We start from the raw sequence: 57,671 nt of genomic DNA on the forward strand, positions 1-57,671 counted from the left end.
ACTTCCTCGTGTGCGGTGGGGACGGGTACGACGGATACGTGTCGGCACACGGTAGGAAGGTGCAGGTCACGGGCACATGTGGTGGGGCACCATAGTTCTGGGGGCGGGTATGCGTGCGGCCACCATGCCGGACCGGGCTTCGGTCAGTGGTCCGGGACGGGCTGGATGACCACGTCGACGAATAGCGGGCTGTTTCTTGTCCCGTCGCGGGTGTGCTGACCGCCCAGGCCGGAGATTCGCAGAGGGGGTCGGCCGCGGCAGGGGGCGCAGAGGGATTGGCGGTCCGTTCCAGTGGACGGCTGGCTGGAGCGTGGCGCCGGCGGGGCCAGTTCGGTGCGTAGCCGGTGCAACGCAGGTGCGTCAGCGAGAGACGACGGCCGGATGCCAGGAGTCGCCGGACCTCCCCACGGTGGGCGGAGCGAGAACGCCGGACCTGAACTACTCGCGCACTCGATCCATTTGACCCCTCATCGGGTCGGTGGGAGCATCACGCCAGCGAACGCCGCGCCGGGGGGCATCACATGGGACGCGTCATGAGCCTGTCCACGGCCGCCGTGATGGCGGCCCTCACGCTCACCGGGTGCAGTAGCCACGACGAGCAGACGCCCATCGGTACGAGTTCGGGCACCGGCCGGCCGAAGACATCGGCCGCGGCCTCGCCGTCCGCGTCCGTCCGTCTCGCATGGCGCCATACCGTGAAGGACCGGAGTGGTGCCACCCGTGAGTGGTACGTGGCCCGCGTGAAGAACTCCAGCACCTCGAAGACCTCCGTCACCCTTGTCGTACGCGCGCTCGACAAGACCGGCACCCTCGTTGGCTCCAGCGAGGACATACTGCCGGACATCTCCGCCGGTGCTACCTTCGACTACTTCGGGGAGTTCGGCGGCGCCTTCTCCGACAGCCTGACTGGAATTCCCGCCAAGCTGCAGCTGTCGCTGTACACGCCCGGCTACGACCATGCCCGTGTCATCGACAAGCCGACGCTCGGCACCAGCCAGGTGAAGCTGACCGAGGGCGACCACGATGACCTCCTCACCTCAGCCCCGCACGCGTACGACCTGTCGGCGCAGGTCACCAACAACACCCACGACACGGTCTCCGTCAGGATCACCCAGCAGGTCGTTCTCTATGATGCGCACGGCCAGGTGGTGGGCGGCAGAACCGGGGCGTCCGACAACGTGCCCAACGACCTTCCCTCGGGGGTGAGTTACCGCGAGGAGTGGACCGGCATTCCCGCAACGGCCGAGGCAGTCCGCGCAGCCTACACCGTGTGGACAGACTGACCCCTCCGCCACCGAGGCCACCCCTCAGGCCACCCGGGCAGAGCGGGACCCCTGGACGAACTGGTGCAGTGGCTGCGCTGCCGGCTCGACGCCAGGGAGCGGGTCGCGCGGGCGGCGGCAGCGCATCATCACGCGGGTAGGTACTCGCCGACCCGCACCGCCCGGCCCCAGCGCGCGCCGCACATCGGCGACCGCACGATCCTGGCCGGCTTGCCCGGTACGAGGATGATCTCGTCCGCGCGCAGGAGTTGACGCACATCGCTGAGCACGATCCGTCGCGGGCGCTGCGTGAGATCGCCGCCAAGCGGCAGGTGCTTTCGAGATCTGGAGCGACTGGAGGCTACGCTACGCCGTACCGTGCGTCCGCTCGCTCCAGCAGAAGGACCCTCCGCCTTGCTCAGGACCCGTCGTCCGGCCGGTGCTCGGAAGCCCGCAGTGACAGCCACTGCGAGGGCGGCGGCTGAATCGCTTCCGCTCCGCCCTCGAAAGCCGGGGAGCCGATCAGCCCGAGTACGGCCCGGCCTCCACCGACCTCGCGACTCACGCCGCGTCCGATGCCCCCACACCGGCGGGTTGCCGGTTCGTGCGTACGCCCAGGGCGGTCGAGCCGGACGCCGTTCAGGGATCCCCGATCTCCTGACGCGTTCTTCCGCGTCGAAGCCGCCGACCGGGACCCCGGTCACCGTCCGCCGCCGGTCCAGATGAACTTCCCCGGACGCGCCTCCACGCGGTACTGCACTTCGTGCACGGCGAGGCGCACCCCCAGCCAGCATTGGTACAGGGCGGCCTCGCGCGGGCCGGCCAGGCCGTTCCTGATCCGGTCCCGTGTGTCGTTCATCCGGGCGTTGGTCAGGTTCGCGGCCCATGCTACGTACTCCCTGTAGGTGTAGCCCTCCTCGCGGGCCACGGCCTCCAGGGCTTCCCTGTAGTCCGGGCGGATGTTGCCGATGCGTTCCATCCGCACCCGCCACCGGAAGATCGTTCCGTCGCTCATGCGGTCGGTGATCCAGCCGTTCTCGTCCGCCCAGCGGTTGTCGTGGTCGTTCCCGCGCCTGAACAGTGCCATGCCTCTTCTCCTCCTTGCCGGTCGATCGCGCGGTCCTGCGCGGGGTGGTGCCCGTCTTCGGGGTGTGCCGACGGGCCTACGCCGTGTCCGCCGCTTGGGCGGCGTCGTAGACGGCCTGCTCCTCGGTGCCGAAGTGGGTAGAACTCATGTTGGGGCCCTGGACCCAGCCGAGGATGCCGATGATCTGGGCGGGGTCGTCGTAACGGGAGAAGACCCCGACCTGGACGCCCGCACCGGTGGCGGGATCGAAGTCCTGCAGCAGGGCGCCGCCGCTGCACCCGGGCGACTGTGCGCCGGCCATCACGTCGTTGTAGTAGACGGGGTCGTTGTGGGTGGTGCCCCGGGTGACCATGAGGCCGCGGCCGTCGAAGGTCCGTTGGAGCGCGGCGGGCACGTTGCCGGGGCGGTAGTAGTTGCGTTCGTTGATCGTCGGGTAACCGAAGACGTGGTGGGTCCGGTTCTGGGGCTGGCCGAACGCGACGTCCTGACTTCCGGTGACCTCGGCGACCGGGCGTGGGTCGTCGGGGTTGGCCACCACGACCGCGGCCATGTCGCGTCCCAGCAGCCAGTCGGCGCTCTGGCTCCAGGTGGGGGTGATCCACTGGCGGGTCACCCCCCAGACCCCGTACGGGGCGATGTCCTTGCCCGGGAGCCGTGTGCTGGAGGAGTCACGGGGCAGGTTCGTTCCGTCGAACCCCGGCACGAAGACCATGTTGGTGGCGACGACGTTGCCGAAGCCCACGTCGAGCGGGGTGTGGACGCGCAAGCAGTGAGCGGCGGTCAGGACGACGCTGCGGTTGGCGCTGCGCACCACATTGCCGGAGCACGACGACGTCGAGACGGCACCGCTCTCCACGTCCGTGTACTCCATGAAGATCTTGCCGGCGGTGCGCGAGATGCTCCCGTGCTCCCGCGGCCACGGCCTGCTGAGGTCGTCCCAGCCTCCGGGTGGCGCGGTCGCGTCCTGGTCCTCGTTGTTGAGGCCGGCGTCGGCCATCCTCCCGAGGGTCCAGTACTCCACCTCGGCCCTGAGCCTCTTCTGGTGGTCGGGGCCAGCCGGGACGAGCGGGCTGAGTTCGTAGGCGGGGGCAGCGGCGCGTGCCGGAGGTGCCGCGGTCAACAGCGCGGCGGTCAGGCTGAGCAGGCCGAGTACGGTGGTGAGGGCACGTCGTGACGGCAGGTGGCTGAGCAATGCTTTCCCCTCCTCGGGGCGGTCGGTACGGACGGCCGCGCGGGGACGTCCGACGCCGGCTTCTCCGCCTCGCCGCGGTCCGCGGCCGGTGCCGGCGGCCGGCCTCACGGGTTGTCGGTCACCTCGAAGCCCGCGCCGTACACTCCGGCGGGCGAGGCGGCGTCCCGGGCGCGCAAGTCGGCGAGGATGTTGGCCGAGCTGGTGTATTCGAACGGCGGGAGGGACAAAGTGATCGCTTTGGTGATCCCGGCCCAGGGGCCCTCGGCCTTGAAACCGTTCTCCTGGGAGGGAAGTTCGCTCCCCGGCACATGCCAGACGGCCGGTCCGCCCGAGTCACCTCTCAGGTTGGCGGCCGGCGACCGGTAGACGCCGCCGGTGTTGTCCATGATGGTTCCGAACCACACACCCGTCTGGCCCGCGACGACGAGTTCGTTGTCCCCGGTGGCGAGCAGCCGCTCGGTGTCGAGCGCGGGCTGCGGGGCGTTCGGGCTGGCGGTTCCGCCGGGGACCCGTACCACGCCGGTCTGCTTCAGGTAAGGGCCCTGCGAGGAGAGCGTCACCTGCGGGACCAACTCGATGACCATGTAGTCCTTGGTCATGTGACCGGTCTGCGAACCCTCGGGGTCCTTGAAGTAGCGCACGTGCCCGATCGGGCCGAAACCCGGGTCCGCCCGGTCGTAGACGGGCGCTACGTCGTCCTGGATCTCGCGGTCCGCGTAGGTGCCGTCGGGGTCGTCGAGGCAGTGACCGGCCGAGATGGCGATCCGGTGCCCGTACTTGTCGTCGCCCACCGCGCCGATGGTGCAGAAGGCGAACGGCGTGGACGGACTGAAGAGGATCTGCATCCCGTTGTGGACGCGCTTGCCCGTCTCGGCCCTCGCGGCGCCGGCTCCCGCGGTCCACAGGACCGCGAGGCTCAGCACCAGGACGCACAGTCGTCTGATCATGTGTCAACCCTGTTTGTGGAGGAGTGCGGAGGAGTGGGGGTCAGGAGGACGCGAACGCCGCTTCGAGACGCGGCACGAAATCGACGAGGTCCTGTGCCCAGCAACCGCTCGTATGGCTGCCGTCGCAGTTGTCGCCCCACCCGGAGCCGTCCCCGTAGTCCACGTAATGGGAAGGGTGCCCGAGCTGGTCCAGACGTTCCCTGGCGTGCTGGGACGCCGACTGGACCCAGAACTCCGGCTCGGCGGAGTCGCCCTGCCCGTTCCCGGTGTACAACGTGACGCCCGTACCGGCCCGGACCAGGACGTCCATGTGCGCCACCGGATCCGCCTCGTCCCAGCGCCAGTCGGCGCCGAAGACCGGATACGGCGTGCCGAAGACGGCGTCGCTGGACACCGCGGGCCCGAAGTCGAGACCGCACGTGGGGTTCGAGCTGCCGCAGAGCGGGGCCCCGGTGTTCGTCAGCGTGGCGACGACGGCCGCGCGCATGACGGCGTGCCGGAGGGAGAGTTCGTCGGCGCCGGAAAGCGAAGCGACCTGACTGAACAGGCCGGGATGTCTCTGGGCGTAGTGCAGCGCGCCGAAACCGCCCATCGAGAGGCCGGCGACGGCCCGCGCCCTCCGTGTGGAGAGCGTGCGCAGATTGGCGTCGATGAACGGGATCACCTGAGCGATGTGGAAGTTCTCCCAGTTCTGCGCGCCGGCGGCGGTTCCCTGGTCGAGCCAGTTGGTGTACCAGCCCCTCCGGCCTCCGTCCGGGATGACGGTGATCATCGTCCGGGCCGCGGTGAGGGCCGGGTAGGCCAGGTTCGGGTTGCCGGGATCGTCCGACGCGCCGTGCAGGAAGTACAGCACCGGGTATCGCTTGTCGGGGCGGGCGGCGTAGTCGGCGGGCAGCAGGATCCGGATGCGGTGCTCACCGTCGACCTCGGGTGTGGTCACGGTGACGACGAAGTCGGTGGCGGAGCCGGTGGCGGTGCCGACCCGGGTCAGTCCGAAGCCGTCGGTCATCTCCGGCGGGCGTGTGTCCGGGGCCTCGGCGTGCGCGGACGGCGGGCCCGGAAGAAGGAGGGCCGCCGCCAGGGCGACGGCCACCGCTGTCGCACGCTTGAGCCGGGCGGGCAGAGCTGATCTCATCGGATGTCCTCGAGGTGGGCGTGACGCCAAGGAACGGAACGGGGGTCAGCCGGTCACGGAGCATCTCATCGCATCACTCCACGTGACGCCATACGTACGCGTGGCGCAGTCGGGCCACTGGCGCCATTGCGCCGATCCGGCAGTACTCTCAAGGGGATCGCGCCGACGTCGTCCCGGTCCGACGAGGGGGAACTCGTGCATGACGTGTTCGACCCGGACTCCGCTCGCGGGCGGGTCTACCGGTTCCTGGTCGCTCACCCGCACACGTCCGTCCCACGGTTGGCGGCCGGGACCGGACTGAGCGAGACGGCCGTCCGGGCGGCCCTGGAGGAACTCGCCGCCGAGGACATCGCCGTGACGGCTGATTCCGGGAAGGCGCGGAGCCGTTGGGAAGCGGTGCCACCCACCCAGGTCGTCGAGGCGCTGCTGCGGCGCGACGACGTGGTGCGCACCGCGTTGCGGCGCACCGGTACGGAGATGGAACGGCTCTACCGCTCCGCCAGGAGGGACGCCGGTCACTACGAGGCGCTGGAAGTCGTCGAGGACCCCGCACGCGTCCTGGCGGTCAGCAGGCAGCTCCAGCAGTCGGTGCGTCACCAGCTCCGCGTCATCGACGTGCCACCGTACTCCGGTACGACCGACCACTACCTCGCGCAGGAGGCGCTGCAGCGCGAGCGCATGGCCGCCGGCGTCGTCTACCGCGCCATCTACCACGGTTCCGCCTTCGACGACCCCATCGCCTGGCCCAACATGGCCCGCATGATCGAAGCCGGGGAACAGGCACGGACCCTGGACGACCCGCCCATGAAACTGGCGATCCGCGACAGCGATCTCGCGGTGGTCACCCTTGCCGCCGACGACCGCCCCGGGCTCGTCTCCCTGCTGGTCCGCCCCTCCGGCCTGTTCCAGGCGCTCTCCCACACCTTCGAGTCGCTGTGGAAACTCGCCGTTCCGGTATCGGCGGCGGGCATCGGTACACCGATCGACGCCCGGGACCGCCAGATCCTCACCCTCATGGCGAGCGGCGCCACCGACGACGCGATCGCCAGACACCTGGGGCTGGGCCGCCGCACCGTCGTGCGCCGCGTCTCCGCCCTGCTCGTCAGCCTGGGCGCCACCACCCGTTTTCAGGCGGGAGTCCAGGCGGCACGGCGCGGCTGGCTCTGACCCCCCGGTCCCGGCCGGCCCTGCCGTTGCCGCCCTGCCGGGAAGTCGCAAAGGTCACCTCCGGTTCACCACCCGGCGGAAGCGTCTCCTCCCGGGGCCCGGCCGAAACGGGCCGAGCATTCCAGGAGCAGGGCGTGCACGAAGGCCTGGGGCAGGTTGCCGCGCAGCTGGCGCTGTGCGACGTCGTACTCCTCGGCGAACAGCCCCGTCGGCCCGCACGCGGACCGGGTCCGCTCGAACCAGCGCAGTGCCTCCGCCGTGTGCCCCTGCGCGTGGGCGGACAGCGCCGTCATGAGGCCGCACAGCAGGAAAGCCCCTTCCGCGTCCCCCAGGGGCTCGTCCCCGTGGCGGAACCGGTACACGTACCCGTCCTCCGCCAATCTCCGCACCACCTGCCCGTGGGTGAGCCGGACACTGGCGTCGGCGGGCGGCACGGCACCGCGGGCCAGGGGCAGCAGGAGGGCCGCCTCCGGACCGGCGTCGTCGGCGGAGCGCTGCCAGTGACCTTCGGGGTGCAGGCAGCGGGCCCGGGTGGTGTCCAGGACGCGGTCCGCCAGCCGGGACCAGTCGGCCGAGGCCCGGGTGCGCATGTGGTGGGCCAGTTCCCGCAGTCCGACGACACAGGACAGGCGGGAGTGCGTCCACCAGCGCTCGTCCAGCTCCCACAGCCCGGCATCCGGCTCCGTCCACCGCTCGGCGACGGCTCCGACGGCCAGACGGGCCGCCGCGGCGGCCCGCTCGTCCAGGGCATCGTGGCGGGCGGCGGCGGCGAACAGCTGGAGTGCCTCGCCGAAGGCGTCGAGCTGGAACTGGCGGCCGGCGCGGTTGCCGGCACGGTCACCGCCGCCGGGGTAGCCGACGAGCGGCAGGGCGTGCTCCGCCGGGAGCGCCCGGCCGTCCACGGTGTAGGCGGGACGCAGCCCGGCGCCGTCCTCCAGGACGCGGTCGGCGACGAAGCGCACCGCGCGGTCCAGCAGAGGATGGGGGCCGTGCGCGGCGACCGCGATGCCGGCGTAGCACTGGTCGCGGATCCAGGCGTAGCGGTAGTCGTAGTCCCGTCCGGTGTCGGCCCGTTCGGGCAACGACGTGGTGGCCGCGGCGACCATGCCGCCCTCGGCGCTGGTCAGCCCGTTGAGGACGGCGTACGCCATCCGGGTGTCACGGGGCGCCGCGGTGTCCGCGCAATCCGGTACGGCCGCCTTCCACCACCGCTGGGTGGCCTCCCAGAGAGCGCGGGGGCGCAGCGGGGCGTCCTGCGGCTCGGCGGCGATCTCCAGGACGAGATCGTGGGCCGCGCCCTCGGGTAGGCGCAGTTCTCCGCGCAGTCCGCCGTCCCGGCACGGCCGGAGGCCGTCCGCACCGGCGAACCGCAGGTGCAGCGAGCCGCTGTGGGCCCGCCACAGGCCGTCCTCGTGGCGGACCGCCGTCATGGCCCGGCGCCCGTGCTCGGCGCGTACGTTCAGACCGACGTCGACGACGGCCTCACCGCGTACGGCCCGGATCTGCCGGAGCAGTACGGCGCGTCCGGTCTCGGCGGGTACGGCGAGGGCCTCCCGGCACGAGATGATGCCACCGGAGGTGACCCACCGGCTGACGCGGATGAGGGTGCCGTCCTCGTAGTAGCCGCCCCACACGTGCCACGGGTCCGCGGGGCGGACGCGGTAGTGACCCGGGCCGCCGAGCAGTCCGGAGAAGACGGCACCGCTGTGCCAGGCGGGCGCGCACAGCCAGGCGATCCCGCCACGGGGGTCGATGAGGGCGCCACGCTCTCCGTCGGCGATCAGGGCGTAGTCGCGCAGCACCCACGGACTGTCGACGGCTTCGTCCATGCGGTCGGTCATGCCCTTCGTCCGGTGCGGTACGGCCAGGAGGTCACGGGCGAGAAGCCGGGCGTTCCACGGCGGGCCGTCGCGGAACGCCCGGTCCGGTACCCGTCCGCGTCACCTGTTCCCTTCGGTGCTGTCGTGCGGGCCGGCGCCCGGACGGCCGGCGCGGTGCCGGCTGCCGGGCAGCATCTCCTGCACCTTGGCCTTCAGCCCCTGCTTGATCATGGAGCCGCGGTCGCTGTCGCCGTGCAGGACCGCGGACGCGGCGGCCTCGATCTGGTCCAGGGAGGCGTGCGGCGGGACGGGCGGCACGGCCGGGTCGGTGCGGAAGTCGATGACGAAGGGCCGGTCGGCGGCCAGGGCCCGGTCCCAGGCGGCCTCCACATCCTCGGGTTTCTCCACCCGCACCCCGTCCAGGCCGATGCGCTGGGCGATCTCCGCGTACGGCAGGTCGGGAAGGTGCTGTGACTCCTCGAACTGCGGCGCGCCGGACATGGCCCGCATCTCCCAGGTGACCTGGTTGAGGTCACGGTTGTTGAGCACGGCGACGATCAGCCGCGGGTCGGACCACTCCCGGTGGTACTTGGCGGCGGTGACCATCTCCATCATGCCGTTCATCTGCATGGCACCGTCACCGACCAGGGCGATCGCCGGCCGGTCGGGATGAGCGAACTTGGCGCCGATGGCATACGGCACACCGGGGCCCATGGTGGCCAGCGTGCCGGACAGCGAGCCGCGCATCCGGCCGCGGAAACGCAGGTGCCGTGCGTACCAGTTGGCGGCGGAGCCGGAGTCGGAGGTGACGATGACGTCCTCGGGCAGCTTGCCGTCCAGGGCGTGCACCACGTACTCGGGGTTGACCGGGTCCGCCTCCACGGCGGCGCGCCGCTGCATGACCTCCCACCAGCGGGCGACGTTCTTCTCGATGCCCTCGCGCCACTTGCGGTTCTTCTTGCGGCGCAGGCGCGGCAGCAGCCGCCGAAGGGTCTCGCGGGAGTCGCCGACGAGGTTCACCTCGAAGGGGTAGCGCAGGCCGATCATGTGCGGATCGATGTCGATCTGCACCGCGCGTGCCTGCTCCAGGTCCGGCATGAACTGGGTGTACGGGAAACTGGAGCCGATCATCAGCAGGGTGTCGCACTCCTGCATCAGCTCGTACGAGGGACGGGTGCCCAGCAGGCCGATCGAGCCCGTGACGTAGGGCAGGTCGTCCGGGAGCACGTCCTTGCCGAGCAGCGCCTTGGCCACGCCGGCGCCCAGCAGGTCCGCCAGCTGCTCGACCTCGGCCCTCGCCCCGCGCGCTCCCTGCCCGATCAGGACGGCGACCTTCTCGCCCGCGTTCAGCACCTCCGCGGCCCGCTCGATCTCCTCGTCGGCGGGCACCGGCGCGTACCGGCCCAGGCCGAGGCTGGAGGGCACCATCTTGAAGGCGTGCGTGGGCGGGGAGTAGTCCAGCTCCTGCACGTCGGCCGGCAGGATGATCGCCGTGACCGTGCGCTTGGCGTACGCGGTGCGGAAGGCCCGGTCGATCAGGTTCGGCAGCTGCTCCGGCACCATCGCCGTCTCGCAGAACTCCGAGGCGACGTCCTTGTACAGGCCGGCCAGGTCCACCTCCTGCTGGTACGAGCCGCCCATGGCACTGCGGTTCGTCTGTCCGACCAGCGCCACCACCGGCACGTGGTCAAGCTTCGCGTCGTAGAGCCCGTTCAGCAGGTGGATCGCGCCCGGTCCGGAAGTGGCGGCGCACACGCCCACCTTGCCGGAGAACTTGGCGTACCCGACGGCCTGGAAGGCGGCCATCTCCTCGTGCCTGGCCTGGACGAACTTCGGCTTGTTCGCCGCCCGCCCCCAGGCCGCCAGCAGGCCGTTGATGCCGTCGCCGGCGTAGGCGAAGACATGGTCGACGTCCCACTCGCGCAGCCTCTGGAGGATGTGATCGGACACCTTCGTACTGGCCATGGACACTCCATTCCTCATCGCGTCTGCTGCGGCGATGTCCGGGCGGGCCGGCCCGTGCGTCATGAGGACCCTGTGCGACAGATCAGTGCATGGGTAACCGGCCGTGTGCGAGGGGAAACACCCGCTCCGGGCGGTTCGCCTCGAGCTTCAGAGGTTCCTGCGGGACCGGGGGCCGTGCCAGTCCAGGCACAGGACCGTGGCGTCGTCCCGGAGGCCGTCCTCGCACGCCTCGATGACGGCGCCGACCACGGCGCGCACTGTCTCCCGCGGGTGCAGACCGCGCGTGTCGAGCAGGAGCGCGGGAAGGTCGACGACCTTGGCGGCGCGTTCCTGGACCCCGTCGGTGTACAGCAGGAGCCGGTCACCGGGGCGCAGGTCGAGGCTCTGGACCCGGTAGGGCGCGGGCGTGGGTACCCCGAAGGGGAGATCGACCCGCAGGGGTATCTCTTCGACGGTGCCGTCACGCAGCCGTATCGGCCAGGGGTGGCCGGCGTTGACCAGCTGGGCACCGCTGCCGTCCAGGGCGATGCGCAGCAGCTGGCCGGTGGCCCAGGCACTCCGGCCGTGGTCGAGCATGGCCTGGCCGGTCTGGCGTGCCTGTTCGGCCAGGTCGCAGCCGGCGCGCCGGGCACCGCGGGAAGCGTTGACCGCGATCGTGGCCAGCAGGGCCGAGTCCACGTTGTGACCCATGGCGTCCGTGACGGACACGTGCAGGGTGTCGCGGTCGAGGGCGTAGTCGTAGGTGTCACCGCCGATGTCGTCGGCGGGGGCCAGGGCACACGCCAGGGTGAACTGGTCGGCCTCGCAGCAGGACGCGGTGGGCAGGAGCTGGTACTGGATCTCGGCGGCCAGACTGACCGGCGTCGTCCGCCGGCCGCAGTGGTAGAGGTCGGTGAAACGGCGGTCGGTGACGATGATGTACGCCAGTGCGTGCGCGGCCTGCGCGATCTGCTCCAGTACGCCCTCACCTGCCCGGGGCAGGGTCAGCTCCAGGACACCGATCACGTCACCGCGGTTGGTGACCGGCGCGATCACCCGCTCGCCCTCCTCGTCGGGTGTCACCACCGGTCTCTGGGTGCGCAGCACCTCGTCATGGACGCTGCCGTCCAAGGTGACCCGGTCGGCCTTCTCCCCGGCCTCCAACGCGTCCGTGCCGGTCAGCCGGACCAGTTCCTGCCCGGCCAGGGCCAGGAAGAGGAAGGACACATCCGTGGCGCCGAACCGGTCACGCAGGTTGCGTGCGACCACGTCGATCGACTCCACGGGCGCGGCTTCCTCCGCCGCCGCGAGAACCTCGTCCAGCCCGAACCGGTGGTCCGTCACATCAGCCTCCTTGGGTCCCCAGCACTTCTTTCCCGAAAACGTCGGGCCTCACGAAGCGCCGCGTCACCCGGGGTACGGGGTCGGGCGGACGGCCGGCCCGCCCGGACCGACTGGACGCAGGGCAGGGACGGAGGCCGTCGTGCGGCAAGGGGGTGGGGGACATCCGCCTGGACGATGTGCCCGAGCCCAGGACCGGCAGCACCGACCCCGGCGGGCCGCGGGCGGGGTCCGAGGGTGGGGTACGAGGCTGGGGTCCGAGGGTGGGGTCCGAACCACCGTTCCGGAGCCGCCGGACCTCTCCCCGCCGCGCCGGGACGGCGACTCTCCCTGCACCGAGCCGCTGCTGGAGGATTTCGCCCCTCCGGAGCGGGCGCGCTCCTTGTTCGCCGTTCGGACGGTTTCCCCGGACTGCGACACGGACGCGCTGCCCACATGCTGAATGAGCGAGGCAGGGGTCCGCCGTGCCGCGAGAAGAGAGGAGCGGTGCCGTATGCAGGACGACGAGCGGAAGGAAATCTCGGACGCGTTCCGCGACCTGGTGAACATGACGCCGGCCGAACTGGAGAAGTGGCTGGCCTCGCAGGAGTCGCAGAGCGCCGGACAGCACAAGGACGGTGGAGAGTCCACGGGGCATGCCTCCGGCCGCCGCATCGTGGAGATACTGCGGACGAAGAAGGACGACCTTTCGGACGACGACTACCAGCACATGCGGAAGGTGACCGGTTATGTCCGACGGCACCTCGCCCAGCGGCCCTCGGGTGATGTCCGGGACACGCGATGGCGGCATTCGCTGATGAACTGGGGCCACGATCCTCTGAGGTGACCGGGCCGGTGGCCGCGCGGGGGAGCCGTCGTGAGGGCCGTTCGAGCGGTGAGGAGCGAGGCGTCCGTGGGGCGGGCCTGGGGCAGCCGCTGACGCGGGGTGACCAGGGCGCTGTCCCGATAGTGTCCGTCGGTCAACGCGGACAAGGCGCACTGCCGCCGTCGTGGACGGGCGGAGGGCCGGGGTGCGCGGCCGGGCTCAGGGCCGGGTCGCTCGCGGATGTCCCGGACCGAAGGACCTCCGCGCCTGGCAGGCCGATGTCTCGGCGGACCGTCTCACCAGACCGCTGGTGTCACCCCGGACCTGTTCGTCCTGGCCGGCACCGCGAGCGTGCGGTGATCCTCCAGGAACGCGGATCCGGTTCCGCTGGGTGCTGAGCGCGCGGTAACCGCCCTCGGTGAGCGCCGTGCTCACCGAGGGGTGTCATGCACGAGCCGTCAGACGCTCGCGCCACCAGTCCACCGTCACCTTGACCTGCTCATCGACGGGGGTGGACCGCAGAGCGAACTCGGCTTCGTAAGCGCGCGAATCGACTACGAACGGACGGTCGAACTGGTAACGGACTTCCTTGAGTTCGCGGATGAGCGGGAGGAAACACCCTGCGACTGCCAGCACGGCCGACGGCAGCCCGCGCACTGCGACCGGTCCCGTTCCCGCCTGAGCGGCAAGTCGGCCGATCATCTCCCGGGGGGACAGCGCGGGCTGGGTGGGGACGTGCCAGGCCCGCCCCCAGGCCCGTTCCTCGCCCGCGACCTCGACCAGGGCCCCGGCCACATCCGGGACGTAGCTCCAGCTGTGCGGGGCGTCCGGATCCCCGAGCGTGGAGACCGGCTTGCCGCGCAACAGTCGTGGCATGACCCGCGCGGCCAGGTGCCCGCCGTCGGTCACCCCGGGTCCGAAGAAGTCCGAAGCCCTCACTTCGACCGCCCTGATGCGACCTTGCTCGTGCAGCTTTCGCGCCTGCTCCCAGACGCCGGCGCGTATCCGCCCCTTGGTGCCGGTCGCCGCGAGCGGCAGCTCCTCGGTCATGGGACCGTCCACCGGCCCGTATCCGTAGAGGTTGCCCAGCATGACCAGGACCGCCCCGGTCGCCTCGGCCGCCGCACAGACCGACGAGGCCAGTGGTGGCCAGTCACTCGCCCACCGGTGGTAGGGCGGTGCGGCACAGCTGTAGATCGCGTCCGCGCCCCGCGCGGCTTCGGTCAGTTCCTCGCTGTCCCTCGCGTCCAGCGCGACGTGCTCGATACCGGGAATTCCGGGCTCCAGCCGTCGGCCCGACCGGGTGACGACCCGTACCGAATGCCCCTGATCGGCCAGCAGTCGTGCGGTGGCGGCCCCGGCGGGCCCGAAACCTAGAACGATCGAAAGGCTCACGTCGTGAACACTAGCGCGATCGACGGCCGTTGCGGCGCCGCTTCACCCTCTGCGGGCCAGGACACCGTCATGGCCCGCGGGCAGCGTGCCGCCGGGTGAAAGTGCCGAAGTGCCGCAATATCGCGATGCGTTGCCCGGGACCGGACGAGGGCGGGTACGGTTCGATCATGGGCGATTCCCGAACGAGTGCCGCCGGCATCAAGGCCGCCGCACGCCAACTGCTGATCGAACTGGGCGCCGGAGGGCTGACCCTGGAGGCCGTTGCCTCCGGCAGCGGCCTCGCCGTCACCGACGTGGAGGCCGTCTTCCCGCATCGGGACGATCTGCTGACCACGCTGATCATCGACGCCTACAACGACTCCGGTGCCGCGATGGAGCGGGCCGATCAGGCCGCCAGTGCCGCGGGCTCCCCGGCGGGCGCACGACTTCTCGCGGCCACCCGCGCTCTGCGGCAGTGGTCCTTCGACAACCCCGCCGAGTTCACGCTGATCTACGGCTCGCCCGTTCCGGACTACCACGCCCCGCAGGACACCGTCCTGCCTGCCTCCCGCACCCCCGCGGTGCTGGCCGGCATCGTGCGTTCGGCGCTGGAGGCCGGTGAACTGAGCCCGCCCCGGCGGACGGTGCCGGGTCCGCCACTGCTCCTGCCGGACGCCGTGCACCTCTTCGGCGGTGTGCCCGAGGCTCCGTTTTCCGACGTCATCGAGCGTGGCATCGTGCTGTGGAGCACTCTGATCGGGCTCCTGGTGTTCCAGGTCTTCAGCCGCACCCACGACAGCGTCCGGGACCAGTCCGCGTTCTTCGACTTCGCCGTCGCCGTGGCGGCTGAGAGCGTCGGGCTCGTGGTGCCTTTGGGCGAGACCGAGACCGAGACCGAGAGCTGAACTCGGTCCACGGCAGGCGGCGCAGGCGCGCGGTGCCGTCGCGGATCCCGGGGAACGCGGCCGGTGGTGTCACGTAGGAGTCAGCACGCCATGCCCTGCTCACGCAACCAGTCGCATTGAGTCTCACCCGAGGACTTCGGCCGGTCCACGCCCGGTCGCATGGTACGGAGTTCCTCCGCCGTGGCGTCCTCCGGCCACTCCGTAGGGCTGCCTCCGGACGAGGAAGCCCCGCGCTCCGGGGTGGAGGGACCGGACGGGGCGGGCCGCGCTGAGGAGGGGGCCGGAGAGGCGCTCGCCGGGCTTGGCGAAGGGCTCTCCTTCACTGTCTGACGAGCCGCCGTCCGCCCGGACGGCGAGGGCTTGCCCTTCGGCGTGCCCGGCGACGAGCTCGGCGCGGGGGAGTTCGTCCCCGGACCGCTCGCGCACGCTGTCGCTCCCGTGCCGATGCCGACGACCAGCAGCGCAGCCACGGCACTGGTCATCGCGTTGCCTGCCCGCATGTCGGGTGGCCTCCTCCAAGTGGTTGATCATGGCGCCCGAACTCTACGGCGGCGGGGAGGCCTCCAGCACATTCGCACGGGCGGCACCGAACGGTGTCCAGCAGACGCCGGAGCGCTCGGCAGCCGGCCGCGACGCGGGCTCACGCGCCCGCGTCGCGGCCGGCACGCGACTCAGGACTCGTCGTCCACCCAGAGCTGCCACTTGCCGGTGGCGGACTTCTTGCAGTCCCAGTCGGCGTAGACGGAGGACCTTCCGTCGGCCTGACAGGCCGAGAGGCTGCTGTAAGTGCCCACGTAGATCCACGAGTCGGCGGTCGAGGGCGACGCGTGCGCGGCGGTGGTGAACGAACCGCCGGCCAGCAGGGCGGCTCCCATCGCGAGGCCGGCGAACAACGTACGAGTACGCATGACGCTCCTGTGAGATCGATGTCGGATGGTGCGCGATGTGACGTCGTCCAGCGTCGTGGCAGCGTGCGAAGAGAGCGTTAAATCGTCGTTGTGCCCCCTGCTCACAGCCGGTATCCAGGAGGAGAGGGGGTTCGATGGAGGCAGCGGGCCGCGTCGGCATAGCGATTCTCGGGGGGCTGGAGCTGTGGCTGGGGGACCGGCCACAGCCCGTGGGGCACGCTCGCCGGCGTGCCGTCCTCGCGGTACTGGCGGCCGAGGCCAACCGCGTGGTGCCGGTGGACAGCGTGATCGACCGGGTGTGGGGCGAGCGGCCGCCGGACAAGGTGCGCTCGGCACTGCGGGTGTATCTGTCCCACCTCCGCCGGGCGCTCACCCCGACGGGAATGACGATCGCCCGGCAGGAGAGCGGGTACGTGCTGGTCGCGGATGCCCACCGTGTCGATCTGCACCTCTTTCGCCGACTGCTCGCCCAGTCACGGGACGCACGTGAGCCACGCCGCGCCCTTTCCCTGGTCGGGGACGCCTTGACGCTCTGGCGGGGGGAACCGCTGGCGGAACTGGACACCCCCTGGGCGCAGGCGGTGCGGGAGCGATTGCGCCGGGAACGCGCCGCGGCCGAAGGCGAGCGGATCGACTGGGCGCTGGCCTGCGGCCGGCACCGGCAGGTGCTGCCGGAACTGACCACACGGGCCGATGCCGAGCCACTGGACGAGCGCCTGGCCGGGCAGGTGATGCTGGCGCTGTACCGCTCCGGCCGGCAGGCCGACGCCCTGGTCCGCTACCAGCACACCCGGCAGCGTCTGCTGGGTGACCTGGGCGTCGATCCCGGCCCGGCGTTGCAGGAGCTGCACCAGCGCATCCTCACCGCCGATCCCGCTCTCGTCCCGACGGACGGCACCGCCGCCACGGTCACGGCGAGGGCGCCGGCGGTGCCCCGTCAACTCCCCGCCCCGCCGCAGTGGTTCACCGGTCGCGGCGAACACCTGGCGGCGCTGACCGCCGCGGCGGACCAGCGGGACACCATGCTGATCACCGCGATCGGCGGCACCGGCGGCATCGGCAAGACATGGCTGGCCCTCGCCTGGGCCCACCGCCACCTCGACCGGTTTCCCGACGGGCAACTCTTCGTCGACCTGCACGGCTTCAGCCCGGACACCCAGCCGATGGACCCCGCGACGGCGTTGCGCGGCTTCCTCGGCGCTCTGGGGGTCCCCGCCGACCGCTTCCCCCACGATCCGGACGCCCAGGCCGCGCTGTACCGGAGCCTGGTGGCAGGCAAACGGATGCTGGTCGTACTGGACAACGCCGCGACCGCCGAGCAGGTCGTACCGCTGCTGCCCGGCACCGCCTCCTGCACCGTCCTGGTCACCAGCCGCCACCGGCTCCCCGGACTGATCGCCCGGCACGGCGCCCGGCCCCTGTCCCTGGGCATGTTCACCGACGCCGAGGCACACGCCCTGCTCGTCGCGGCCCTCGGTGCGGACCGCGTCGCCGCCGACGAGCACGCGGTGGCCGAACTCATGGCGCTGTGCGGGGGATTCCCGCTCGCCCTCGGCCTGATCACCGCCCGCATCCGGTACCGCCTGCGGCCGGTCGACGCGGTCGCCGAGTTGCGTACGTCCGTGCTGGACGCCCTCGACGCCGACGACCCGACCGCGAGCCTGCCCTCCGTGGTGTCCTGGTCCCTGCGCCGGCTCACCGAGCGGCAGCGCACCGTGTTCGCGTTGCTGGGCATCGCTCCCGGCCCGGACACCGGCCTGCCCGCCGCCGCCTGCCTCACCGGGCTGCCGGTGCGCGAGACCCGCGCCGTGCTGCGCGGACTCGCCGACGCCTGTCTCCTCGACTCCCACCACGGCGAGCGGTACGCCATGCACGACCTCGTGCGCGCCTTCGCCACCACCTACGCCCACCACAGCCTGACCGCGCCGGTGCGGCGGGCCGCACTGGAGCGCGGGGTGGACTTCTACCGGCACACCGCACACACCGCCGACGGCTTCCTCAATCCCCACCGGGCCCCCATCGCGCTCGACCCGCTCCTGACCGGCACCCACCCTCAGCCGCTGCCGGACCACCCCGCGGCGCTGGCCTGGATGGACACCCACCACCCTCACCTGCTGGCCGCCCAGCAGGCCGCCGCCGGACACCACCGCCACCAGGCCGTGTGGCACCTGGCCTGGACCCTGACCGCCTTCCACCGGCGGCGCGGACACCGCCATGCGGAGCTGGCGGTGTGGCGGGCCGCCGTCGCCGCCGCCGCTCACCTGCCGGCGGCCGCCCGCATCCTCGCCCACCGGCGGCTCGGCAGCGCCCACGCCGTACTGGGGCAGCACGAGCAGGCCATGCGGCACCTGCACCGTGCCCTCGCCCTGGCCGAAGACCACCACGACGCCACGCAGCAGGCACACAACCACCACGCCCTCGCGCGGGCGTGGGAGCGGCGGGGGGACAGCCGCCGGTCCCTGGAGCATTCCCGGCACGCCCGGGACCTGTTCCAAGACCTCGGCCAGACGGTATGGGAAGCCGTCACGCTCAACGCCGCGGGCTGGTTCGCGGCCCTCCTCGGGGACTACGACACCGCCCGCGAGCACTGCGGGCAGGCCCTCGCCCTGCACGACCGGCACCACGATCCCAACGGGAAGGCGGATGTCCTGGACAGTCTGGGCTACATCGACTGCCACACCGGCCGCCACCGCCAGGCCGTCCGCCGCTACCGGCAAGCCCTCGCCCTGTACCGCGCCCTCGGCAACACCAGCCAGTACGCCGACACCCTCGACCGCCTCGGCCACCCCTACACCGCCCTCGGCGACGACGAACGGGCCCGCGCCGTCTGGCGGGAGGCGCAGGAGCTGTACCGGCAACACGGCCGGGAGCCGGACGCCGAACGCGTCCGGCGACACCTCGACGACCTCGCCGGCTGACCGGACGCCCGGTCCGTCCCGGACGGCTCACGGCGTCGGCCGGCCGCCACGCGCCTCCCCTGGCCGCCCCCGCCTTCCGGTCAGCGGAAGGCACCCTGTCCGCGGCCCCGTGCGCGCAGCACCCTGGAAACCCACGGCGTCCCTTGCGACCCGTCCGCCCGCACACAAGGGAGATGACGATGACGACGACGTCATTCGCGCGCAACCAGTGGTACGTGGCCGCCTACGGCAGCGAGATCGGGCGGGAGCTGTTCACCCGGACCGTCTGCGGCGAGCCGATCCTTCTCTGGCGTACGGAAGCGGGGGAGGTCACGGCCATGGCCGACCGCTGCGTGCACCGTCGATTCCCGCTCTCCGAGAAGCCGAGCCGGCTGGACGGCGACACGGTCGTCTGCGGCTACCACGGCTTCACCTACGGAGCCGACGGTGTGTGCGTGCGGGTGCCCGGCCAGCAGCGTGTGCCGCGCACCGCCCGGCTCGCCTCCTACCCCGTCAAGGAGCAGGACTCCTTCGTGTGGGTGTGGATCGGCGACCGGGACAAGGCCGACGAGGCCCTCGTCCCCCGCGCTCCCTGGCTGGTCTCGCCCGGCTACACCACCGTCAGCGGCATGGAACCGCTGGCGGCCCGTCACGGCCTCCTCGTCGACAACCTGCTCGACCTGTCCCACGAGACGTACCTGCACGGCGGGTACATCGGCACCCCCGAGGTCGCCGAGACCCCCATCACCACCGAGGTCGACGAGAAGGCGGGCGTCGTGTACGTCAGCCGCCACATGGACGACGCGGACTGTCCGCCGTTCTACGCCAGGTCCACCGGCATCGACGGCCGGATCACGCGCTGGCAGGACATCGAGTACCACGCCCCCTGCCTGTACCTGCTGCACTCGCGCATCGCCCCCGTCGGCGCCCCCGGCCCGGCCGCGGACGGCAGCGACCCGCACGCCTTCCACGTCGAGGTCGTCTATGCCATCACTCCCGAGACCGAGTCCAGCACCCACGACTTCTGGGCCGTGGCCCGCGACTTCGCCCTGGACGACCAGGAGGTCTCCGACTTCCTGTACGAGAACAACCGCACCGTCGTCCTCCAGGACGTCGTCGCCTTGAACAGGCTGGAGCAGGCCGTCGCCTCCGAGCCGGCCGGGACGCAGGAGCTCAGCATCAACATCGACACCGGTGGACTGGCCGCCCGCCGCATCCTCGGGCGGCTCGTCGAGGCCGGCGCGACCGAGTCGGCGGCGGCCGTCCGGTGAGCCCGCGGCCCATGGCGATGCCCGACGGGGACACGGTGTACCGGATCGTGTGGGTCCCGGGCACGGACCGGCTGTGCGGCTGGTGCTGGTGCGGGGAGCCCCGGGAGTCCGAGGACCCGGTGGAGCTGTGGGAGTGGCTGCTCGCCCACCCCGACGGCCACCCGGGGCACGGGCCCGCCCCCGCCCCGGCCGCCACGTCCCGCCCCGGCCGCCTCGCCGGCGCCTGACCGCACTCCGCGTACGCACGCCGTCCCGTGCCTTCCCGTACTCAAGGACCTCTGATGCCCACACACACCACCGCACCACCCGATGCCGAACTCGACCTCGTCGTGACCCGCCGCACCGACGAGGCGGACGGTGTGGTCTCGCTCGACCTGCGGCGGCCCGACGGCGCTCCGCTGCCCGCCTGGACGCCCGGCGCGCACATCGACCTGGTGCTCGCCCCGGATCTCGCACGGCAGTACTCGCTGTGCTCCTCGCCGCAGGACGCCCATGTGTGGCGCGTCGCCGTCCTGCGGGAGGAGGAGGGCCGCGGCGGCTCCCGCCATGTGCACGACAAGCTGTCCGAGGGCGATCCGGTCCGGGTGCGCGGCCCGCGCAACCACTTCGCCCTGGAGGACGCCGAGAGGTACCTCTTCATCGCCGGCGGCATCGGCATCACCCCGATCGTTCCGATGCTGGAGCAGGCCCAACGGCGGGGCCGGAGATGGGAGTTGGCCTACGGAGGGCGGACGCTCGCGTCGATGGCCTTCCGGGACGCCCTCGTCACGCGGTACGGGGAGCGGGTGCGTGTCCGGCCCGAGGACGTGCACGGGCTCCTCGACCTCGGCGCGCTCCTGGGGACACCGCGCCCCGGTACGCTCGTCTACTGCTGCGGACCCGAACCGCTGCTCGAGGCTGTCGAGGAACGGTGCGCCGGCTGGCCGGCCGGCACCCTCCACGTCGAGCGGTTCACGCCGAAGGTCCCGCAGGAGCCCCTGCGGGACGGCGCGTTCGAGGTCGAGCTGGCGCAGACCGGCATCACCGTGACCGTCCCGCCGGAGAAGAGTGTGCTGCAGGCGGTCGAGGAGGCCGGGGCGCAGGTCCTCTCCTCCTGCCGGGAGGGCACGTGCGGCACCTGTGAGACGGCCGTGCTCGACGGTACGGTCGACCACCGCGACTCCCTCCTCACCCCGGCCGAACGGGAAGCGCACGACACGATGATGATCTGCGTCTCCCGGGCGGCGTGCCCGAGGCTCGTCCTGGATCTCTGACGGCCGGTGTCACCGGGGGCAGGTCGGGGATCTCCGGCGCTCGCGTGCCGGCCGGTACGTGCTGCCGGGGCGGCACCCGTCCGCGAGGACCCACGACGCTCGCCCGCGCCCAGGAGAAACCGCCACGCCCGTGAAACCGCCGGGCCTTCCCCTCGTGCCGGACCGCTCGTCGTACGACCGGCCTCCCGTCGTCCCGAACACTCGCCGGAGCATTGACCGCCGTCAGGGCTCTGCCTAGCTTTTCGGTGACGTGCCCGAGGCCGCTGCGGAGCGGCGGGCAACCGAACGAGGAGGTCCGCATGCAGCGCCGAGCCCCGACCGACAGCTGTTCGGTGACGGCCCGGGCTCTCCAGGTGCTGGAGGCCTTCGCGCCGGACCGGCCCGCCCTCCGGCTCGCCGAGATCTCCCGCCACACCGGCCTGCCCCTCACCACCACCCACCGGCTGGTGAAGGAACTGGCCGGCTGGGGCGCGCTCGAACGGGAGGCGGACGGCGGCTACCGCATCGGGCTGCGGCTGTGGGAGATCGCCTCGCTCGCCCCGCGGGGCCTCGGCCTGCGCGAGGCTGCCCTGCCGTACCTCTCCGACCTGGAGCACGTCACCCGCGAGAACGTGCAGCTCGCCGTCCGCGAGGGCCTGTCCGTCGTCTATGTGGAGCGGCTCGCCGGCCGGGACGCGGTCCGGGTGCTCACCCGCGTCGGCGGGCGATTCGACCTCGCGCCCACCGGCGTCGGCCTCGTCCTGCTTGCCCATGCCCCCCGGGAGGTCCAGGAACAGGTGCTCTCGCGGCCGTTCGCCCGGCACACGGAGAAGACCCTGTGCGCCCCGGACGAGGTCCGCCGCGCTCTGGCCGAAGTGCGCCGCACCGGGGTCGCCGTCAGCGACCGGCAGGTGACGATGGACGCCGTGTCGGTCGCCGCCCCCGTGTACGGCCCGGACAACACCGCCGTGGCGGCCGTCTCGGTCGTCGCCCACGCCGACGCCGTGAACCCGCACGCCCTCGCCCCGCTGGTGCGGGTCGCGGCGCGCGGTATCTCACGGTCCCTCGGGGCACGGCTGAAATCCACGGTCGCCTGACGGCCGGACACCGGCCGGGCCCGCGCGGCGGACACGGCGGCGCACCCGGCCCGCACGGCGGACACGGCGGCTCGCCCGGCCGACGCGGCGGGGTGACGCACCCTGACCGGAACTCATGATTCCGTCATGTGAGCGTCATGAGACTGCCAGGCTGCTGCTCCGCCGTGGTCGTCGCGGCCCTGTCAACTGCCCCCTGCATGGACCGCGACAGGGGAGAGACCGGATGACATCCGCAGTACGCCCGTCCCAGCACGCCCCCGAACTGCGCGCCGCCGCCAGGCACCTCGGCCGGCGCCGCTTCCTCACCGTGACCGGCGCCGCCGCCGCGCTCGCCTTCGCCGTGAACCTGCCCGCCGCCGGCACGGCCGCGGCCGCCGAGCTCGACGCCCGGAGAATCACCGACGACCCCTTCACACTGGGCGTGGCCTCCGGCGACCCGCTGCCGGACTCCGTCCTGCTGTGGACCCGGCTGGCCCCGCGGCCGTACCAGCCCGACGGCGGACTGCCCAAGCAGCGCGTCACCGTGCACTGGGAGCTGGCCCACGACGCGAAGTTCCGCCGGATCGCCAGGCGCGGCACCGCCACCGCCCACCCGGAGTTCAGCCACACCGTCCACGTCGAGGTGCCCCACCTGCCGGCGGACCGCGTGTTCTTCTACCGCTTCCGCGCCGGAGCGTGGCTGAGCCCCACCGGCCGCACCCGCACCGCCCCGCAGCCCGGCGCCCGCCCCGCCGCGCTCACCCTGGGCGCCGTCTCCTGCCAGGCCTACACCGACGGCTACTACACCGCCTACCGCCACCTCGCCGAGGACGACGTGGACGTCGTCTTCCACCTGGGCGACTACCTGTACGAGTACGCCGTCAACGCCACCGGCAACGACCGCAAGTACACCGACCGCACCCTTCCGGCCCACTACAACCGCGAGACGGTGACGCTGGAGGACTACCGGCTGCGCTACGCCCTGTTCAAGTCCGACCCGGACCTGATGGCCGCGCACGCCGCGCACCCCTTCGTCGTCACCTGGGACGACCACGAGACGGAGAACAACTACGCCGACGACGTCCCGGAGGACGGCGGCTCCGCCGAGGAGTTCCTGCTGCGCCGCGCCTCCGCCTACCGCGCCTACTGGGAGCACCAGCCGCTGCGCCGGCCGCAGCTGCCCACCGGCTCCGACATGCGGCTCTACCGCCGTCTCCACTGGGGCCGGCTCGCCCAGTTCGATGTCCTGGACACCCGCCAGTACCGGTCGGACCAGGCCTACGGCGACGGCTGGCAGTACCCCGGCCCGGAGTCCGAGGACCCGGCGCGCACGCTCACCGGCGCCACGCAGGAGCGGTGGCTGATCGACGGCTGGCGCACCTCACGGGCGCTGTGGAACGTCGTACCGCAGCAGGTCACCTTCTCCCAGCGGTACAACAGCACCGCCAGGCCGTCCAAGGTCGGCATGGACTCCTGGGACGGCTACCCGGCCTCCCGCGAGCGGGTCCTGGCGGGAGCCGAGGCCGCCGGCGTGGAGAACCTCATGGTCCTCACCGGCGATGTGCACGTGCACTACGCGTTCGACATCAAGCGCGACTTCGGCGACCCCGGTTCCCCGACCGTGGGCACGGAGATCGTCACCACGTCGATCACCAGCGGGCGCGACGGGGCGGAGCGGCCGGCCAACTGGGCCACCTTCCTCGCGGCCAACCCACACATGAGGTTCTACAACGGACGGCGCGGCTATGTGACCGTCACGCTCGGCAAGGAAGCGGCCCGCGCCGACTTCAAGACCGTCCCGTACGTCACCAGGCCGGGCGCACCCGTCACGACCGCGGCGTCCTTCGTCACGGAGGCCGGCGCCCCGGGGCTCAAGCCGGCCTGAGCCCCCGGCGCGGCGGGACACACAGGCCGACCCGGGCTCCGGCCCCCGTACCTCCCGTACGGGGGCCGGGGCCCGGCACCGTCGCGGCGGAACACCGGTCAGCAGCAGTGGGCGTCATCCGCGGGCACCGAGGCCGGTCCGACAGCGGGGTGTGCCTCGCTCACGGAGGCGGCGTCGCCGCCGCGGGGGGAGAGGTCCGCTGCCCGGGCCGGCGCGACGGCCAGGCCCAGTCCCGCGAGGGCGACGATGCCGATGAGAACGCTCTTGCATCTCTTCACCTTGAGCTCCTCGGTCTCTTGCTGCGATTCGGCCCGTACGGCGTGGTCATGACGTTTCGTCAGGTTACTGCGCGCGCGTACGGGCGCGCACCCCGCTCGCAGCGGCGGGCTCGGTGATCGCAGGTCAGCGGCGCTTCCGGTGAGTGGAAGCCGTTTCTTCCCACGGTGCGGGCGCCGTGCCAGCGTGGCCGTATGCCTCTGATCGACATCAGTCTCGCCGCAGGGCGGGACGCCCAGCAGGTGCGGGCCCTCATCAGCGAAGTACACCGGGCCGTGCGTGACAGCCTCGGCGTCCCCGACGAGCGGATCCGCGTCCTCGTACGCGAAGTGCCCCCGACGCACTGGGCCGCCGGTGACGTGACGCTTCAGGAGCGGACGGAGCAGAGCGCATGAGCGACGGCACGCACCGGTTCTTCGGACATGTCATCGACGGCGAGGAGTGCGCGTCCGCGGACGGGCGGCGGTTCGAGACCGTCGACCCGTGGCGGCGCGCCCCCTGGGCCGAGGTCGCGCTCGGCGGCGCGGCCGACGTGGACCGGGCGGTCGCCGCCGCCCGGCGCGCCTTCGACGAGGGACCGTGGCCGCGGATGGGCAGCGCCGAACGCGGGCGGCTGCTGCACCGGTTCGCCGACCTCATCGAGGCGCACGCCGAGGAACTCGCCCAGGCCGACACCACCGACATGGGCAAGCCCATCACCGAGACGCGCGGCAAGGACGTGCCGCGCACGGCCGCCAACTTCCGTTTCTTCGCCGACCACGCGCGCCTGACCGCCGCGGAGGCGCTGCCCTCCGACACCGGGCACCACGTGTACACGCGCTACGAGCCCGCGGGCGTCGTCGCCGCCATCGCCCCGTGGAACTTCCCGCTGATGATGGCCTCCTGGAAGGTGGCCCCGGCGCTGGCCTGGGGCAACACCGTCGTCCTCAAGCCCGCCGAGCAGTCGCCCGCCTCCGCGACGCTGCTCGCCAAGCTCGCGGTCGAGGCCGGCATCCCGGCCGGTGTCCTCAACGTCGTGCACGGCTTCGGCGGTGACGGCGCGGGCCAGGCGCTCACCGAGCACCCCGACGTCGACCGCATCACCTTCACCGGCGAGTCCGCCACCGGCCGCGTCATCTCCGCCGCCGCGGCCCGCAACCTGACCCCGGTCAGCCTGGAACTCGGCGGCAAGGGCGCCAACCTGGTCTTCGCCGACGCCGACCTGGACAGCGCCGTCGAATGGTCGATCAAGGCCATCTTCACCAACGCGGGCCAGGTGTGCCTGGCCGGCAGCCGCATCTACGTGGAGCGGCCGGTCTACCAGGAGTTCCTGGAGCGGCTGAGCAAGGCGGCCGCCGCGCTGCGGCTCGGCGCACCCGGCGAGGAGAGCACCCAGATCGGCCCCCTGTCGTCCCAGGAGCACTACGAAAAGGTGCGCTCCTACGTGGAGCTGGCCGAGTCCGGCGAGGGACGCGTCGTCACCGGCGGACTCGGCGACGGCTGGACCGTGCGGCCCACCGTGGTCGCCGACGTGCCCGAGGACTCCCGGCTCGTGCGCGAGGAGATCTTCGGCCCGGTCGTCGTGGTCACCCCCTTCGACAGCGAGCGGGAGGCCGTGGAACTGGCCAACGGCACGCCGTTCGGGCTCAACGCGATGGTCTTCACCGAGAACCTGCACCGCGCCCACCGACTGTCGGCCGCGCTCGACGTGGGAACGGTGTGGGTCAACTGCTTCTTCGTACGGGACCTGCGCGCCCCCTTCGGCGGCGTCGGCGACTCCGGCGTGGGCCGCGAAGGCGGCACCTACAGCCGGGAGTTCTTCACCGAGCCGAAGGCCGTGGTGATGCGCATAGCGGCGGCGGAGGCGCAGGCGTGAGTGCCGACCGGCCGCAGGACTGGCAGGAGCACTGGGCCGCCCGCAAGGACGCCTTCGCCGACGAGTGCCGGGCGGCCCGCGCCGCCCTCCTCGCCGACCTCGCCGAGCCCCGCGCCGCCCAGTTGCGCGTCCTCGACGACATCCTCGCCGTCAGCACCGACTCGCTGCACTGGCGGGAGGAGGGCTACTCCGTACCGCCGTCGGACCCGGACGCGTTCCGGGCCACGCTGCCGCTGATGCGTTACGAGGACTTCGCGGAGCTCATCGAACGGGAGACCCGCACCAAGGGCGGCACCCTCAGCTGCAGCCCCGTGCCGCGCTGGCTCAAGACCAGCGGAACGACCGGCACGCCCAAGCGCATCCCGTACAGCCTGCACTGGATGGAGCGCTACCGGAACACGGCCCTCCAGGCGCTGTGGGGCACGTACCTGGAGTACTGTCCCGAGCTGGTCGCCGGCCCGTACGCCACCCTCGACACGCAGACCGTGCGCGAGGAGGGCGGCGAGTTCGTGCAGGGCGCCGAGTTCCAGGCGGTGACCAACCGGCACCCGCGGCTCAGCGGGCTCGACTGGCACGCGCCCTGGCACGAGGCGCCCTGGTTCGGTCTGGACGTGCCCACCGCGCACGAGCGCCGCATGTACCACCGCCTGCGCCATCTCCTCGGCAAGGACGTGCGGTTCATCAGCGCGATCAACCCGAGCACGCTGGTGTCGCTGCGCGACCTCCTGGCGGCCAACGGGGACCGGCTGGCCAAGGACCTGCGCGACGGCACCGTCGAAGGCCGCCCCCACAGCGGTGCCGAAGCCGATCCGGACACCGCCGACCGGCTCGAGAGGGTGCTTGCCGACCCGGACTTCGCGCTCACCGACATCTGGCCGGGGCTGCGCCTGTACACCTGCTGGATGTCCGCCTCCACCCGCCTCTACCAGACCAAACTGGATGCACTCTTCCCCGGCGTCGCCAAGGTGCCGTTCATGAGCTGCGGCAGCGAGGCCGTCACCGCGATCCCCGTCGACGCCACCGAGCACAGCCAGCCGCTCGCCGTGAACCAGGGCTTCTACGAGTTCGTGCCCGCGGACGTGCCGCTCGGCGACCTCCTCGCCGCCGGCCGCGGCGACGAGGTGCGCACCCTGCTCTGCGACGAGCTGGAGCCCGGCCGCGAGTACCACCTGATCACCTCGCAGGCCAACGGCCTCTACCGGCTCTGGTACGGCGACATCTACCACGTGGACGAGATGGCCGGCGGGGTGCCGTGGCTGCACCTCGTGCGCCGCGACGGCGTGTTCCACTCCTTCACCGGCGAGAAGCTCACCGAGGCCCACGTCACCCAGGCGCTCGAACAGGGCTTCGCCGCGCTCGGCCTGGAACTCGGCCTGTACATGTGCGGGCCGCGCTGGGGCGAACCGCCGTCCTACACCGTGCTGGTGGAGACCGGCGACGGCCACGGCGTCCCCGACGACCGGGTGAGCGCACGCATCGACCGCGAACTGTGCGCGGTCAACTCCGAGTACGCGTCGAAGCGCGACAGCGCGCGCCTCGGCCCGATCGAGGTGATCACCGTGCCCACCGACCGCATCACGGCGTACGTCGAGAGCAGACGGCAGGCCGGCAACGCCACCCAGTACAAGTACAAGCCGTTCCAACGGGACACGGATTTCGTCGCCCGGATCATCGGCGAGCGCCCCGGCGCGGGCCGTGCCTGAGGCCCGACAGGAGGAACGCACCCGTATGCACACGCTCACCCCCGCGCCGCGGACGGTCCGCAAGGACATCACGCTCCTCGACCGCGGCGACGGCGTCCGGCTCGCCCTGCACCGGTGGACCCCGCCGGAGCCCCGGGCCGCCGTCCTCTACTTCCACGGACTGCAGTCCCACGCGGGCTGGCTGTGGGAGGCCGGGCCCCGCTACGCCGAGCAGGGCGTCGCCTTCTTCGTCCTGGACCGGCGCGGCAGCGGCATCAGCGACGGCGCCCGCGGCGAGATCCCCGACGCGGACACGGTGCTCGACGACTACGCCGCGGCCCTCGGACACCTGCGGGCCACCGTCGGCGAGGCACTGCCGCTCGGCCTGTTCGGGCACTGCCTCGGCGGCTCGTTCCTGGCGGCGCTGCTGCACCACCGCGCCCTCACCGTCGCTCCCGACAGCGTGCTGTTCTGCTCCGCGCCACTCGGCCGGATGCACGCCACGTTCTCCGCCGAGCAGCGCGCCCGGCTCACCGAGCGGCCCGGCGACGGGGTGTGGGAGCCGGGCCTGGCCGCCGCGGACTTCAGCGACCTCGCGCGCTACCGGGACTTCATCGACGGCGACGACCTCGCCGTGCGCACCCTCACCCACCGCTCCCGCGCGGTCCTGCTCGACCTGGAGCGGCTGTACGTGACGGCCGAGGGCACCCTGAAGGACGTACCGGCCGCCTATGTGTCGGGACACCGCGACCCCGTCGTCGACCTCGAACAGTCCCGGCACGTCTTCGCACGGCTCACCGCCCGCCGCGGACGGATCCGTGAACTCCCCACGGACAAGCACTACTTGTACTTCACCGACGTGCGCGACGAACTGATCGCCTGGTCGGCCGCCTTCCTCGGCGGCGAGAGAGCCGGTCACGATGGATGAGGCCCGTGTCCACCATGTGCGCCTGCCCATGCGGTACGGCTTCGACCACCCCGCCAAGCGCCGCCGCACCAGCGAGAGCCTGCTGCTGCGGCTGACCGTCGACGGCGTCAGCGGTCACGGCGAGTGCGCTCCGCGGTCGTACGTGACCGGGGAGACCTGCGCCTCCGTCCTCGCCCGCCTGCGCGACGTCCCGCTCGACGGGCTGTACGGGACGCTGCGCGCCGAGCCCGCCGACCAGGTGCTCGCCGCGCTGCGCCGCGACGGATTCACCGGCACCTTCGGCATCGACGGCGGCAGCAACCTCGTCTGCCTGCTCGAACTGGCCGTGGTCGACTGGCTGGGGCAGCGGCTCGGCCTCGGGGCACGGCAACTCCTCGCGCCGGCCGCGGGGGAGGGGCCGCCGGCCCTGCGCATCTCCCAGGTCCTCGATCTGGGCACGACCGTGGAGGAGTTCCTGGACTCCCGCGGACCGTTCCACTTCGTGAAGGTGAAGGCGTCCGACGACATCGAACGGGACGTGGCCACGGTGGGCCGGCTGCGCGCGGCCCTGCCCGCCGGCGTCCCGGTGATGGTCGACGCCAACATGAGCTGGCACCCCGACCGGGCCGCCGACCACGTGCGACGGCTGACCGACGCCGGCGTGACCTGGTTCGAGGAGCCGTTGGCCAAGGGCGCGCTGGACGACCTGCGCGAACTGCGGCTCGCCACCGGCGCCCGGATCATGCTGGACGAGTCCGTGTGCTCGCTCGCCGACGCCGAGGCGGCCGAGGCGGCGGACGCCTGCGACGCGTTCAACATCCGGGTCTCCAAGTGCGGCGGGCTGTTCGCCTCCATGGACATCGCCCGCTTCGCCCGCAGCCACGGCATCGCCTACCAGGTCGGTGTGCAGGTGGCGGAGACCGGGCCGCTGATCGCCGCCGGACGGCACCTCGCGTTCTGCCTGCCCGACGCGCTCACCGTCGAGTCCGGCCAGTCCGACCGCTACTTCCCCGAGCCGGTGGTCACGCCCATGCCCGCCGTCGACCGGCGGGCCAACACCATCGCACCGCCGCCGGGCACCGGACTCGGCACCGCACTGAACGAATCCGCCGGGAACTGGGCGGTCCTCGCCCACCGCGCGGGCCCCGCCGGATGGCAGGAGTCCCCGGCGGCCAGGGAAAAGGCAGGAAGACCGTGACGCAGTACTTCTCCGACGCCGTGGTGGAGTTCCTGCACCAGCAGGGCTTCGAGTACGTGGCCTTCAACCCGGGGGCCTCGTTCCGCGGGGTGCACGACTCCCTGGTGCACGAGGACAACGCGGCCATCGCCCCGTCGATCGTCATGGCCTGCCACGAGGAGATAGCCGTCGCCATCGCGCACGGCTACTACAAGGCGAGCAACCGGCACATGGCCGTGTTCACACACGCCAACGTCGGCCTGCTGCACGCCTCCATGGCGCTGTTCAACGCCTGGTGCGACCGGGTGCCGCTGTTCGTCGTCGGCGGCAACGGCCCGCTCGCCGCCGACCTGCGCCGCCCCTGGATCGACTGGATCCACACCTCGCAGCACCTGCCGAAGGTCGTCGAGGACTTCGTCAAGTGGAGCGACCAGCCCATCGGCCAGCGGGCCACCCTCGAATCCCTGTACCGTGCCCACCAGTTGATGGACAGCGGCATGAAGGCACCGGTCTTCGTCACCCTCGACTTCGACGTGCAGGAGCAGCGACTGGAGGACGGCGTACGGCTGTTGCCCGCGGACGCCGCCCGGCCCGCCGTACTGCCCGCGCTCGACAGCCGTGCCGCCGGGGAACTCGCGGCACGGTTGCGGGCGAGCCGGCTGCCCGTCCTCGTCGTCGACTTCTCGGGCCAGGACCCGCGCACCCTGCGCCCGCTCGTCGCGCTCGCCGAGGCCACCGGCGCCGCCGTCGTCGACCGCGGCAACCGGCTGAGCTTCCCGTCCACCCACCCGCAGAACGTCTCCGGCATCGAGGGCGACCTGCTCGCCGCCGCCGACCTCGTGATCGCCCTGGACGTGCAGGACCTGGCGAGCGCGCTCGGCGCCTTCCTCGACCTGGACGACCGGGGCGCGCCGCCGCCCGGCACCCATGTCGTCACCATCGGGCCCGGCGAACTCCTCACCAGCAAGTGGTCCGCCGACCACATGCCGCTGGTCCCGGTCGCCCAGGCGCACAGCGCCCAGGTGCTCGGCTCCGTCGAGGCGCTGCTGGCCGCGCTGGCGGCGGCACCGGGGGACGCGTCCGGCGCGCGCGAGCGGGCCGAGCGGACCGGCCGGCTCGCGGCCGCGCACCACAAGGCGCGCGCCACCTGGGCCGCCGAGGCCGAGCGGTGCGCGGGCCAGGAGCGGATGGCGGTCTCCTCGGCCGTCGCCCGCATCCACGAGGCCGTACGCGACGAGGAATGGGTCATCGTCAACTCCGGCAGCGTCACCGTCGACACCTGGGTGCGCCGGCTGTGGCCGCTGGAGCGTCCGCTCAGCTGCCTCGGCCTCAACGGCGGCGGCGGACTCGGCTACGGCCCGGGCGCCTCCGTCGGCGCGGCGCTCGCGCACAAGGGCGACGGCACCCTCTGCATCGACCTCCAGTCCGACGGCGACTTCCTGTTCACGCCCAGCGCCCTGTGGAGCCTGAGCGCGTACGACGTCCCGCTCCTCGTCGTCGTGATGAACAACCGGCAGTACCAGAACTCCACCCGGCACGCCGAGCGCATCGCGGCCGCCCGCGACCGCGCCACCGAACACGCCCACATCGGCACGGGATTCGAGGAGAACCCGGTCGATTTCGTCACCCTGGCCCGCGCCTACAACGTGCACGCGCTGGAGCGCGTGGAGTCGCTCGACGGCGTGGTGCCGGCCATCACCGAGGCCGTCGCCTGGATCAAGGAACACGGCAGACCCGTCCTGGTGGAACTGCTCACGGAGTAGCGCCGCCGGCAACCCGCCCCCACCGCACCGGTCTCACGAGCAACAGGAACACCCGTGACCTCCACACCCACTCCCCAGCTGTCCACCGCCGGCACCCCCGGCCCGCCCCCCGCCGTCCGCCCGGGGATGATCCTCGCCGGATCGGTGCTCGGCTTCTTCATCATCACGCTCGACGCACTGGTGGTGAACGTCGCACTGCCCGCCATGAGCGACGACGTCGGCGGCGGCATGACGGCGCTGCAGTGGGTGGTCGACGGCTACACCCTGATGTTCGCCGCGCTGATGCTCTCCGCGGGCGCCCTCGCCGACCGCATCGGCGCCGGCCGGACCTACATCGGCGGGCTCGTCTTCTTCACGCTCGCCTCGGTGGCGTGCGGGCTGGCGCCGAACATGCCGGTGCTGATCGGCGCGCGGCTGGTGCAGGGATGCGCCGCCTCCGTCATCACCCCCGCCTCGCTCGCCCTGATCCGGCAGGTCTTCCCCGACGACGCCCAGCGGGTGCGGGCCCTGTCGCTGTGGTCGGCGGGCGGCGCCGTCGCGGCCGCGGCCGGGCCGGTGGCGGGCGGAGTGCTCACCAGCGCGCTCGGCTGGCGGGCCATCTTCTTCCTCAACCTTCCGGTCGGCCTGCTCGCGCTGTGGCTGATGCGCCGGGTGCCCGCGTCCCCGCGCCGCCGCACCCCCGTGGACCTGGCCGGGCAGGGCACCGCGGTGGTGACGCTCGCCGCGCTGACCTTCGGCATGATCGAGGGCGGTGCCCGCGGCTACGGCGACCCGCTGGTGCTGGCGAGCCTGGCCCTGGCCGCGGCCGCGCTCGCGGTGTTCGTCGTCGTGGAGTCCCGGCACGCGCACCCGATGCTGCCGCTGAGCCTGCTGCGCAGCCGCTTCGTCAGCGTGCCCTCGCTGGTGGGCGCCACCATCAGCGTCGCGTTCTACGGCAGCGTCTTCGTGCTCGGCCTCTACTTCCAGCAGGAGCGCGGCCTGTCGGCGCTCCAGGCCGGTCTGATGTTCCTGCCGATGACGACGGTCGTGGCCGTCCTCAACCTGTTCGTCGCGGCCCGGCTGATCCAGCGGTTCGGGCCACGGCCGCCGATCGTGGCCGGGCAGGCGGTGACCGCGGTGACGCTGGCCGTGGTCGCCCTCTTCGGGGACCGGGTCGGCGACGCCGCCCTCGCGGTGCTGATCGTGCCGGTGTGCTGCGTCGGCGGTGTGGCCGTCCCGGCGGCCACGGCGCTGCTGATGAACAACGTGCCCGGCGATCGTACGGGCACCGCGTCCGGCGTGATGAACACCTTCCGTCAGGTCGGCACCGCCCTGGCCATCGCGGTGTTCGGGGCGCTGGTCGCGGGGGACGGCTCGTTCTTCACCGGGCTGCGCGCCAGTCTGCTCGCCGCCGCCGCACTGCTCGTCGTCAGCCTGGCCACCGTGCTCGCGGCCGTCCGGGGCGCGGCCCCGGCCGGGCGGTGACCGGCGCCGTGCGGCTTTCGGCGATCGCACCGGCGAGCGGTTCGGGGAGACGTCCGAGGAGAGGGGAGGGCCCGTGGATCTCGGGTTGAAGGACCGTGTCTACCTGCTGACCGGCGCGAGTCGCGGGCTCGGCTTCGCCACGGCGCGGACGCTGGTGGACGACGGCGCCAAGGTGGTCGTCACCGGCCGCGACCGGACCACCGTCGACGCGGCCGAGCAACGGCTCGGCGGGCCGGACGTGGCCCGGGGCGCGGTGGCCGACAACGCCGACCCGGGGGCCGCCGAGCGGCTCACCGCGTTCACCGTGGAGACGTTCGGACGGCTCGACGGCGTCCTGATCAGCGTGGGCGGGCCGCCGGCCGGAGCGGTGACCGAGGTCGACGACGACCAGTGGCGGTCGGCCTTCGAGTCCGTGTTCCTCGGCGCCGTACGCACCGCGCGGGCCGCGGCGCGCCACCTGGGCGAGGGATCGGTGATCGCGTTCGTGCTGTCCGGTTCGGTACGCGAACCCATTCCCGGCCTCGCCCTGTCCAACGGGTTGCGCCCGGGGCTCGCCATGGTGGCCAAGACCCTGGCCGGTGAACTGGGCGGCCGGGGCATCCGCGTCCTCGGCCTGCTGCCCAGCCGCATCATGACGGACCGGCTGCGGGACCTGGACGGCCGGGACGGCGGCGGGGCGGCGGCCCGTGCCGCCGCCCGCAGCGCGCTCGGCCGGCAGGGGCAGCCGGAGGAGTTCGCCCGGGTCGCCGCGTTCGTCCTCTCCCCGGCCGCCTCGTACCTGACGGGCTGTGTCGTACCCGTCGACGGGGGTGCCCTGCACGGCCTGTGAACCGGGGCGCCCGCTCAGACCATGGTCCGCTCCAGGTCGGCGTCGTCGCTGTGCGGCGGCGCCACCGCCGTCAGCCGGCGCGAGGCCAGCGCGGCCCCCTGGCGCAGCAACGGCTCCCACTTCTCCAGCGGCATCTGGGAGCGGGCCACGAGGGTGAGCGCCGCGACCACCCGGTTCCCGTGCCGGATCGGCGCGGAGACCGCGGACACCCCCAGCGCGAACTCCTCGTACACATAGGCGATCTGCGTGCGTCTCACCTCGGCGAGGCAGCGGCGCAGCCGGCCCGGCTCGGACACCGCGTACGGGGTGCGCACGGGCAGCCCCGCCGCGATGACCCGCTCCTGGTACTCCGGATCGGAAAACGCCAGCAGGATCTTGCCGGAGGCCGTGGTGTGCAGCGGGAACGTGCTGCCGAGCCGGGGCAGCACCGGCGCCGACACACTGCCGCCGACATCCATGAGGTACCTCGCCTGGAGACCGGAGACCACGGCGACGTGCACGCTCTGCAGCGTCTTGGCGTGCACGTCGCACATGACGGGCTGGGCGACGTCCCGCAACAGGGCGATCTTGCGGGCGGTGCTGCCGATCTGCCACAGCCGGCCGCCGACCGACCAGGTGCCGTCCGGGCCGCGCTCCAGGGCGCCTCTGCTCGCCAGGTCCGCGCACATGCGGTGCACGGTGGACAGCGGCACACCGGACAGGGCGCTGATGTCGGTGAGCCGCAACACCTGACGCTCGGAGGTGAAGCAGTCGAGGATGGCGAAGAGTTTTCCGGTGACGCTGCTCGGCGGGTTGCTTTCCCTCTGGCGTTCGGACATGTCCGTGGCCTTTCTCGGTTCCCCCGTACCCCCGGGACGATCGACCTTGACCGTCTTCGTACGCGGGAGAAGCTACCCAGGACCCTCCGTCACTGTCAGCGTCTTCTCGACTACCGAAACGTCTGCTTACTCATTCGGACGTGACCGATTACCCAGCGGAGTTTCCGCGGGTCAAAAGCCGGTCAAGGGGCCACGGGGACGGACTGCACCGCCCCCGTGGTCCGGGCCGGCAGCGCCGCGAGACAGCCGATCATGGCGATGAGCAGGGCCGCAGCACATCCCAGCAGGGTCGGCACGTAACTGCCCGTCAGGTCGTGGACGAGGCCCGGGACGTACGAGCCGAGCGAGGAACCGACCTGGTGCGCCATCGAGAGCAGGCCGAAAACCAACCCGATCCGGTCGGCGGGGAAGTGGCGGGTGGCGATCAGATGGGTGGGCGCGACGGTGGCGAAATCGACCAGGCCGAAGGCGATGCTGATGAGAACCAGCCAGACCCCGTACGGGAACAGGGCCAGCAGGATCAGCACCAGCGCGCGCACCCCGTACAGGACGGCCAGGATGCGGGCACAGCTGTAACGGTCGCTGAGCGGACCGGACACCACCGTGCCCAGGACGTTGGCAGCGGCGAGCAGGCCGGTCGCCGCCCCCGTCACCGCGGTCGAGGCGCCGTGGTCATGGGCGATCGAGACCAGGTGGGTGTCCATCAGGCCGGTCGTGGTGACCCCGCACACGAAGAACGGCGCCACCAGTCCCCACATCAGGGGAGAGCGCAGCACCTGCCCCCACTGCCCCGCGCCGCGCTTCCCGGCCGGCTCCTGCGGGGCGGCGTCCTCCGGATCGGGTCCGCCGTACGGCTCCGCGCCCACCTGCGCGGGCGTCGAACGCAGCAGCAGGGCGACGATCGGCCCGACGACCACGAGCAGCAGCGCCCCCTCGACGACCAGCGTGTGACGCCAGCCGTACAGGTCGATGAGCAGCAGCGACAGCGGGGTGAAGACGAACTGCCCGGCGCCGAAGCCCGATTCGACCAGGCCGAAGGCGAGACCGCGGCGGGCGGTGAACCAGTGGCGCACCACCAGACCGGCCGTCACCCCGGACGCCGCGCTGAAGCCGAGCGTCGCCACGACGCCGTACAGGGCGAGCAGCATCGGCACGGACGAGGCGGTCGAGGCGAGCAGCAGCCCGGCGCCGGCGATGAAGACACCCGAGGCGAGCACCGCGCGGGCGCCGAACCGTCCGGCCATCGAGCCCACGAGCGGCTGGGTGAGCCCGTAGACCAGGTAACTCACCATGCCGATCAGGCTGATGGTGCCGAGCTCGGCATGCAGCCCGTCCCGCCAGGCGGGCACGAACGCCCCGAAGGCGATGCGCGTGCCCTGCGCGGTCAGCAGTCCCAGCAGAACCAGGGCGAGCATGCCCCAGGCCGGATGGACGCGCGTGTCGGCTCGGTCGGCTCGCGTGCTCACTGGTCTTCCGTCTCCCTCCACAGTGGTACACACCATGTAACACCGTCCGCCTCACGACAAGTTGGCCGACTTCCACTCAGTGGCAGCGGAGCTTTGCCGTGGGCGGCGGGACCGTCACGATTGCGTCGCCTCCCCCGGCAGCGGTCGGTGATCGCGGAGGCCACGTCGACCGAAGTGAGGATCCCCGAGTGCCGTCCTTGGACATCCAGAAGGCCGCGCTGACGCTGATCGAGGCGGAAGAGGCGGGGCGCGCCGTCGAACCCCTGACCTCGCGATGGCCGGAGTTCACCGTGCAGGAGGCGTACGCGGTCCAGGACGCCGCCCTCGAACTGCGGCTCGCCCGCGGCGAACGCGTCGTCGGCGTCAAACTCGGGCTGACCTCGCCCGCCAAGCAGCAGCGCATGAACGTGTCCGAGCCCCTGGTGGCCTGGCTGACCGACCGGATGCTCGCCGAGGGCGACGCGCCGGTACCCGTGGACGGCTACATCCACCCGCGGGTGGAACCCGAGATCGTCTTCACGCTCGCCGCACCGCTGGCCGGCCCGGACGTGACCCGGGAGCAGGCCGCGGCCTGCGTCGGCGAGGTCGGCGTGGGACTCGAACTGATCGACAGCCGCTACCAGGACTACCGGTTCACGCTTCCCGACGTCGTGGCGGACAACGCCTCCAGCGGCCGCTACGTCCTCGGCTCCGCCACCCGTCCGCTCGACGCCGCTCCCGACCTGCGGACCGTGTCCTGCCGGCTCACCCTGAACGGCGCCGAAGCGGCCCGGGGCGTCGGCGCCGACGTGCTCGACGACCCGCTCCAGGCCCTCGTGTTCGCGGCCGAGGTGCTGGGCCGGCGCGGGCTGCGCATCGAAGCGGGCTGGACCGTGCTGACCGGGGGGATCACGGATGCCGTGCCGGTCTCCTCCGGCGACCTGGTGCAGGCGGAGTTCGACGGGCTCGGGCCGGTGGCGCTGCGCGCCGGATGAGGCCGCCGACGCCGGCCGCCGCCGCCCGGGCCGGTCCGTGCACCGGCGTCCGGCCACCGCCGTCAGGCGCCCCCGGCCCCGCGACGCCCGGCACGCCCCCGGGCCGGCCTCGCGCGGCGGCGCCCCCCGCCCCACCCCGCTGAACCCCGCAGGAGAGCCCTCATGACCCAGCACGCCCCGCCCACCGAACAGCTCACCGGCGCGCAGGCCCTCATCAGGTCGCTCGAGGAGGTCGGTGCCGACACCGTCTTCGGGCTGCCCGGCGGAGCCATCCTGCCCGCCTACGACCCGATGCTCGACTCGACCCGGCTGCGCCACGTCCTGGTCCGGCACGAGCAGGGCGCCGGTCACGCGGCCACCGGATACGCCCAGGCCACCGGCAAGGTCGGGGTCTGCATCGCGACGTCGGGCCCCGGTGCGACGAATCTGGTCACCCCGATCGGCGACGCGTTCATGGACTCGGTGCCGCTGGTGGCGATCACCGGGCAGGTGGCCGCCGCGGCCATCGGCACGGACGCCTTCCAGGAAGCGGACATCGTCGGCATCACCATGCCGATCACCAAGCACAGCTTCCTGGTGACCCGGGCCGAGGAGATCCCGCGGGCGATCGCCCGCGCCTTCCACATCGCGGCCACCGGCCGGCCCGGGCCCGTCCTCGTCGACATCGCCAAGGACGCCCTGACCGCGTCGACCACGTTCACCTGGCCGCCGTCCCTCGACCTGCCCGGCTACCGCCGGGCGCCGTCGGTGCACGCCCGGCAGATCCGGGCGGCCGCGGAGTTGATAGCCGCCGCCGAGCGGCCCGTCCTCTACGTGGGCGGCGGCGTCCTGAAGGCGGGTGCGAGCGCCCGCCTCAAGGAGCTGGCGGAACTGGCGAACATCCCCGTCACCACCACGCTGATGGCGCTCGACGCGTTCCCCACGAGCCACCCGCTCAACGTCGGGATGCCGGGGATGCACGGCAGCGTCACCGCGGTGACCGCGCTGCAGAAGGCGGACCTGCTGATCGCCGTCGGCACCCGGTTCGACGACCGGGTCACCGGCCGGCTGGACGGCTTCGCCCCGTACGCGAAGGTGATCCACGCCGACATCGACGCCGCCGAGATAGGCAAGAACCGGACCGCCGACGTGCCGATCGTCGGCGACGCCCGTGAAGTGCTCGGCCTGCTCACCGAGGCGCTGCGCGAGCGGGTGGGAACCGGCGCGGCGGGGGAGGCGGCCACCGGCTACGCCGCCTGGTGGAAGCAGCTGAACCACTGGCGCCGCACCTATCCGCTCGGCTACCCGCTGCCCCCCGACGGCTCGCTCGCGCCCCAGCAGGTCATCGAGCGGATCGGGCAACTCGCCCCGCCCGGCACGATCTTCGCGGCGGGCGTCGGCCAGCACCAGATGTGGGCCGCCCACTTCCTGCCGCACGAGGAACCCGCCACCTGGCTCAACTCCGGCGGCGCCGGGACCATGGGCTACGCGGTGCCCGCCGCGATGGGCGCCAAGGCGGGCGCCCCGGACCGCACCGTCTGGGCGATCGACGGCGACGGCTGCTTCCAGATGACCAACCAGGAACTGGCCACCTGCACCCTCAACGACCTGCCCATCAAGGTCGCCGTCATCAACAACGGCGTCCTCGGGATGGTCCGCCAGTGGCAGAACCTCTTCTACCGCGAGCGCTACTCGCACAGCGTCCTGCACGCCGAGCCCGGCCGGCCCAACCGGGGCACCCGCATCCCCGACTTCGTCATGCTGGCCCGCTCCATGGGCTGCCACGCCATCCGCTGCGAGGACCCCGCCGACCTGGACCGCGCGATCCAGGAGGCCAACGAGATCGACGACCGTCCCGTCGTCGTCGACTTCATCGTCCACGAGGACGCCCAGGTCTGGCCGATGGTCGCGGCCGGCACCACCAACGACGAGGTCATGGCGGCGCGCGACGTGCGGCCCGACTTCGGTGACGCGGCGGACGACTGACGGCGAACGCCCCGGCCCCTGACCCGGAAGGAACCCTGCCACCATGTCCGCCCCCGCCTCCCGCTCCCTCAGCCTCCTGGTCGAGGACGCGCCCACCGCGCTCGCCCGGATCACCGCGCTGTGCGCCCGCAGGCGCTTCGCCATCGAGGCGCTCGAGGTCACGCACGCCGGGCGCCCCGGCGTGCACCGGGTCACGCTCACCTTCGGCGCGGGCAACCGCCCCGCGGCCCGGCTCGACGCCCACCTCGACAAGCTGGTCGAGGTGCTCGACGTCACCGAGCGCCCCGCCCCCTGAACCCGCCCGGCCCGCCCCGGACCCACCGACCGCATCGAACCCACCCGCCCGCGACGGAAAGGCTCCCCACGTGCGTATCCCCGAAGCCCCGCACATCTGGCTGGACGGCCGGCTGGTCCCCTGGCAGGACGCCACGGTCCACGTCATGGCGCACGGCCTGCAGTACGGCACGGGCATCTTCGAAGGGACCCGGGTCCACGCCACCTCGCGCGGCCCCGCCGCATTCCGTCTGGAGGACCACCTGCGCCGCTTCGAGCGCAGCGCCCGCATGGTCCAGCTCCCGCTGGAACACAGCGTGGACGAACTGCTCAAGGCATCCCTCGAACTGATCCGCGCCAACGGCCACGACGCCTGCTACCTGCGCCACACCGCGTTCTTCGGCTACGGCGAGATCGGCATGGACACCCGCAACGCCCCGGTGACCTGCGCCATCGCGGGCTGGGAGATGGGCAGTTACCTCGGCGGCGACGCCGATCTGCACGGCATCACCCTCGGCACCAGCACCTGGCGGCGCAGCGACCCCAACACCGTGCCCACCGCGGCGAAGGCCACCGGCCCCTACCTCACCTCGGCACTCGCCAAGCGCGAGGCACTGGCCGCGGGGTTCGACGAGGCGCTGATGCTCTCGCGCGACGGCTACGTCTGCGAGTGCAGCGCGGAGAACATCTTCGTCGTCCGCGACGGCGCGCTGATCGGGCCGCCCGCGAGCACCGGGGCGCTGTCCGGCATCACCGCGGCCAGCGTGCGTGCCCTCGCCGAGCACGCGGGCATCCCGGTGCTGACCGAGAACCTGCTGCGCTCGGACGTGTACACGGCGGATGAGGTCTTCGTGACCGGCACCGCGGCCGGAGTGGTGCCGGTGCGTTCCGTCGACCACCGGGAGATCGGCGAGCCGGGACCGGTGACCCGTCGGCTGCGGGAGCTGCTCGACCGGGTCACCGCCGGCGAGGAGCCCGCCTTCGACTCGTGGCTGACATACGTCCACTGACCGCGGCGCGAATTCCTCCGTACTGTCCGTTTCCACTGACTGGAAGGTGTCATTGTGGCCACCGAGCGGTACTGCAAGGATTCCCGTGTGTTTGACAACTACGCATTGCAGCAAGCCGTATTCAGCAGAATTCGAGCCGGCGGGGCGGGCGCCGCGGCGGTCGCCCCGCAGCTTCCCGAGGCCCATGCGGCAGCACTCGCGGACGACGATCTGCGCGCCCTGTCGCTGCACGGGGTGCACCCGGTCCTGCTCAACGCCTTCGCCCGGCTCACCGGCCGGTCCCGCGACGACTACCGCGGTCTGCTGGCCGGCACCCGGCCGTCCGCCGAGGGGGTGAAGCCGAGGTGGCGCGCGTCGTAGCAGCATTCGCCTCGTCTCACGCGCCGATGATGATCAGCGCCCGGGACTCCGCCCCCGAGGGCCAGCGCACCCGCTTCCTCGGCGCCCTCGAGCAGGCCTCCCGCCGGGTGCGCGAGGCCGGGGCGCAGGCCGTCGTCATCGTCTCCAACGAGCATTTCACCAATTTTTTCCTGGAGAATTTCCCGCAGCACTGCATAGGTCTTGGTGCCACCCACATAGGTCCCACCGAGGGCTGGCTCGGAATTCCGCAGAATTCTCCGCTGCCGGGCGCCCCCGAATTCGCGCTCTCCCTCACCAGGCAGCTCCTCGGAAGTGGCTTCGAGCCGGCGATCTCGCACCACCTGACCCTGGACCACGGCGTCATGACCGTCTACCACGCCCTGGCCCCCGAGTTCGACCTGCCGCTGATCCCCCTGCTGCAGAACTGCGCGGTGGAGCCGATGGTGCCGCTGGCGGGCGCCCACGCGCTGGGCCGCGGGCTGGCCAAGGCCATCGAGGCGTGCACGGAACTGGACCGGGTCGCCGTGGTCGCGGCCGGCGGACTGTCCCACTGGGTGGGCACCGAGCGGGTCGGCGACATCGACTCCGAGTTCGACCGGTGGTTCCTCGACGCGATGGCCCGCAACGACTTCACCGACGTCCTGGACATGTCCGACGCGGAGCTGGAGGAGGCCGGCAACGGCGCCCACGAGATCCGCAGCTGGCTCACCCTCGCCGGGCTCGTCGACCGCCCGGCGAAGGTCCTCGCCTACGAGCCCGTACGGGAGTGGATCACGGGCATGGGCGTCGTCGAGTACGAGATGCTGGGCGACGCCACGTGACCGCCGCCCCCGGCCCGGAACCGGCCGGCTACACCGACGTCCACGCCCACGCCATGCCGCGCCCCCTCCTGGCGGAGCTGGCCGCCCGCGGCCTCGCCCGCCTGGACGGGCTCGCGGACGGACATGTCCTGATCGACCCGCGGGTCTCCGGCGTCCCCGAGGGCGCCCGCATCCCGTGCCCCGCCGAGCAGTTCGACATCCCGGCGCGGCTGGCCGCCATGGACCGGGCCGGGTGCGCGCTCCAGGCCGTGTCCCTGCCCCCGTTCGTGACGGCGGGCACCACACCCGACACCGCCTTCGCCGACGAGATCGTCGCGCTGGGCAACGACGCGCTCGCCGCGTACGTGGCCCAGGCCCCCGGCCGGCTGCGCGCCCTCGCCACGCTTCCGGTGGGCAGCGCCTCTGCCGTGCGCGAGGCCCGGCGCTGCCTGGACGACCTCGCCGTGGCCGGGTTCGCCATCGGCACCCAGGGAGGCGGGCACGACCTCGACGCGCCGGTCAACGAACCGCTGTGGGCGTTCCTCGCCGAACGCGGCAGCTTCGTCCTGGTGCACCCCAACGCCTCGCCGAGCCCGGCCCGCACCGCCGACTACTGGATGCCCCAGCTCGTCGGCTACCCGGCCGAGACGGCCATCGCCGTGTCCCGGCTCGTGCTCGGCGGGGTCCTGGAGCGGCACGCCCTGCGGCTGTGCCTGGCCCACGGCGGCGGCTGTCTGCCCGCGCTGCGGGGCCGCCTCGACCTCGGCTGGCGCCGCAAGGAAGCGGCCCGCACCACCCCGCACCCGCCCAGCCACTACCTGGACCGGCTCTACTACGACACGGCCGTGTTCGACGACGGCCTCCTGCGCCACCTCGTGGACCGGGTGGGACCGCGCCGGATCCTCGTCGGCACCGACTTCCCCTTCGACCTGTGCGACACGACCGCAGGCGACACCGTGCGGCGGCTCGGCCTCAGCGACGAGGCCGCCCGGCGGATCACCCACGACAACGCCGCCGACCTGCTCCGCACGCCCACTCTCCAGCTGTGAGCCCGCGGCCGGGCGCCGTTCGACCAGGGCACCCGGACCGCCCGCCCCAGAGAGGCACTTCTCGCGATGACTTCCCAGCCCACCGCGCCCTCCACCACCCGGACATCCCCCCAGACCCTCGGTTCCCCGGCCCGCACCTACCACCACGCCGCCCAGCAGCCGACCTGGGCCGACCCCGACGTCCGCGACGCCGTGTGCGCGGACCTGGCCGAGCGGCCCGCACTCGTCGACGTGGCCGAACTGCGCGCGCTCAAGGCGGAGCTGGCGGCCGTCGCGCGCGGCGAGGGGCTGGTCCTGCAAGCCGGCGACTGCGCGGAGAGCTTCGCGGAGTGCACCCCTGAGCACACCCGGGCCAAGGCCGACGCCGTGCAGCGGCTCGCCGACCGCCTCGCGGACGCCACCGGTGCCCGCACCGTGCCGATCGGCCGCATCGCCGGACAGTTCGGCAAGCCCCGCTCCTCGGACACCGAACGGGTGGGTGAACGCGAACTGCCCTCCTTCCGCGGGCACATCGTCAACGCCCCGGAACCCACCGACGGCGCCCGCAGGCACCGCGCCGAGCGCATGCTGGAGGCCTACCGCACCAGCCACGGCGCGGCCACCGAACTGCGCCGCCGCGCCTCGCGCGTGTGGACCAGCCACGAGGCCCTGGTCCTGGACTACGAGGTGCCCCTCGTCCGGTTCGACGACAACGACGCGCAGTGGTACCTGGGTTCGACCCACCTGCCGTGGATCGGCGAGCGGACCCGGCAGAGCGACGGCGCCCATGTGCGGCTGCTCGCGGACGTGCTCAACCCCGTCGCCTGCAAGGTCAGCGGAGCGGCCGCGCAGGACGAACTGCTGCGGGTGTGCAACCTGCTGGACCCGGAGCGCGAACCGGGCCGGCTCACCCTCATCGCCCGTTTCGGCGCCGACCGCGTGCGCGACCGGCTGCCGGAGGTCGCCCGGGCGGTACGGGCCGCGGGACACCCGGTGGTGTGGCTGTGCGACCCCATGCACGGCAACACGTACACCGCCGTCGACGGCCACAAGACGCGCCGCCTCAGCACCGTCCAGGACGAGGTACGGGGCTTCGTGGCCGCGCTGCGCGAGGCCGGGGTGCGCCCCGGCGGCCTGCACCTGGAGGCGGCGGCCGACGCGGTCACCGAGTGCGTCGGCGGCGACGTGCCGGACGAGCAGCACCTGGCCGAGCGGTACACGTCCCTGTGCGACCCGCGCCTGAACCCGGGGCAAGCGGCCGCCGTCGTGGACACCTTCACCGAGGAGCTGGCATGAGCGTCCGCCGCGGTATCGCCACCGTCTGCCTGTCCGGCACGCTGGAGGACAAGCTCAGCGCTGCGGCCGGGGCCGGCTTCGACGGGGTGGAGATCTTCGAGCCCGATCTGATCGCGGCGGACCGCTCACCGGCCGACATCCGCGCCATGTGCGCGGACGTGGGCCTGGGCATCGACCTCTACCAGCCCTTCCGCGACTTCGAAGGCGTCGATGAGAAGACGCTGAGCGCGAACCTGCGCCGCGCCGAGCACAAGTTCCGCGTCATGCGGGAACTCGGCACGGACACCCTGCTGGTCTGCTCCACCCTGGCCCCGCACGCCGTACCCGACCGCGCCCTGATCGCCGAGCAGCTGCACACCCTGGCCGACCGGGCCGAGGCCCACGGGCTGCGCATCGCCTACGAGGCCCTGGCCTGGGGCCGCCACATCAGCACCTGGCAGGACGCCTGGGACGTCGTACGCGCCGCCGACCACCCCGCGCTCGGTCTGTGCCTGGACAGCTTCCACGTACTGGCCCGCGACCCGCGGCCCGAGGGCATCCAGGACATCCCCGGCGAGAAGATCTTCTTCCTCCAGCTCGCCGACGCCCCGCGGCTGGACATGGACCTGCTCAGCTGGAGCCGTCACCACCGCCGCTTTCCCGGCCAGGGCTCCTTCGACGTGACCGGCTTCGTCGACCAGGTCCTGCGGGCCGGCTACCGGGGCCCGCTGTCCCTGGAGGTCTTCAACGACGTGTTCCGGCAGGCGGCGCCCCAGCCCACCGCCCACGCGGCGATGCGCTCGCTGCTGGCCCTGGAGGAGGGCACCGCCCGGCCCGCCCGCACCCCGGCCCGGCTCACGGGCTTCTCGTCCGCGGAGATCACGGTCGACCCGCGCACCCGCCGCGACCTCACGTCCACGCTCACGGCGCTGGGCTTCACGGCGCGAGCCCGCCACCGGTTCCGGCCGGTGGAGCTGTGGCAGCAGAACGACGCCCGCGTCCTGGTGCACACCGACGTCAAGGCGCAGCAGTGCGCGACCGTCACCACCCTGTCGCTGCAGAGCGAGGACCCGGAGGAGTCCGCCCACCGCGCGGGCCGCCTGATGGGCCGCCTGGGACCCCGCGCGGACACCGGGCAACTCCTCGACACGCCGCAGGAGTTCACGGGTCCCGACCTGGTGACCGTGCGCTTCGAACCGCCCGGGGACGCGCCGTTCGACCACCCCGGGCTGTGGGAACCGGCCGCCGCGCGGCCCCACCGGGACGGCCCGCTGCACCGGCTGGCCCGCGCCACCCTGACCACGCCGTTCGACGACTTCGACGAGTCGACCCTGTTCTACCGCTCGGTGGTCGGACTGCCGGAGGTGACGGAGGAGGAGATCGCCGCGCCCTTCGGGATGCTGCGCAGCCGCACGGCCACGGCCCCGGGCGGGACGGTGCACGTCACTCTCCTCAGCACCGTCGAACGCCGTGGCGGCTGGGCCCCGAGAGTGCCCGACCCGCAGCACCTGACGTTCACGACGCCCGACATCTTCACCGCGGCCCGCGTGGCCCGGCTGTCCGGCGCCGCGCCCCTGCCGGTACCGGAGAACTACTACGCCGACCTGGAGGCCCGCTGCGCCCTCGCGCCGGACCTCCTGAGCGCGCTGCGCGAGCACGACGTCTACTACGACCGCGACGAGCACGGCGAGACCTACCGCTTCTTCACGCCGCTGTTCGGTTCGAGGATCTTCTTCGAGGTGGTGCAGACGACGGGGACCCACCCGGGCACGAGCGCGTCCCACGCGCCGGTCCGGATGGCCGCCCACCGCCGCCACGAACGCGGCCGGGCCGTGCCACGGGCCTGACGGCGCCGGGCGGGACCGGCCGGGTCCGCGGGGTACATGGCCGCGGGCCCGGCCGGCCGCGAGGAGGCCGCGCGGCCCGGAACCGCCGGGAGGCCGCACGCGCGGGTGAGAGCGAGGCCTCCCTGGGCACCCGCCGGGTGCGGGCGCCGGACCGGCCGTGCGTCCCCGAGCCCGGGAGGACGGTGCCGAAGTGACCGGGAAGCGCGGGAAGCGGTACGCCGTCGCCGCCTCCGGACAGTGGACCGACGAGGAGGACGGCCGCCGCAGACTGCCCGCCGGTGAGGTGCACGCCTGGGAGCCCGGCCGCAACGAGACCGTGTGCGGGCTGTCCCTCAGCCGCTCCCGCCTCACGCGCTTCCCGCACGTCGGCTGGCCCGAGACCTTCCCGGAATCCGGCGGCGCGGCCGACCGGGTGCGGCGGGTGTGCCACCGCTGCGCCTCCGTGGCCGGCCGTCGCGGCAGCGACGCGCGCCCGCGGTGGCACCGTGTGCGTCCCCGGCCGTGAGCACCGCCGGCCGCTCCGCCCTCGCGGCAGGCCCCGGGACGCGAAGCCCCGGACTCCGGCTGCCGTCCCCGCCACGCGAAGAGGAGCCCGAGATGAACGCCTTTCCCGATGCCGGCGCGAGCCCGCGCCGCCCCACCGGACGCACCGCCGGCCCGAAGCCGCTCGGCATCTACCTCAACGACCACCTGGCCGGTGCCACCGCCGGCACCGGACGCGCCGCTCGCCTGGCGCGCACCGCCCGTGGTTGTGCCCTCGGCCGCGCGATCGAGCCCGTGGCGGCCGAGATCGCCCAGGACCGGACGGCGCTGCTGGACATCATGCGGGACCTGGGCGTCCCCGTGCGCCGTTACAAGGTCTGCGCGGGCTGGGCGGCCGAGCGGCTGGGACGGCTGAAGCCCAACGGCCACCTGGTACGTCCCGCACCGCTCGGCACCCTGCTGGACCTGGAAGCCCTGCGGCTGGGGGTCGAGGGAAAGGCGGCCTGCTGGTACACCCTGCGCCGGCTCGCCGCGACCGACGGGCGCCTGGACCCCGCCCGGCTCGACACCCTGCTCGAACGGGCCCGGCGGCAGCAGGAGAGGATCGAGGAGTGGCGCGTCCGCCAGGCGGAGGAAGCACTGGCCGCGGCGGCCGGCTGAGGCACGCCGCGCACTCCGGCGCGGGTGCCGCGCAGGCCCGGAGGGCACGGGACGCCCACCTGCCCGGGCGGCGGAAAGGCGATGCACGACCCTATTGACCGACCGGACGGTATGCCATCCTTCGGGGCAGGACCAGACGGGCGGCAGCCACCGCACGGACCCGGCGGCCCGCCGTGAGCCGCCGGGCCCGCGGTCGCGCCACCGCCGAGCCGGCTTCGGGGGGACGACCGCGATGCACCAAGCTGTACGGACACCGACGGCGCCGCCCGGCGGCCCGGCCGGCGTACGCCGGCCCCGGCCGCCGCTGACGCGCTCGGTGATCGACGCCGACGCGGCCGGCGTGCTGCACCGGGCCGCCCGGGCGCTCCTGGACGATCTGGCAGGGCTCACCGACCGCCTGCTCGCGGTGCTCCAGGACCAGGAACCGGCGTACCGGTCGGCGCTGCGGACCGACCCGCACAGCACCCGGCGGGAGGCGCACCGCTCGCTGCGGCACAGCGTGACCTCGCTGATCGACCCGCGGGGCACGCGCGACGCGGCCCGGCGCTGCTCCTGGCAGATCGGTGCCGACCGCGCCGAACAGGGCCTGCCGCTGGACGCGTTGCTGCACGCCTTCCGGCTCGGCGGGGCGATGGTGTGGCAGGGACTGGTCGAGGAGACCGCCCGGACGGCACCCGAGGACGTCCGGCTGCTCGTGCACGTGGCGGCCGACGTGTGGAACTTCGTGGACGAACACTGCACCCTCGTGGCCGACGCCTACCGGCAGGTGGAGCGGCAGCTGGCGTGGCGGCGCGAGAACCGGGTCCGGCTGCTGGCCGCCGCGCTGCTGGACGGCACCAGCCGCATCACCGACCTGCCCGAGGCGGCCGAGGCCCTCCGGCTGCCCGAACGGGGACGGTACGTGGTGGTCGCGGTCGCCGGCGGGCGTCCCCCCGGATCGGCCGGCCCGCGCGCCGCGCTGCCGGAGCGGTCACCGCGCGCCCACTGGCACACCGGAGTCGACGTGGACTACGGCATCCTGCTCACCGAGGACGGCGAACTCCCCGACCCGGCCGCACGTCCGGCGCCGGGCACCCGGATCGGGGTGGGCAACGTGGTCCACGGCCTCGCGGCGGTCGGCGACGGCCGGACCCAGGCCGACCTGGCGCTGAGCCTGTGCCCCGCCGACGGCGGCACCGTCCGGCTGGCGGAGCACCTGCCGGCCGCGATGGTGGTGTCCGCGCCGGAACTGGCCGCGGCGCTCACCGAGCGGGTCCTCGGGCCACTGGCCCGTCTCGAACCGGCCGACGCCGACGTACTGGTGGAGACCCTGGCCACCTGGCTGGCCTGCGACGGCTCGGCGCAGCGGGCCGGGGAACGCCTCTACTGCCATCGCAACACCGTCCTGAACCGGCTGCGCCGCTACGAACAGCTCACCGGGCGCTCGCTGTCCCGGCCGTCCGACGTGGTGGAGATCAGCCTCGCCCTCACCGCGCGCCGGCTGCCCCCGCGCTGACCGCCGGCCCCCGGGGCGCCCGTGCCGGTGCGGCCTGCGGGCCGTGGCCACGGCCCCTGCCGCCCGCCGTCCCTCACCTGCCGCCGGGCCGCCCCGCGACCGGTACCCACCGGTGGGGCGTGAGCGGTGTCCGCCGTCCACCGCGAGGCCGTTCTCCGCCGTCGCGGCGGCGCCGGCATCGCCTGCCGCCGCGAGCTGCTGCCGCCGGACCGGTCCGGGCCTGGCCCGGCCGCGTCCGTGCCAGCCCCGGACCCCCGCCGCTCGGTCTCGGATGCCCGCCACCCGGCCTCGGACCGGTGCCGCTCGGCCTCGCCCCCCACCGCCCGGCCGGAGCCGTCCCTACGTTGGCCCGCCCCGGCCCGGCGGCGGCGGTGCGCCCGTGTCTGTGGCACCCCGTTTCCTCGCGGTCCGCCCGCCTCCTCCTGGCCCGAGCCGCGCCCCGGTCCGCCGGAGCCGTCCCTACGGCGGCCCGCCCCGGCTCGGCGGCGGTGCGCCCGTGTCTGTGGCACCCCGTTTCCTCGCGGTCCGCCCGCCTCCTCCTGGCCCGAGTCGCGCCCCGGTCCGGCCGGAGCCGTCCCTACGTTGGCCCGCCCCGGCTCGGCGGCGGCCGCGCGCCCGCGTCTGTGGCACCGTGTCTCCTCCTGGTCCGCCCGCCTCCTCCTGGCCCGAGTCGCGCCCCAGTCCGGTCGGCCCCGTCCCCTCCCCGGCGCAGCACACCCCCTTCCCACACCCGCCCCTTTCCCGCGGGCACGCCCCGGCCGCCCCCGCTGGGCCCGCGCACAGGTCCGTGCCCTCCGTACTGGGCCGGCGCACCGAGCGGGCCGGGACGCCTGTACCGCCGGTCGCCGGGTGTGCTGTCGTGAGTGCCCCTTGCCCGCAGTCCCCGTGCCGCACCGGCACGGACCCGAGGAGCCGCGATGCCCCCAAGACCCCTGGACGGCCCGCCCGCGCTGACCGTGGAACACCTCGACGTGACCTACGGACGTGCCGTGTCCGCCCTGCGCGGCGTGTCCCTGACCGTGCCGCCCGGCGAGGTGGTGGCCCTGCTCGGCGCCAACGGAGCCGGAAAGTCCACCCTGCTGCGTGCGGTGTCCGGCACCCTGCGGCTGCACCGGGGCGCCGTCACCGCGGGCCGTATCGCTTACGGCGGCACCCTCCTGGACGGCCGTGACCCGGTCGCGGCGGTCCGCGCCGGTGTGGTGCAAGTACCCGAGGGCAGACGGGTGTTCGCGAGTCTCACGGTGGACGAGAACCTGCGCAGCGGCGGCCTGGGCCTCAGCCGGCGCGCACCGGACGGGCAACGGCAGGCCAGGGACAGGGTGTTCACACTCTTCCCCCGGCTGGCCGAGCGCCGTCGGCAGGCGGCCGGGCTGCTCTCCGGCGGCGAGCAGCAGATGCTCGCCATGGGCCGCGCCCTGATGGCCGCCCCCCGTCTGCTCCTGCTCGACGAACCCTCCCTCGGCCTGGCCCCGTTGATGGCCGAGCGGATCGCCGAGGTGATCCGGGAGATCAACACCCAGGGCACGGGCGTGCTGCTGGTCGAGCAGAACGCCGGGATGGCCCTGTCGCTGGCCGGCCACGCCCACGTCCTGGACGTCGGCGAGGTACGGCTGTCCGGCCCGGCCGCCGAACTCGCCGCCACCGACGCGGTGCGCCGCCTCTACCTCGGCGAGGAAACCGGCACCTCCGGACGGGGGGCCGCGTGAACGGCCCCCCGGACCCGCCGGCCGCCGAGGGCACCGCGCCGCCCGCTCCCCGCACCCCGCCGGCCGGCCGGGACGTCCCGCCCCTCCACGTCCGCGACCTCACCGTCCGCTTCGCCGGAATCACCGCCCTGGACGGCGTCTCCCTCACCGTCGCCCCCGGCACCGTGCACGCCCTCATCGGACCCAACGGCGCCGGGAAATCCACCTGCTTCAACGTCCTGTCCGGGCTCTGCCGACCCGCCTCGGGCACCGTCCGCCTCGGCGGCACCGACCTCACCCGGCTCGCCCCGCACCGCATCGCGGCCCTCGGGGTGGCCCGCACCTTCCAGAACATCGTGACCACCGAGGGCACCGTCGCCGACAACCTGATGGTCGGCCGCCACGCGCTGAGCCGCGCCGGGTTCGCCGCCGGGGCGCTGCGTCTGCCGCACGCCGTGCGCGAGCAGCGCGAGCACCTGGAGAAGGTCCGGGAGATCGCCGAACTCACTGGTCTGGGCCCCCACTTCGACCGGCCGGTGGCGCTGCTGCCGTACGGCGACCGCAAGCGCGTCGAACTCGCCCGCGCCCTCTGCCTGGAGCCCCGGGTGCTGCTCCTGGACGAACCGGTGGCCGGCATGAACGCGGGGGAGCGGGCCCGGACCGCCGAGGTCGTCACCGAGGTCCGCGCCCGGCTCGGCGTGTCCGTGCTGCTGGTCGAACACGACATGGGCCTGGTGATGCGCCTCGCCGACGAGGTCACCGTGCTCGACTTCGGCCGCCTCGTCGCCCAGGGCACCCCCGACGAGGTCCGCGCCCACCCCGAGGTGCTGCGCGCCTACCTCGGCACCCCGAGCGACCGGGAGGACAGCGCGTGACCGTCTTCCTCACCAGCCTGCTCGACGGACTGTCCCTGGGCGCCGTACACGCCCTGGTCGCGCTCGGCTTCGTGATCATCTTCAAGGCCTCCGGCGTGCTCGACTTCGCCCACGGCTCGCTGCTGCTGCTCGGCGGCTACCTCACCGCGGTCTGGCACCCCCACCTCGGCTTCGCCGGCGCGCTCGCCGCGGCGGTGCTGGTCACCGCGGCGGTCGCGGGAGCCGTCGACCGGTTCCTGCTCCAGCGCGGCGGCACCGGCCCGCACGCCGCCCCCGCGCAGACCATCCTGACCATCGGTGTGGACGTGCTGCTGCTCACCGACCTGTCCCGCCGGATCGGCGGCGACCTGCTGCCGCTCGGCGACCCCTGGGCGGACTCGGTCACCCGGCTCGGCCCGGTCACCGCCGCCGACAGCCGGCTTGCCGCGATCGTGGTCTCCTGCCTGGTCATCGGCGCGGTCTTCGCCGCCTTCCGCTACAGCAGGTGGGGGCTGTCGCTGCGCGCCGCCGCCGAGGACGCCGAAGCGGCCGCCCTGATGGGCATCCGGCTCTCCCGGGTGCGCACCGGAGCCTGGTGCCTCGCGGGCGCCCTGGCCGCGGTGGCCGCCGTGTTCCTCGCCGCGTTCCCCGCCCCCGGTCTGGAGCGCACCACCGGCCAGCTCGCGCTGGCCGCGTTCCCCGCCGCGATCCTCGGCGGTCTCGCCTCCCCCGTCGGCGCCCTCGCCGGCAGCCTCCTGATCGGGCTCACCGAGGCGTTCGCCGCCGGCTACCAGTCCGAACTGCACGTGCTCGGCGACGGGTTCGGCGGCGTGGCGCCGTACGTGGTGATGGTCGTCGTCCTGATCGTCCGGCCCCAGGGCCTGTTCGGCGCGAAGGGTGCCGCCCGTGTCTGACCTCCTCCCGCGCCGTGCCCGCCGGGGCCTCGCGGTCCTCCTGGCGGCCCTGCTGCTGTGCGCGCCGCCGTTCTACCTCGACGCGTTCTGGCTGCGCGTCGGCCTGTTCGCGATGGCCGCCGCGACCGGCGCCGTCGGACTGGGCCTGCTCACCGGAACCGCCGGCCAACTCTCCCTCGGCCACTCCTTCTTCCTCGCGATCGGCGCGTACGGCTACACCTGGCTGGCCGGCGAGGAGCCGGGCGCCGGACTGCCCACCGTCCTCGCCCTGGTCGCGGCGGTCCTGCTGGCCGGGCTGGCCGGCGGACTGTTCAGCCCCGTCGCCGGCCGGGTGCGCGGTGTCTACCTGGGCGTGGCCACGCTCGCCCTGGTGTTCCTCGGCCACCACGTCCTGGTCAGCGCCGAGCCGGTCACCGGCGGCTTCAACGGCCTCTCCGTGCCGCCGCTCTCCGTGGGGTCCTTCACCTTCGACGCGAGCGGCCCCGAACTCGTCGTCCTGGGCGTCCCGTTCGGCGCCGAGGAACGCCTGTGGTACCTGTGCCTGGCCCTGTTCGCGGGCACCTGGTTCACCGCGCGCGGCCTGCTGCGCTCCCGGGCCGGCCGCGCCCTGAGGGCACTGCGCGACAGCGAGACCGCCGCCGCCGTCATGGGCGTACCGGTGGCCCGCTACCGGGCCGGGGCGTTCGTCGTGTCCTCCCTGTACGCGGGCCTGGCCGGCGCCCTGCTGGCCCTCGCCTTCCGCCGGGTCGTGCCGGACTACTTCGGGCTCGCCCTGTCCGTCGACTACCTCGCGATGATCGTCATCGGCGGTCTCGGCTCGGTGGCCGGCGCCACCGCCGGCGCGGTCTTCGTCACCGCGCTGCCCCCGCTCATGACCCGGTACGCCGACCAGCTCCCGCTCGTCGCCGCGCCCGGCTCGGCCGGCCACGCCATCGGCCCCACCGAGGCCTCCCGCTACCTCTACGGCGCCGCCGTCGTCCTCGTCCTCATCTTCGCACCCGACGGTCTGAGCGGACTCCTGCACCGGCTGCGCGCCCGCGTCCGGACCCGGCGCCGCCCCGCCGCACCGCCCGCCGCCCCCACGACCGTCGTACGAACCAAGGAGCACACCCCGTGAACGTCAGGAACCGCACCACCCGCGCCGCCCTCGCCCTGTCCCTGGCCCTGCTCGTCGCGGCCACCGGCTGCAGCTCCAAGGCGAAGGGCGGCGACGGCGACGGCGCCGCCGCCACGGCCGGCGGGGTGCGCACCGGACCCGGCGTCACCGCCGACACCATCAGACTCGGCGCCCTCACCGACCTGACGGGCCCCTACGCCACCCTCGGCAAGAGCATCGTGCAGGCACAGCAGCTGTGGGCCGACCAGACCAACGCCCGGGGCGGGATCTGCCACCGGAAGATCGAGATCGTCGTCAAGGACCACGGCTACGACGTCCAGAAGGCCGTCACCGCCTACGCCGACCTCGCCCCCGACGTCGTCGCACTGCCCCAGGTCATCGGCTCGCCCGTGGTCGCCGCCCTCCTCGACGACATCGAACGGGACCAGATCCTCACCTTCCCGCAGGCCTGGTCCGCCTCCCTGCTCGGCAAGGACGCCGTACAGGTCCTGGGCACCACCTACGACATCGACACCCTCGCGGCCGTCGACTACCTCACCCGCACCCGGCACATCAAGAAGGGCGACAGGATCGGGCACGTCTACTTCGAGGGGGACTACGGCGACAACGCGCTGGAAGGCTCCACCTGGGCGGCGAAGCGGGCCGGGATCACGGTCGTCGGCCAGAAGATCCAGGCCACCGACACCGACCTGACCGCGCAGGTCGCGGCGCTCGCCAGGGCCGGTGTCAAGGCCGTCCTGATCAGCGCCGGGCCCGCCCAGACCGCCTCCCTGGCCGGGGTGGCCGCCGCGACCGGCCTGAAAGTCCCGGTGGTCACCAGCGCGCCGGGCTACGCCCCGCAACTGCTGAAGACCCAGGCCGCGCCCGCCCTGGTCGCGATGGTCAGCATCGTCAGCGCCGCCCCGAGCCTGGACTCCGGCCTGCCCGGCGTCAAGGCGATGGTCGCCGCCTACACCAGGAAGTACCCGGGCTCCACCGTCGACTCCGGGGTGCTCTCCGGCTACAACGCGGCCCGGCTCATGGGCGAGGACCTGAAGAAGGCGTGCGCGGCCGGCAGCCTGACCCGCGCCGGCCTGGTCGAGGCGCACCGCGCGCAGACCCACCTGGACACCGGTCTCGGCACCCCGCAGGACTTCTCCGACCCGTCCCGCCCGGCCGCCTTGTCGACCTACGTCCTCAAGCCGGACCCGAAGGCGGCCGGCGGAACGACCGGTGTCGAGGACGCGCACCGGGCACCGGGCGTCGAGGAGTACCTCGGGCAGCGTTCCTGACCGCTTCCGCGTCAGCGGGGGAGCGCCCGGTCCGGCCGGCGGCGCCGGCGCTCCGCCCGGCCGACGACCGCCGGACTGACCGCGCCGGTCAGCAGGAACGCACCGGCGAGACCGGCCGGCCCCGCCGGACCCGCGGCGAGCGCCCACCCGATCAGGGCGGGGCCCGCCGCCTTGGCGGAGGCGTCGGCGACGAGCTGCCACACGCCCTGGTACTGCCCGAGGAACTCATCGGGGGCCAGTTCGTACGAGAGGGTCCAGCCCGCCGCCGCGCCCAGGATCTCCCCGACCGCGAGGACCAGACAGGCCGCGACGAACAGCGGCCACACCAGCGAGGGCCGCTCCCGCAGGGTTCCCGCCGCGGCGAGGGCTGCGCACCCCGCGGCGGTCAGCAGCCCCGCCCACAGCAACGACCGCCGGGAGCGCGCGATGTCCCTGGCCTGACCGCTGAGCGGCACCTGGAGCAGGATCACGGCGCACGTGTTGAGGATCATCGCGCCGGACACCGTCCAGCGCGGCAGACCGGAGGCATAGACCACCCACAGGGGGATGCCCAGGGAGACCACCGACCGGTTCAGCGTGTGCACGGCGTTGAGCAGGCTCACCGACACATAGCCCCGGTCGCGCAGCGCGTCCCCGGCCAGCCCGGGCCGCCGTACCCCGCGCCCCGCCCCGGGCAGCCGGGAGGTGGCGTACGCGCCGAAGCAGAACGTCGCCGCGTCCAGCAGCACCAGCCCGTACAGCGCGGCCCGGCCGCCGGCCGTCATGGCGGCGGCCGACAGCAGGGCGCCGAGCGAGAACCCGACGTTGGTGACCGCACGCTGATAGGCGCGCAGCGCGGACCGCTCGCCGGGCGGGACGACGCGGCCCATGAGGGTGGCGCGGGCGGCCGTGTTGCCGCTCGTCGCGAGCTGGCGCACGGCCAGGCACAGCGCGCACCCCCAGGCGCCCGGAGCGACCGTGAGCGCCACCATGGACGCCGCGCAGACCAGCTCGGTCACGACGGCGACGCCCCGCGCCCCGTACCGGTCGCCGGCCTGCCCCAGGGGGACGGCCCCCACCACCCCGATCAGGCCGCTCGCGGTGAGCAGCGCGGTCGCCTGGGCCAACGGCAGGTGCCGGACCTCGGCGAGGAAGACGACGAGCGCGGACAGGGTGGCTCCGGTGCCCGTCATGTTGACGAGGTTGCCGACGGCCAGCCACCGCTGGTCGCGGCCCGCGGGCAGCAGGGGCACGGTCAGCCCCCCAGCGGCCGCGGGTCCAGGCGCACCACACGCCGGCCCGTCACGGTCAGGGCACGGCCGCCGTCCGGCCGGTCGCGCAGGCCGACCGTGGCGACGCCCCCCGGGTGGTGGATGGCGAGTTCGGCGTCGCCGGGGACGGCGCCCGCCACCAGCGTGGCGACGGCGACCTGGCCGGTGAGCGCGAGCCCCGGGTGCCAGTCGTCGGTGGACAGGGCACGCGTGTAGAGCGTGCCGTCGCCGGTGCGCAGCAGCAGCGCGGGCTTGGGCAGTACGGCGGAGACCGCCATGCCGAGCCGGGGTGCCAGCTGCCGCCGTACCCGCCGCAGGACGTCGCGCAGGACGGCGCCCGGCGCGCCGAGCAGCGCCGGGCCGTCGGTGAGGCCCAGCGCCGTCGCGTCGACGAACGCGTACGGGTTGCCGCTGTCGACGACGGTCACGGGCAGCCGGCGCGCGCCGACGGACACCGACAGCGGCTGCCTGCCGAGCGGGAACGCGCCGTCCAGGTCGTCCAGCGGAAAGCTGAGCCCCGCCTCGTGGATGCCGCGCACCGGGTCCAGCGCGCGGATCTCGCAGCTGACGACGCGACGCGTGCCGGAGCGGTGGGTCAGCAGCCGCAACGCGCCCCGGCCGGGCGGGACGTGCCCCTGGGCGACCAGGTGGGTGGCGGTCGCGAGCATCGAGTGCCCGCACTCCGGGGTGAGATCCAGCACCTGGCCGCCGTCCCGGTCCACGACCTGAGCGAACACATACTCGGCGGCGACCTCGGGCATGTCCTCGGCCGGGTGGGCGAGCGCGACCTTGGCGACCGGGCGGCCCACGGTGGCGACGGCGGTCTCCAGCACGGGCAGCGGATCGGTGACCCGGCGCGTGCTGGTGACGACCAGGGTCGGCGCCGCCGCGCCGCCGACACTCCACAGGCCGACGCCGACGCCGACGGCCCGCACCCGTTCGACGGGGACCGCGGGCGCCGCGGACGCGTCCGGCACGGCGGTCACGGCGGTCACAGGGAGCCTCCGCCGGTCTGCCGCAGCCACAGTTCCAGGACCAGCAACGCCCAGACGGCGTGGGCCAGTCGCTCGGTGCGGCGCTCCTCGAACTCGGCGAGCAGCTTCTCCACCCGGCCCGGGTCGAACAGGGCCCGCCGCGCCACGGAGGGATCGGTCAGGACCTGCCGCGCCCAGCCGAGCGCGACGGCGCCCTCGTCGAGGAGGTGGTCGCTCAGCCGGAACGTGAACGGCTGCTTGGGACGGCCCAGGATCTCGGCCGGCGCCCAGGCGTGCCGGGCCGCGGCGTTCGCGAGCACCACCTTGACGGTGCCGTCGGGACCGATCTTGCGGTCCGTGCCCAGGGAGCGGCCGAGGGCCGTGACACCGTCCCGGCAGAACGGCACCCGGGCCTCGACGGAGTGCGCCGCGCTGAGGTGGTCCACCCGCTGGAGGTGGTAGACCGGCAGGCGGTGGCGCAGCTCGAACTCGGCGGCGGCGCCCGCCGGGTCCCCGGCGCCGGGCACCGCCCACGGCCCGGCGTCCGGGCGTCGTACGCCCTCCAGGTGCTCCCGGGCCCCGGCGGTGTACAGCGAGTGGTGCCAGGAGACCGGCATGCCGGACAGCGCGTCCCGGTAGGCACCGCTGTCGCCGCTGTGCGCCAGCGCCCTGAACCGGTCGTAGCCGCCGAAGAGTTCGTCGCTGGCGTCACCGGTGAGCGCCACCGGGAAACCGGCCGCCCGGACCGCCTCGAACAGCCGGTAGGTGCTGACGATGATCGGGTCGGAGTTGGGCTGGCCGAGGCTGCGCACCACGGCCGGGAGCACCTCGGGGACATCGGCGCCGCCGACGCGCACCTCTTCCAGACGGGCACCGTTGACCCGCGCCGCCAGCCGCGCGAAGGGCAGCTCGTCGTAGGCGGACGCGGTGCGCGGCACGACCGTGAAGGCG

The 57,671-nt window shown here is 73.3% G+C and carries 51 protein-coding genes and 1 pseudogene (1 of these 52 running past the window's edge); 35 read left to right on the forward strand and 17 right to left on the reverse strand.

Features of this window, described 5'->3' with window-relative positions:
• Nucleotides 1-533 precede the first annotated feature (533 nt).
• Complete coding sequence (locus tag AB0E62_RS23210; protein ID WP_362196854.1) at nucleotides 534-1,283, forward strand: hypothetical protein; 750 nt, start codon at nucleotides 534-536, stop codon at nucleotides 1,281-1,283.
• Between the two features lie 128 nt (nucleotides 1,284-1,411).
• Here AB0E62_RS23210 and AB0E62_RS23215 read toward each other — a convergent pair whose 3' ends face one another.
• From AB0E62_RS23215 to AB0E62_RS23235, 5 genes are all read right to left on the reverse strand, one after another.
• Nucleotides 1,412-1,552, reverse strand: coding sequence for a hypothetical protein (locus AB0E62_RS23215; RefSeq protein WP_362196857.1), 141 nt, complete (start codon nucleotides 1,550-1,552; stop codon nucleotides 1,412-1,414).
• Between the two features lie 410 nt (nucleotides 1,553-1,962).
• Nucleotides 1,963-2,349, reverse strand: coding sequence for a hypothetical protein (locus AB0E62_RS23220; RefSeq protein WP_362196860.1), 387 nt, complete (start codon nucleotides 2,347-2,349; stop codon nucleotides 1,963-1,965).
• Nucleotides 2,350-2,425: 76 nt separating this feature from the next.
• Complete coding sequence (locus AB0E62_RS23225) at nucleotides 2,426-3,541, reverse strand: hypothetical protein (RefSeq protein ID WP_362196863.1); 1,116 nt, start codon at nucleotides 3,539-3,541, stop codon at nucleotides 2,426-2,428.
• A gap of 104 nt (nucleotides 3,542-3,645) precedes the next feature.
• Entirely contained in the window at nucleotides 3,646-4,488 is an 843-nt protein-coding gene (locus AB0E62_RS23230) for a hypothetical protein (protein ID WP_362196866.1), read from the reverse strand.
• Between the two features lie 40 nt (nucleotides 4,489-4,528).
• Nucleotides 4,529-5,623, reverse strand: coding sequence for an alpha/beta hydrolase-fold protein (locus AB0E62_RS23235; RefSeq protein WP_362196869.1), 1,095 nt, complete (start codon nucleotides 5,621-5,623; stop codon nucleotides 4,529-4,531).
• A gap of 195 nt (nucleotides 5,624-5,818) precedes the next feature.
• On the opposite strand from AB0E62_RS23235, the gene AB0E62_RS23240 reads away from it, so the two are divergent.
• A complete protein-coding gene (locus AB0E62_RS23240) occupies nucleotides 5,819-6,790 on the forward strand; it encodes a hypothetical protein (RefSeq protein ID WP_362196872.1) in 972 nt (323 codons plus the stop codon).
• A 65-nt stretch (nucleotides 6,791-6,855) separates the two neighbouring features.
• Here AB0E62_RS23240 and AB0E62_RS23245 read toward each other — a convergent pair whose 3' ends face one another.
• The 4 genes and pseudogenes from AB0E62_RS23245 to AB0E62_RS23260 all read right to left on the reverse strand — a co-directional run.
• Entirely contained in the window at nucleotides 6,856-8,631 is a 1,776-nt protein-coding gene (locus AB0E62_RS23245) for a glycoside hydrolase family 15 protein (RefSeq protein WP_362196875.1), read from the reverse strand.
• A 99-nt stretch (nucleotides 8,632-8,730) separates the two neighbouring features.
• Nucleotides 8,731-10,575: a thiamine pyrophosphate-requiring protein gene (locus tag AB0E62_RS23250; RefSeq protein WP_362196878.1), complete on the reverse strand. Its 1,845-nt coding sequence runs from the start codon at nucleotides 10,573-10,575 to the stop codon at nucleotides 8,731-8,733.
• Nucleotides 10,576-10,722: 147 nt separating this feature from the next.
• The gene (locus tag AB0E62_RS23255) at nucleotides 10,723-11,898 is read right to left on the reverse strand and encodes a PP2C family protein-serine/threonine phosphatase (protein WP_362196881.1); all 1,176 of its coding nucleotides are present in this window, start codon (nucleotides 11,896-11,898) and stop codon (nucleotides 10,723-10,725) included.
• 288 nt (nucleotides 11,899-12,186) lie between these two features.
• Nucleotides 12,187-12,291, reverse strand: a pseudogene (locus tag AB0E62_RS23260) (plasmid stabilization protein); the annotation flags it as partial.
• A 97-nt stretch (nucleotides 12,292-12,388) separates the two neighbouring features.
• Between AB0E62_RS23260 and AB0E62_RS23265 the strand changes: the two are divergent.
• A complete protein-coding gene (locus tag AB0E62_RS23265; RefSeq protein ID WP_362196884.1) occupies nucleotides 12,389-12,721 on the forward strand; it encodes a DUF3140 domain-containing protein in 333 nt (110 codons plus the stop codon).
• Nucleotides 12,722-13,144: 423 nt separating this feature from the next.
• Here the strand turns inward: AB0E62_RS23265 and AB0E62_RS23270 are convergent, their stop codons facing one another.
• Complete coding sequence (locus AB0E62_RS23270; protein WP_362196887.1) at nucleotides 13,145-14,095, reverse strand: NAD-dependent epimerase/dehydratase family protein; 951 nt, start codon at nucleotides 14,093-14,095, stop codon at nucleotides 13,145-13,147.
• A gap of 167 nt (nucleotides 14,096-14,262) precedes the next feature.
• On the opposite strand from AB0E62_RS23270, the gene AB0E62_RS23275 reads away from it, so the two are divergent.
• Nucleotides 14,263-14,979 (forward strand): TetR-like C-terminal domain-containing protein, encoded by a 717-nt coding sequence (locus AB0E62_RS23275; RefSeq protein WP_362196890.1) that lies wholly within the window; start codon nucleotides 14,263-14,265, stop codon nucleotides 14,977-14,979.
• Nucleotides 14,980-15,650: 671 nt separating this feature from the next.
• Here AB0E62_RS23275 and AB0E62_RS23280 read toward each other — a convergent pair.
• Nucleotides 15,651-15,887: a hypothetical protein gene (locus AB0E62_RS23280; RefSeq protein ID WP_362196893.1), complete on the reverse strand. Its 237-nt coding sequence runs from the start codon at nucleotides 15,885-15,887 to the stop codon at nucleotides 15,651-15,653.
• A 134-nt stretch (nucleotides 15,888-16,021) separates the two neighbouring features.
• Between AB0E62_RS23280 and AB0E62_RS23285 the strand changes: the two genes are divergently transcribed.
• The 6 genes from AB0E62_RS23285 to AB0E62_RS23310 all read left to right on the forward strand — a co-directional run bounded on the left by AB0E62_RS23285 (nucleotide 16,022) and on the right by AB0E62_RS23310 (nucleotide 24,248).
• On the forward strand, nucleotides 16,022-18,805 hold the full coding sequence (locus AB0E62_RS23285; RefSeq protein ID WP_362196896.1) for a BTAD domain-containing putative transcriptional regulator: 2,784 nt from the start codon (nucleotides 16,022-16,024) through the stop codon (nucleotides 18,803-18,805).
• 179 nt (nucleotides 18,806-18,984) lie between these two features.
• A complete protein-coding gene (locus AB0E62_RS23290; RefSeq protein WP_362196899.1) occupies nucleotides 18,985-20,055 on the forward strand; it encodes an aromatic ring-hydroxylating dioxygenase subunit alpha in 1,071 nt (356 codons plus the stop codon).
• An 11-nt stretch (nucleotides 20,056-20,066) separates the two neighbouring features.
• Entirely contained in the window at nucleotides 20,067-20,282 is a 216-nt protein-coding gene (locus AB0E62_RS23295; RefSeq protein ID WP_362196902.1) for a hypothetical protein, read from the forward strand.
• Nucleotides 20,283-20,336: 54 nt separating this feature from the next.
• A complete protein-coding gene (locus AB0E62_RS23300; RefSeq protein ID WP_362196905.1) occupies nucleotides 20,337-21,308 on the forward strand; it encodes a PDR/VanB family oxidoreductase in 972 nt (323 codons plus the stop codon).
• A gap of 299 nt (nucleotides 21,309-21,607) precedes the next feature.
• Entirely contained in the window at nucleotides 21,608-22,384 is a 777-nt protein-coding gene (locus tag AB0E62_RS23305; protein ID WP_362196908.1) for an IclR family transcriptional regulator, read from the forward strand.
• A 223-nt stretch (nucleotides 22,385-22,607) separates the two neighbouring features.
• On the forward strand, nucleotides 22,608-24,248 hold the full coding sequence (locus AB0E62_RS23310) for an alkaline phosphatase D family protein (RefSeq protein WP_362196911.1): 1,641 nt from the start codon (nucleotides 22,608-22,610) through the stop codon (nucleotides 24,246-24,248).
• Nucleotides 24,249-24,346: 98 nt separating this feature from the next.
• Here AB0E62_RS23310 and AB0E62_RS23315 read toward each other — a convergent pair whose 3' ends face one another.
• Nucleotides 24,347-24,526, reverse strand: coding sequence for a hypothetical protein (locus AB0E62_RS23315; RefSeq protein ID WP_362196914.1), 180 nt, complete (start codon nucleotides 24,524-24,526; stop codon nucleotides 24,347-24,349).
• 192 nt (nucleotides 24,527-24,718) lie between these two features.
• Between AB0E62_RS23315 and AB0E62_RS23320 the strand changes: the two genes are divergently transcribed.
• The 8 genes from AB0E62_RS23320 to AB0E62_RS23355 all read left to right on the forward strand — a co-directional run bounded on the left by AB0E62_RS23320 (nucleotide 24,719) and on the right by AB0E62_RS23355 (nucleotide 34,201).
• Nucleotides 24,719-24,919: a 4-oxalocrotonate tautomerase family protein gene (locus AB0E62_RS23320; protein ID WP_362196917.1), complete on the forward strand. Its 201-nt coding sequence runs from the start codon at nucleotides 24,719-24,721 to the stop codon at nucleotides 24,917-24,919.
• Nucleotides 24,916-26,379 (forward strand): aldehyde dehydrogenase, encoded by a 1,464-nt coding sequence (locus AB0E62_RS23325; protein WP_362196920.1) that lies wholly within the window; start codon nucleotides 24,916-24,918, stop codon nucleotides 26,377-26,379. The genes AB0E62_RS23320 and AB0E62_RS23325 overlap by 4 nt, the downstream gene beginning before the upstream one ends.
• On the forward strand, nucleotides 26,376-28,082 hold the full coding sequence (locus AB0E62_RS23330) for a GH3 auxin-responsive promoter family protein (protein ID WP_362196923.1): 1,707 nt from the start codon (nucleotides 26,376-26,378) through the stop codon (nucleotides 28,080-28,082). The genes AB0E62_RS23325 and AB0E62_RS23330 overlap by 4 nt, the downstream gene beginning before the upstream one ends.
• A gap of 25 nt (nucleotides 28,083-28,107) precedes the next feature.
• The gene (locus AB0E62_RS23335; protein ID WP_362196926.1) at nucleotides 28,108-28,989 is read left to right on the forward strand and encodes an alpha/beta fold hydrolase; all 882 of its coding nucleotides are present in this window, start codon (nucleotides 28,108-28,110) and stop codon (nucleotides 28,987-28,989) included.
• Nucleotides 28,982-30,166: an enolase C-terminal domain-like protein gene (locus AB0E62_RS23340; protein WP_362196929.1), complete on the forward strand. Its 1,185-nt coding sequence runs from the start codon at nucleotides 28,982-28,984 to the stop codon at nucleotides 30,164-30,166. The genes AB0E62_RS23335 and AB0E62_RS23340 overlap by 8 nt, the downstream gene beginning before the upstream one ends.
• Nucleotides 30,163-31,908, forward strand: a complete 1,746-nt coding sequence (locus tag AB0E62_RS23345; RefSeq protein WP_362196932.1) for a thiamine pyrophosphate-dependent enzyme — start codon at nucleotides 30,163-30,165, stop codon at nucleotides 31,906-31,908. Before AB0E62_RS23340 ends, AB0E62_RS23345 begins: the two co-directional genes overlap by 4 nt.
• 54 nt (nucleotides 31,909-31,962) lie before the next feature.
• On the forward strand, nucleotides 31,963-33,372 hold the full coding sequence (locus tag AB0E62_RS23350) for an MFS transporter (RefSeq protein WP_362196935.1): 1,410 nt from the start codon (nucleotides 31,963-31,965) through the stop codon (nucleotides 33,370-33,372).
• A gap of 73 nt (nucleotides 33,373-33,445) precedes the next feature.
• A complete protein-coding gene (locus AB0E62_RS23355) occupies nucleotides 33,446-34,201 on the forward strand; it encodes an SDR family oxidoreductase (RefSeq protein ID WP_362196938.1) in 756 nt (251 codons plus the stop codon).
• 14 nt (nucleotides 34,202-34,215) lie between these two features.
• On the opposite strand, the gene AB0E62_RS23360 is transcribed toward AB0E62_RS23355, so the two are convergent.
• Nucleotides 34,216-35,019: an IclR family transcriptional regulator gene (locus AB0E62_RS23360; RefSeq protein WP_362196941.1), complete on the reverse strand. Its 804-nt coding sequence runs from the start codon at nucleotides 35,017-35,019 to the stop codon at nucleotides 34,216-34,218.
• Between the two features lie 182 nt (nucleotides 35,020-35,201).
• Nucleotides 35,202-36,485 carry an MFS transporter gene (locus AB0E62_RS23365; RefSeq protein ID WP_362196944.1) on the reverse strand — a complete coding sequence of 428 codons (1,284 nt, stop codon included), beginning with the start codon at nucleotides 36,483-36,485 and terminating at the stop codon, nucleotides 35,202-35,204.
• 188 nt (nucleotides 36,486-36,673) lie between these two features.
• Between AB0E62_RS23365 and AB0E62_RS23370 the strand changes: the two genes are divergently transcribed.
• The 17 genes from AB0E62_RS23370 to AB0E62_RS23450 all read left to right on the forward strand — a co-directional run bounded on the left by AB0E62_RS23370 (nucleotide 36,674) and on the right by AB0E62_RS23450 (nucleotide 54,496).
• Nucleotides 36,674-37,459: a fumarylacetoacetate hydrolase family protein gene (locus tag AB0E62_RS23370; RefSeq protein WP_362196947.1), complete on the forward strand. Its 786-nt coding sequence runs from the start codon at nucleotides 36,674-36,676 to the stop codon at nucleotides 37,457-37,459.
• A gap of 162 nt (nucleotides 37,460-37,621) precedes the next feature.
• Entirely contained in the window at nucleotides 37,622-39,424 is a 1,803-nt protein-coding gene (locus AB0E62_RS23375; protein WP_362196950.1) for an acetolactate synthase large subunit, read from the forward strand.
• 43 nt (nucleotides 39,425-39,467) lie between these two features.
• On the forward strand, nucleotides 39,468-39,719 hold the full coding sequence (locus AB0E62_RS23380; RefSeq protein ID WP_362196953.1) for an ACT domain-containing protein: 252 nt from the start codon (nucleotides 39,468-39,470) through the stop codon (nucleotides 39,717-39,719).
• 70 nt (nucleotides 39,720-39,789) lie between these two features.
• Entirely contained in the window at nucleotides 39,790-40,707 is a 918-nt protein-coding gene (locus AB0E62_RS23385; RefSeq protein WP_362196956.1) for a branched-chain amino acid transaminase, read from the forward strand.
• An 87-nt stretch (nucleotides 40,708-40,794) separates the two neighbouring features.
• Nucleotides 40,795-41,067, forward strand: coding sequence for a hypothetical protein (locus tag AB0E62_RS23390; RefSeq protein ID WP_362196959.1), 273 nt, complete (start codon nucleotides 40,795-40,797; stop codon nucleotides 41,065-41,067).
• Nucleotides 41,052-41,888: a hypothetical protein gene (locus AB0E62_RS23395; RefSeq protein ID WP_362196962.1), complete on the forward strand. Its 837-nt coding sequence runs from the start codon at nucleotides 41,052-41,054 to the stop codon at nucleotides 41,886-41,888. The genes AB0E62_RS23390 and AB0E62_RS23395 overlap by 16 nt, the downstream gene beginning before the upstream one ends.
• Nucleotides 41,885-42,916: an amidohydrolase family protein gene (locus AB0E62_RS23400; RefSeq protein WP_362196965.1), complete on the forward strand. Its 1,032-nt coding sequence runs from the start codon at nucleotides 41,885-41,887 to the stop codon at nucleotides 42,914-42,916. The genes AB0E62_RS23395 and AB0E62_RS23400 overlap by 4 nt, the downstream gene beginning before the upstream one ends.
• Nucleotides 42,917-42,982: 66 nt before the next feature.
• Nucleotides 42,983-44,191, forward strand: coding sequence for a 3-deoxy-7-phosphoheptulonate synthase (locus tag AB0E62_RS23405; protein ID WP_362196968.1), 1,209 nt, complete (start codon nucleotides 42,983-42,985; stop codon nucleotides 44,189-44,191).
• Nucleotides 44,188-46,017 carry a TIM barrel protein gene (locus tag AB0E62_RS23410; RefSeq protein WP_362196971.1) on the forward strand — a complete coding sequence of 610 codons (1,830 nt, stop codon included), beginning with the start codon at nucleotides 44,188-44,190 and terminating at the stop codon, nucleotides 46,015-46,017. Before AB0E62_RS23405 ends, AB0E62_RS23410 begins: the two co-directional genes overlap by 4 nt.
• A gap of 190 nt (nucleotides 46,018-46,207) precedes the next feature.
• On the forward strand, nucleotides 46,208-46,522 hold the full coding sequence (locus tag AB0E62_RS23415) for a hypothetical protein (RefSeq protein ID WP_362196974.1): 315 nt from the start codon (nucleotides 46,208-46,210) through the stop codon (nucleotides 46,520-46,522).
• A gap of 92 nt (nucleotides 46,523-46,614) precedes the next feature.
• The gene (locus AB0E62_RS23420; RefSeq protein WP_362196977.1) at nucleotides 46,615-47,160 is read left to right on the forward strand and encodes a hypothetical protein; all 546 of its coding nucleotides are present in this window, start codon (nucleotides 46,615-46,617) and stop codon (nucleotides 47,158-47,160) included.
• A gap of 232 nt (nucleotides 47,161-47,392) precedes the next feature.
• A complete protein-coding gene (locus tag AB0E62_RS23425; protein ID WP_362196980.1) occupies nucleotides 47,393-48,655 on the forward strand; it encodes a helix-turn-helix domain-containing protein in 1,263 nt (420 codons plus the stop codon).
• A gap of 917 nt (nucleotides 48,656-49,572) precedes the next feature.
• On the forward strand, nucleotides 49,573-50,361 hold the full coding sequence (locus AB0E62_RS23430; protein ID WP_362196983.1) for an ABC transporter ATP-binding protein: 789 nt from the start codon (nucleotides 49,573-49,575) through the stop codon (nucleotides 50,359-50,361).
• Complete coding sequence (locus tag AB0E62_RS23435) at nucleotides 50,358-51,215, forward strand: ABC transporter ATP-binding protein (RefSeq protein ID WP_362196986.1); 858 nt, start codon at nucleotides 50,358-50,360, stop codon at nucleotides 51,213-51,215. The genes AB0E62_RS23430 and AB0E62_RS23435 overlap by 4 nt, the downstream gene beginning before the upstream one ends.
• The gene (locus AB0E62_RS23440) at nucleotides 51,212-52,108 is read left to right on the forward strand and encodes a branched-chain amino acid ABC transporter permease (protein ID WP_362196989.1); all 897 of its coding nucleotides are present in this window, start codon (nucleotides 51,212-51,214) and stop codon (nucleotides 52,106-52,108) included. Before AB0E62_RS23435 ends, AB0E62_RS23440 begins: the two co-directional genes overlap by 4 nt.
• Nucleotides 52,101-53,225, forward strand: coding sequence for a branched-chain amino acid ABC transporter permease (locus AB0E62_RS23445; RefSeq protein WP_362196992.1), 1,125 nt, complete (start codon nucleotides 52,101-52,103; stop codon nucleotides 53,223-53,225). The genes AB0E62_RS23440 and AB0E62_RS23445 overlap by 8 nt, the downstream gene beginning before the upstream one ends.
• Entirely contained in the window at nucleotides 53,222-54,496 is a 1,275-nt protein-coding gene (locus AB0E62_RS23450) for an ABC transporter substrate-binding protein (RefSeq protein WP_362196995.1), read from the forward strand. The genes AB0E62_RS23445 and AB0E62_RS23450 overlap by 4 nt, the downstream gene beginning before the upstream one ends.
• 11 nt (nucleotides 54,497-54,507) lie before the next feature.
• Here AB0E62_RS23450 and AB0E62_RS23455 read toward each other — a convergent pair whose 3' ends face one another.
• The 3 genes in view from AB0E62_RS23455 to asnB are tightly spaced (at most 2 nt apart) and all read right to left on the reverse strand, a layout consistent with a single transcriptional unit that may run on beyond the window.
• Complete coding sequence (locus tag AB0E62_RS23455; protein ID WP_362196998.1) at nucleotides 54,508-55,728, reverse strand: MFS transporter; 1,221 nt, start codon at nucleotides 55,726-55,728, stop codon at nucleotides 54,508-54,510.
• Nucleotides 55,729-55,730: 2 nt separating this feature from the next.
• Nucleotides 55,731-56,741, reverse strand: coding sequence for a hypothetical protein (locus tag AB0E62_RS23460; RefSeq protein WP_362197001.1), 1,011 nt, complete (start codon nucleotides 56,739-56,741; stop codon nucleotides 55,731-55,733).
• Nucleotides 56,738-57,671: the 3' portion of an asparagine synthase (glutamine-hydrolyzing) gene (asnB, locus tag AB0E62_RS23465; protein ID WP_362197003.1), read on the reverse strand. The gene runs 857 nt beyond the window's last position; only the last 934 of its 1,791 coding nucleotides appear in the window; the start codon falls outside the window, past its right edge; the stop codon is at nucleotides 56,738-56,740. Before asnB ends, AB0E62_RS23460 begins: the two co-directional genes overlap by 4 nt.

Source organism: Streptomyces sp. NPDC038707 (assembly GCF_040636485.1).
Lineage (GTDB): Bacteria > Actinomycetota > Actinomycetes > Streptomycetales > Streptomycetaceae > Streptomyces.

Excerpts from the sequence above, each read along its gene's own strand:
- AB0E62_RS23220 (WP_362196860.1), bottom strand. The coding sequence starts at position 2,349 with ATGGCACTGTTCAGGCGCGGGAACGACCACGACAACCGCTGGGCGGAC.
- AB0E62_RS23210 (WP_362196854.1), top strand. The coding sequence starts at position 534 with ATGAGCCTGTCCACGGCCGCCGTGATGGCGGCCCTCACGCTCACCGGG.
- AB0E62_RS23375 (WP_362196950.1), top strand. The coding sequence starts at position 37,622 with ATGACCCAGCACGCCCCGCCCACCGAACAGCTCACCGGCGCGCAGGCC.
- AB0E62_RS23290 (WP_362196899.1), top strand. The coding sequence starts at position 18,985 with ATGACGACGACGTCATTCGCGCGCAACCAGTGGTACGTGGCCGCCTAC.
- AB0E62_RS23230 (WP_362196866.1), bottom strand. The coding sequence starts at position 4,488 with ATGATCAGACGACTGTGCGTCCTGGTGCTGAGCCTCGCGGTCCTGTGG.
- AB0E62_RS23405 (WP_362196968.1), top strand. The coding sequence starts at position 42,983 with ATGACTTCCCAGCCCACCGCGCCCTCCACCACCCGGACATCCCCCCAG.
- AB0E62_RS23420 (WP_362196977.1), top strand. The coding sequence starts at position 46,615 with ATGAACGCCTTTCCCGATGCCGGCGCGAGCCCGCGCCGCCCCACCGGA.
- AB0E62_RS23360 (WP_362196941.1), bottom strand. The coding sequence starts at position 35,019 with ATGTCCGAACGCCAGAGGGAAAGCAACCCGCCGAGCAGCGTCACCGGA.
- AB0E62_RS23325 (WP_362196920.1), top strand. The coding sequence starts at position 24,916 with ATGAGCGACGGCACGCACCGGTTCTTCGGACATGTCATCGACGGCGAG.
- AB0E62_RS23410 (WP_362196971.1), top strand. The coding sequence starts at position 44,188 with ATGAGCGTCCGCCGCGGTATCGCCACCGTCTGCCTGTCCGGCACGCTG.
- AB0E62_RS23425 (WP_362196980.1), top strand. The coding sequence starts at position 47,393 with ATGCACCAAGCTGTACGGACACCGACGGCGCCGCCCGGCGGCCCGGCC.
- AB0E62_RS23265 (WP_362196884.1), top strand. The coding sequence starts at position 12,389 with ATGCAGGACGACGAGCGGAAGGAAATCTCGGACGCGTTCCGCGACCTG.
- AB0E62_RS23275 (WP_362196890.1), top strand. The coding sequence starts at position 14,263 with ATGGGCGATTCCCGAACGAGTGCCGCCGGCATCAAGGCCGCCGCACGC.
- AB0E62_RS23380 (WP_362196953.1), top strand. The coding sequence starts at position 39,468 with ATGTCCGCCCCCGCCTCCCGCTCCCTCAGCCTCCTGGTCGAGGACGCG.
- AB0E62_RS23280 (WP_362196893.1), bottom strand. The coding sequence starts at position 15,887 with ATGCGTACTCGTACGTTGTTCGCCGGCCTCGCGATGGGAGCCGCCCTG.
- AB0E62_RS23295 (WP_362196902.1), top strand. The coding sequence starts at position 20,067 with ATGGCGATGCCCGACGGGGACACGGTGTACCGGATCGTGTGGGTCCCG.
- AB0E62_RS23340 (WP_362196929.1), top strand. The coding sequence starts at position 28,982 with ATGGATGAGGCCCGTGTCCACCATGTGCGCCTGCCCATGCGGTACGGC.
- AB0E62_RS23310 (WP_362196911.1), top strand. The coding sequence starts at position 22,608 with ATGACATCCGCAGTACGCCCGTCCCAGCACGCCCCCGAACTGCGCGCC.
- AB0E62_RS23245 (WP_362196875.1), bottom strand. The coding sequence starts at position 8,631 with ATGACCGACCGCATGGACGAAGCCGTCGACAGTCCGTGGGTGCTGCGC.
- AB0E62_RS23285 (WP_362196896.1), top strand. The coding sequence starts at position 16,022 with ATGGAGGCAGCGGGCCGCGTCGGCATAGCGATTCTCGGGGGGCTGGAG.
- AB0E62_RS23250 (WP_362196878.1), bottom strand. The coding sequence starts at position 10,575 with ATGGCCAGTACGAAGGTGTCCGATCACATCCTCCAGAGGCTGCGCGAG.
- AB0E62_RS23335 (WP_362196926.1), top strand. The coding sequence starts at position 28,108 with ATGCACACGCTCACCCCCGCGCCGCGGACGGTCCGCAAGGACATCACG.
- AB0E62_RS23300 (WP_362196905.1), top strand. The coding sequence starts at position 20,337 with ATGCCCACACACACCACCGCACCACCCGATGCCGAACTCGACCTCGTC.
- AB0E62_RS23320 (WP_362196917.1), top strand. The coding sequence starts at position 24,719 with ATGCCTCTGATCGACATCAGTCTCGCCGCAGGGCGGGACGCCCAGCAG.
- AB0E62_RS23235 (WP_362196869.1), bottom strand. The coding sequence starts at position 5,623 with ATGAGATCAGCTCTGCCCGCCCGGCTCAAGCGTGCGACAGCGGTGGCC.
- AB0E62_RS23430 (WP_362196983.1), top strand. The coding sequence starts at position 49,573 with ATGCCCCCAAGACCCCTGGACGGCCCGCCCGCGCTGACCGTGGAACAC.
- AB0E62_RS23305 (WP_362196908.1), top strand. The coding sequence starts at position 21,608 with ATGCAGCGCCGAGCCCCGACCGACAGCTGTTCGGTGACGGCCCGGGCT.